This window comes from Fuscovulum ytuae, assembly GCF_029953595.1.
Classification (GTDB): domain Bacteria; phylum Pseudomonadota; class Alphaproteobacteria; order Rhodobacterales; family Rhodobacteraceae; genus Paragemmobacter; species Paragemmobacter ytuae.
In genome coordinates, this window is record NZ_CP124536.1 from 1 (window position 1) to 54,997 (window position 54,997).

Sequence of the window (54,997 nt, forward strand, 5' to 3'; positions counted from 1 at the left end):
ATGAGCAGAGCCGATACACAGGAAGACCTGAACGCTGTGATCCGTCAGCATTCTGAGGTGCTGGCGGCGCAACTGCATTCGCAGCGTGAGAGCCTGTTTCCGCCCGACGCATCCAAGTCTATGCGCAAATTCACCTCTGGGGAAGCAGCTGCTCTGCTGGGCGTCAACGATTCATACCTCAGGAAGCTCCACCTTGATGGCAAGGGGCCGTCGCCGGAAGTTTCATCGGGGAACCGGCGGCACTACTCTGCTGACGATATCCATAACTTACGAATTTTGTTGGAGAAAACGGCTCGAAAGCCTGGAGATTACCTGCCCGGTCGTCGCGCCGGTGACCATCTTCAGATCATCGGCGTGATGAACTTCAAGGGGGGGTCTGGAAAGACTACCTCCTCGGCGCATCTCGCTCAACGGTTGGCTCTCAAGGGTTACCGAGTCTTGGCGATCGACCTAGACCCGCAGGCTTCTCTTACGGCCTTGCATGGGGTTCAGCCTGAGTTTGACCTGCTGGACGGCGGCACGCTCTACGATGCGATCCGTTATGAAGACCCGGTTCCGATCGCCGAGGTGATCCGCAAGACATATATCCCGAACCTCGATCTGATTCCTGGCAATCTCGAACTGATGGAGTTCGAGCACGAGACGCCGCGGGCGCTTTCTCGCGGCAACGCGGGTTTGTTCTTTTTCCGTGTGAAGGAGGCGCTGGCGCAGGTCGATGAGCGGTATGACGTCGTCGTCATCGACTGTCCTCCGCAACTGGGGTTCTTGACCATGTCCGCGCTGTCGGCCGCGACAGGCGTTCTCGTTACGATCCATCCCGAGATGCTCGACGTGATGTCGATGAGCCAGTTCCTCAGAATGACGGCTGACCTGATGGACGTCATTGCCGACAGTGGGGCCGACATGTCGCATGACTGGATGCGGTATCTCTTGACCCGGTATGAGCCGACAGACGCACCGCAGAACCGTATCGTCGCCTTCTTGCGAACGATGTACGGCGACAAGGTTTTGAACGCGCCGATGCTCAAGTCGACGGCCATCTCAGATGCCGGTTTGACCAAGCAGACCCTTTACGAGGTCGAACGCAGCGCGTTCACCCGGACAACCTATGACCGGGCCATTGAAAGCCTGAATGCGGTCAACGACGAGATTGCCCAGCTCATTCAGAAGACTTGGGGGCGCTGATGACCGACAGCAAGAAGAAGCGCATGTCCATGCTGGATAGTCTTGCAGCGGCGGGGACGCCCCCTGCCCCTGGTAGCATGATGTCTAGCAATCGGGCCCTGCGGTCGGCGCGTGATGCTGTCGATGCTCACCATGTTTGGGAGCTCGATCCGGCTGAGATCCAAGACGAGCGATACTCGGATCGCCTCGACCCAAAGGATGTGCACGACCTTCGCGCGTCGATTGAACAAAACGGGCAGACTGTGCCCATCCTTGTTCGGCGCCATGCGACCGACCCCAATCGGTATCTCCTCGTCTATGGGCGCCGCCGTCTTGAGGCCATTCGTGCCTCCGACAAAGTGAGCAAGGTTCGCGCCCTCATCGCTAACCTGGACGATACGGCGGCACTCCGCGCTCAGGTTTCAGAGAATACTGGTAGACGTGACCTGAGTTACATCGAGCGTGCCCTCTTCGCTCAGGAACTGCTCGATAGTGGCTTTGGCTCGCAGGCACAGATTGCCGAAGTGCTCAACGTGACCCGTTCGGCGGTATCGATGTCGATCTCGGTTGCCAAGGCGATCGGAACTGCACTGGCCCATGCAATCGGACCGGCGCACGGCGTCGGCCGTCCCAGATGGGAAGCTTTGGCCAAGGAGCTTGCCGACAGCCGGATCGAGAACGACGATCTTTCCCGAGTTGCTCTTGATGTTCGCGCCAAGGCGGCCGCGAACGAACAGGCGGATAAGGATCCGCAGGTTGATCCTTCGGTGGCGGCTTTTGAGGCCGTTGCGCGGCACGTAAAAAAGAGTGTGAGCTCGACGCTCGGCAAGAAGCCGAAATCGAAGACCACTGCCCTTGTGATCGATGGCACGCCCGTGGGCGCTATCAAGAGATCTGGCCGGGCGCTTCGCCTGGACCTGACGGATGTGGATGATGCCTTTGCGGAGTGGCTTGATGCCCGCGCGCAGGACGTCCTCGAAGAGCTTCACGATCGCTGGAAAGGCGAGACATGAAGAGAGGCAGAGCAGCAACAAAAAGGAGGCACGGTACAGGCTAAAGAAAAGGTCCCGCAAAGCTTGCGCTCCACGAGACCCCAACTTTGATCTTAGCACTTTCAAGGTAGTGGGCCGGTGCGCAAACCGCAAGTCATATGTGATTCGCGGAACACCTTTTCTATGCCTTCGTGAATGACATCATGGAGTACACACCGATTTCGCCGTTTATGCGGCCGATCTCGCACGCCCATCTGCGCGTGGTCGAGCGGCCTGAGGCGTCTGTTCCGGGCAAGCCCGTGAACAAGTGGGAGCTCCTTCGCGAGCTGTCCAAGGCGCAGGCCGCCTTTGGCGTTTCTGATCGCGATCTGACCGTTCTGCAGGGGCTTCTGAGCTTCTTTCCGGATGATGCGCTTGGCGGGAACGCAGAAATGGTCGTCTTCCCGTCCAACAAGGCAATCTGCGAGCGGCTGAACGGCATGGCCTGCTCCACGATGCGCAGGCACATTGCCCGCCTGGTGGACGCTGGCTTGCTCATGCGACGCGATAGTCCTAACGGGAAGAGGTATGTCCGCAAGCATGGCGAAGAGCGCGTGGCTTTCGGCTTCGATCTCTCGCCGCTCTACTGCCGGTCCGAAGAGGTGGCACGGGCCGCAGAGGCCGTGCGTGAGGCCGAGGACCGTGTGCGCCGGCTGCGGGAGGTCGTGAGCCTCATGCGGCGCGATCTTGCTGCCCTGGCGGAGTTTGGAGAAGAGATCCAGCCAGGTCTTGGCCTCTGGGACCAACTACGCGACAAGGCTGTCCTGACAGCGCGCGCCCTGCGTCGCAAGCTCATGCTCGAGGAGCTCTCGGCATACCGAGCAGAGCTCGAAGCTCTTCTCGATCATGCACGCAACGTCATTGATGGCCCTGAAACAGAAGAAATGAACACCAATGATGCCAGTTTTGAGCGTCACCATCATAATTCAAACGAAGAATCTATAGATCTTGAACCTGCCTTAGAGAAAGGCGGGGCGGCGGCCGGCGCGCCAGATGTTGAAACGGATGCGCCTGGTGCTGACGTGGAAGAAGCGGACACAAGACGCATGCCAAAGATCCCGCTCCATCTGGTGATCGCGGGCTGCCCGTCGCTCAAAACCTTTTACCAGGGCGACATCCGCCACTGGCATCAGCTTTTCACCGCGGCTTGCCATGTACGGCCGGCCATGGGGATCAGTGCGTCTGCTTGGGAAGAAGCGCAACGGTTCATGGGGCCCGAGCAGGCATCGATCGTTGTTGTCGCCATGCTGGAACGCTTTGCCGACATCAGATCGCCCGGCGGATACCTCCGTGCGCTGACATCGAAGGCGGCGGCGGGCGAGTTCTCTTGCGGGCCGATGGTCATGGCGCTGATGTCCCGGCGAAACGCGGCGTGATGTTCACAGCTGTGAACATTCTCCCCGTCGGTGCCCCGCTCGACGAAGTTCACAGCTGTGAACTCTCTGCGCCGTATGATGAGCAACCAGCAGACAGAGGGAAAGGCTGGGGGTTTGAGGGGTGACGGGAAGTGAGATCGGGAGAGTGGCTTCCGGCGCCCGTCGTGGAGAAGATCTGATGGCGAAAGCAGCCCAGAACGTCGTCCTGTCCCCGTCGCGGGACATCCCCTTCGACAAGCTCGTGCTGAGCCAGTCCAATGTACGGCGCATCAAGGCAGGCGTCTCGATCGAGGAACTGGCCGAAGATATCGCGCGGCGCGGCCTGCTGCAGGGCTTGAACGTCCGGCCCGTGGTCGATGCTGAAGGGGTCGAAACCGGCATGTTCGAGATCCCGGCCGGCGGCCGTCGTTTCCAGGCGCTGTCGCTGCTGGTGAAGCAGAAGCGGCTGGCCAAGACCGCGCCGATCCCTTGCATCGTGCGGGATGCGGCGTCGGAGATCCTCGCCGAGGACGACTCGCTCGCGGAGAACATGCAGCGCGTCACCCTGCACCCGCTCGACCAGTTCCGCGCATTCCAGGCCCTGCGCGAGAAGGGTCAGGGCGAGGAAGCGATCGCGGCGGCCTTCTTCGTCACGCCGCAGATCGTGAAACAGCGCCTGAAACTCGCTTCCGTGACCCCTGCCCTGCTCGAGGTCTATGCCGAGGATGGCATGACGCTCGAACAACTGATGGCATTTACCGTGAACCCGGATCACGCGCGTCAGATGCAGGTCTGGGAGGCGATCAAGAACTCCTGGAACAAGGAGCCCTATGCCATCCGGCGCATGCTGACCGAGACCTCGGTCAGGGCCTCAGATCGTCGCGCGGTCTTCGTCGGTGTCGATGCCTATGAGGCGGCGGGCGGTGTCGTCCTGCGCGATCTCTTCCAGGGAGATGATGGCGGCTGGCTCGAGGACCCTGCCCTCCTCGACCGGCTGGTTGCCGAGAAGCTTCAGGCTGAAGCCGAGGCGCTCGTTTCCGAAGGCTGGAAGTGGATCGAGGTGGCAGCCGACCTGCCCTATGGCTACAGCCACGGTCTGCGGCGTCTCGCCGGTGAACCTGCGCCGACAACCGACGAGGAAAGCGCGGCCCACGCTTCGCTTCTCGCCGAGTATCGTGCGCTGGAAGAGGAATACTCCGGTCAGGACGAATACCCCGAAGAGATCGATGCGCGGCTCGGTCAGCTCGAAATGGCGATGGAAGCGCTCGAGCAGCGACCCTTGATCTACGATCCGGCCGAGGTCGGGCGCGCGGGCGTCTTCGTCACGCTGGATCGGGACGGCAGTCTCGCGGTCTATCGTGGCTATGTCCGGCCCGAGGACGAGCCGCGCGAGGAAACCGCAGTCCAGGATGGTGATGGCGCGGATGCCATGGGGCAGGGGGGTGATGTCGGTGTTTCCAGCTGGAAACCCTCGGGGACCTCTGTCGGCGGCACCGTCATCACTTCGGGTGGTCAGCCGATCGGCTCGGACGGTTCGGAGGAGGAAGATGACGGCGCGCTGAAGCCGCTGCCCGAACGGCTGGTCATGGAACTGACCGCCCACCGGACCCTCGCGCTGCGCGAGGCCATCGGGCGTTCGCCGGACGTTGCTCTGACGCTCCTGCTCCTGAAGTTGGTGACGGATACCTTCCGCACCTCCTCTGCGATGGGCAGCTGCCTCGAAGCCTCGGTGCGTCACGTCTACATGTCGGCCCAGGCGCCCGATCTGAAGGACAGCGTCGTGGCGAAGCTCGTCGACGAGCGTCACGCCGCCTGGGAGGCTGATCTGCCTCTCGGCGATGATGCCGCGCTCTGGGACTATCTGACGGTCCTCGACCAGGGCAGCCGTCTGGCGCTGCTGGCGCATTGCCTCAGCTTCGGGATCAACGCGCTCCATGAGAAGGTGAACCCCTATGGGGCGGGCATCTCCGCCAGTGGCCTGACCCGCCGCATGGCCCATGCCGATCTTGTGGCGCGTGCCGTCGATCTCGACATGGTCGAAGCGGGCTGGGAGCCGACGGTCGATGGCTATCTCAACCGTGTGCCCAAAGCCCGTATCCTCGAGGCCGTGCGTGAGGCGAAGGGGGAGGGGACCGCGCAGCTTCTCGATCATCTGAAGAAGGGCGAGATGGCTACCGAAGCCGAGCGGCTTCTCAAGGGCAGCGGCTGGTTGCCCGAGGTCCTGCGCCGGGCCGATCTGGTGGCGTTCGACGGCGAGGCGGTCGGAGAAGGGCAGGGGGAGGACGCGGGCGAGCCCGAGGATGTCGATCTCCCGGCCTTCCTGACTGCCGATCTGCCGGACAGCGCAGCGTCGATGATGGCAGCCGAGTGATCTGAGCCATCCGGGGGGGCGGGCGAACCCGCCCCAAATCTCACAAAATACAGTAATATCAATATGATGAATGCGGATACTCGCATTCGGGATGAAGAATCATGTCTGCAACAAACATCATCGACACAGCCCCTCTCGGGGCGCTGATCCGCTACACTGACGGCAGTCCCAAGCCGCCGGCACGTTTCACCAAGAAGCTCGCGGCCTGGGAGCGCTCGAACGGCGTCGGTCGTCTCGTGAAGAAGGAACCGCCGCGGGTCTATCCGACCTGGACCGCTCCGGCCGCTTTCACGCTGCATGAGGGAAACTTCTCCTCGGACGGGGTCATCCTCGTCACCATCATGCGCAGCCATTCGGCCGACAGCCGCTTGATTTTCGAGGTGGCCGAGGAACCGATGGCCGGGCAGGTCCGCGTGCTCCTCGACTTCGGTGGGAATACCGAACTGCTGCATCTCGCGGAGTCCGTTACCGCTGCCGAGCTCTGGATCGCCCGCGAAGGTTATCGCAACGCTCGCCTCGAAATCGTCGGCACTGAGGACGGCGAGAGGGCAGGGGGCGCGGGCCTGGCCGCCTGAGCCCTGACAAGGCGTGAGGGGCCTGCCAAAGGGCGGGCCTCTCACCGACCACATGAATCTCGTCCCGCGATGCCGCGGGGGCACCAAGGGATCCATCCCCCAAGAAGGAGGTCTTCAACTAAAAGCCTGGCCGGGAGGCTGGCGGCGTTCCGAGCATCAGCGGGACAATCGGCTCCTGACGTTGGGGGACCATCCCCCGCTCGCCATTCCCTTCCTTGCCCCGAATCCCGTCTTCGAGATCAACCCGCGAGGGGTCGGACTACGGGCATGCCCGTGCCGCCGGGTGCATTCGGGCAAGCCGAACGCACCCGGTGATGTCAGCCAGTCTTCGGGCCTGCGGGGTCCTGTCGCGCGGGGGATGGTCCCCCGCCTCCAAGACAGGAGCCAAACAGATGTCCCGCAAAGATGCTTACGCTTTCGCCGCCTCCCTTGCCGCCACGCTCATGGTCTCGATCGTCGTCTTCCAGGCAGGCGATGGTACCTTCGGCGCCGTCCCCGCCGATGAAATCGACGGCGACGAGGTTCAAGTGATCGCTGAGGTCGACCCGTGGGCATAAGGCCCACGGTTTGTCCCGAGAGCTCGGCATCGGGGCAGGGTCCCCGATCCGGTCCGTTCGGCTTTCAGACCTCTCGGTGGCCCGGAAATCTGAGCCGACGCGGAGGTCGGCACGACTGCCCAAGGAGCCGAACGCCCGGTGTCGAGTTTACGGTCCGCCCGAAACGTCGAGGAAGAGTTTCACCAGGGCGACGTTGATGAAGTAGTTGTGCTTTCCAGAGCGATGCTTTTCGACAAAGCCCTGCTCAGCCAAAGTATCGAGATACTTCGCGGCCGTCTGCCGACTGACATCCAGATCGTTCTGCAGATATTCGATCCGGGTGTAGGGATGACGAAACAAGTTGTTCAGAAGTTCCTGGCTGTAAATCTTCGGCAAGTTTTCACGTAGCCGATGCTTCACGTCCGCCATTTGCTGTCGGATGCCGGTGACGATCTCGACTGTTGTGGCCGAAGTCTCTGCAACGGCCTCCAGCATGTAGATGACCCAGGGTTCCCAATCGCCCGTGTCGCGCACCGCCTGAAGGTGCCTGTAGTAGTCCGCTTTGTTACGGGTGATGAACCGCGACAGGTAGAGCACCGGGATGTCGAGCAACCCCGTTCTGGTCAGATAAAGTACGTTGAGGATGCGCCCGATACGTCCGTTGCCATCCGGAAACGGGTGGATGCTTTCGAACTGATGATGGATCAAAGCCATCTTGATGAGCGGATCGAGATCGCTGAGTTCATCGTCGTTGATGAACCGTTCGAGCGCCGTCATGTGGCGGACAATTTCGTGCGCATCCTGGGGGGGGACGAAGACGATCTCCCCTGTTTGCTCGTTCTTGAGGGCAGTACCCGGTGTCACTCGAAAGCCATCGCTGCGGCCCTTCAGCAAGCGGAACATGTCGATGAGCGCCGAATTTGGGATCAGGCCGCCGGTTTCGCCCAAGCGTGCGTATCCGAGCCGCAGAGCGTCGCGATACAGCGCTACTTCTTTGGCCGCCGGGGACTGCGGATCGTCAGGGAAAACATCCGCCTGAAACAGTTCATCCTGCGTTGTGACGATGTTTTCGACTTCCGACGAAGCTTTGGCTTCCTGAAGAGCCAGCGTGTCGATCAGGATGCCTTGGTTCGGAATGGTCTTGGCCTGACCCTTCAGATCCGCAAGCGCGCGGCTGGCGCGAGCGAGCGCCTTCAGGACCGGAACGGTTTCGATCTCGGCCGGGGGTGGCAGGGCGGGAATGGCATAGGTCGGCTTTAACATGTGCTCCGCGTCGTGTTAAGAAATCGTCGTTTTTCTAACATGATCGAACAGTCGTGTCAGCAAAAACCGGTTTCCTTAACTTGGGCCATGCTTCGCCCGGGCGGGGTCACCCAACTCCGTCAGACCGCCAGAGCGCTCGGGTCCTTGCCGGCGTTGATGTGGTCTGCGAACCACTGCGGTTTCCGGCCCCGGCCCGACCAGGTGAGGGCCGCGTTCTCAGGGTGCCTATACTTCGCGAGGGCCGGCGCACGGGTGGCTTTCACCTCAATACCGATCAGTTCGGCGAGGGAGTAGCCCATCTCCTTGGCGATTGCTTCCAGCTTGGTGCGGGCTTCGGCCTTATGACGGTCCTCATAGGTGGAAATCGCCTTGGCGAGGTCCTTCTGCAATTGCCGCAGTTCCTTGAGCGACATCGCCTCGAGATTGAAATCAGCCATTGGGCTTTCGTGTCTGGGATGATGAATTCGGGATAGCCGTCAGGTCGCAACATCGCAACTCCCACGGAGGTTAGCGCGATAGGCAAGGGGATGAAGTTGGCTTGAGCCGCCGGGTCGGTGGTTTCGAAGATGCTTTGACTCCGTTGCCTTGGCCAGGAAGGCCGAGTTCAGCGAGAGCCCCAGGTCGCCCCTATCCCCGGCGCCATCCCTTCGACTGACAATCCCCTAAGCCTGTTCGGCCTCTGGCGCGCAACCCCGCGTCAGTCCGGGCCGTGTTGGCTAGCGTTTCTGAGGAAACGCGTCACCTGCCCGCTCCACCCCGGCCCTCTGGAGGTTTCCGGTCGACGTTCCGTCTCCCGTGCACGCCTCAGCCGACAGGCTTTTTCCGGGTCTTGTCGAAGGGACGGTCCCAGGGACAGGAAACACAGGAGCTTAGCATGCAGAACATCGTCATCCTCGCCGGCAACATCGGCCAGACCCCCGAAGTCCGCACCACCCAGGGCGGCAGCAAGATCACCAACTTCAGCCTCGCCACCTCCCGCCCCCGCCTCTCGGAAGGTCGCGTCCTGCGCGACGAGAACGGCTACCGGGTCATGGACACGGAATGGCACCGCATCACCTGCTTCAACGGTCTCGGCAAGACCGTCGCGGAGCACTGCGAGAAGGGCATGAAGGTCCTCGTCCACGGCCGCATCCACTACACGAAGTGGACCGACGCAACCGGCACGGACCGCTACGGCTGCGAGATCATCGCCGAGAAGGTCGACTTCCTGAGCCGTCCGAAGTCGGCCGAGAACGAAAACCCCGAGCTGGTCGACCGCGACGACGAGATCCCGTTCTGAGGAACGGGGTCTCCCCCTCGGGCCCGGCGGGACACCCGCCGGGTATCGTCTTTTTCGGCTCTTAGCAGCCGGTCATTTTGCGGCGGTCTGCACCGAACCTTTCATCCACAAGACAACTCTTTCGACCAGTTCTGCAGGCTCCATCACCGCATGCTGGCGTGGATCTGTGCCCACGATGCCCCACAACGGTGATTGCGGATCCAAGCGATGCGCCGTGTCAGGGTCGGAACTCAGTCGGTTGATGTCCGATAGACCCGGTGCGATCCCGTCGAGGAGTGTCGTCTCGAACAACCCCGCATGGTCTGGCGGCTGGCCGGGAATGAGGGCGCGATTGACGGAAAGAGCGACGACCTTTGGCTGACTATTGCGCAAGTTCCAATTTGAGGCGAGGCGGTCGATCATTTCGAGCTGGGTGTCGGCGAAGTGGCCAGAGAACAGGACCACCCGCTTCACCCCGAGATCCCGCAGTCGGCGGAGGGTGAATGTGAGGAGCGCCTCGATCTCTGTCGCGTCTGGCATCATCACTGTCCACGGGAAGTCACCGTGATCTCCACCTGTGCCGTAGTAGAGTGTGGGCCAGACGAGGCCACCGGTCCGCTCGGCTGCTCGGAGGCAGAGGCCGTGGGCAGTCAGGGCGTCGAGGCCAACGGGCAGGTGGTGGCAGTGCCATTCGATCGTGCCGAGGGGCAGGTAGATTAAGGATGCCTCTTGCAGCGCCTCGTTGATCTGGTGCGGGCGGAGGCGTTCGATTTGCCTGGTCATCGGTAGAAGTTCCTGACCCATGCATGGCTAGGCAGGCGGGCCAACAGGTCGTCGGGGAAGGCCGCGCCGTCGCAGTATCGGACGTTCATGTCGACCTCCTCGGGAGATTTCATGCCAGGGATCAGGGTGCTGATCGCGTCGTGGGCGAGGACGTAGCGCATCGCCGCCTCTGCCAGCGTCGGGAAGTAGGGAGTGACTTCGGCCTTGAGTGCCTCCACCCGCCGCAGGGTTTCGGCGAAGCGGTCGCCGCGGAACATCTGGTGGGGTTGGGAGCTGGGTTCGAAGCGATCGTAGCTGTCGGTGGTCCAGTTTCCGACGAGGGAGCCGGAGTCGAGTGGGACACGGGCGATGATGGCGGTGCCGCTGTCATTGGCCGCGGGGAATAGTGCGTCGCGGGGTGGCTGCTCGAACATGTTGAAGATCACCTGTTCCGAGGCGACGAGGCCAAGCCGCGCAAGGATCACGCCCTCTTCGGGGTGATTGTCGCGGAGCGAGACGCCGATCTGGTCGATCTTGCCTTCAGCCCGCAGGTCGTTGAGCGTTTCAAGCCAATCGAGTTCGCGGTGGCCCATCGGCCCCCAGCTGTGAAGCTGAAACAGGTCGAGGCGCTCGACACCGAGACGACGGAGAGAGTTTTCAACGTTGCTTCGCAGATGCCATTCGGGGAAGCGCCCGCGCAGTTGCGGGGCCGGGTCGTCAGGGTTCGGCCACACTGTGGGCTGGGCCTTGGTCGCGACGTAGATCTTGCCGCCTTTCCACTGCCGCAGCGCCTGCCCAATCACCGTTTCGGAATGGCCGTGGCCATAGAGTTCGGCTGTATCGACGAAATTGATGCCGCGCTCGAAGGCATGAAGCAGGGTGCGGATCGAGGCCGCATCATCGACCTTGCCCCATTGCCCGCCGATCTGCCATGCGCCGAAGCCGATCTCGGACACTTTCCATCCGGTTCGGCCAAAATCCCTGTATCTCATCGCGCGCCCTCCCTGCATTCCGTGGGGATAGGGGGCGGAGGGCGTAGTCTGGAAGCGTCGTTCTGATGGGATTCAATCAGGCCGGTGGTGTGTCGGGCAGGTTCTGCGGGCCGTAGAGCAGGAAGGGTACATTCGAAGTGTAGGGCGGTTCCGCATGGCTCGCCCCTTCGAAGCCGAAATGGTTCATTAGGACTTCGAGCGCGTATTGCGACTGCATCTCGGGGCTCTGGTCGATGGTCAGGGTCATCGTTCCTTCGCGAAGAGATTGGTAGGTGAAGGCAGTCAGTTCGTGGCCGATGAAGATCGGGCGTCTGGGAAGGATGTCGGCCTTCATCGCTGCGACCACACCGCGATTACCTGCACCGGCATTGTATATGCCGACGGTTTCCGGGTGGCGCTTGAAGGCTTCCCGAAGCTTCGCCTCGGACACGACAGGATCGTCACCACCGCGCACGATTTCCGCAAGTTCAAGATGCGGGACCTCAGCCGCAAGATGGTCTGTCAGACCACGGATGCGCTCGGCATGGGCCTGAAAGCCGATATGGTGGCAGAGGATCATCACCTTGCCGGGCCGCGTCGGCGGAGTCATGCGACCAAGGAAATACCCTGCGGACCGTCCGGCCTTGTAGTGGTCAATCCCGGCATAGGCGAGGCGGGCCGAGTCCGGCACATCAGAGATGATAGTGACGACCGGGTGGCCGGCCTTTGACAGATCCGCGATGGTTGAATGGATCAGGGGATGGTCGGGCGCATCGACGATCACCGCATCAAAGCCAGGACGCGCCATCGCCTCGGCGATGGCTTCGGGGCTCTCGTATTTCAGCATGGTGCGGTGGATCGAGATACGGCTATCGAGGCGTTGGCCGAGACGGCGCATCTCGACCCCCATGCGGGTGATGAGCGGGCGTTCGGGGCGGGCAAGGATGACGTTGACGCGGAGGATGCGGTGGTGGGTCGACGGCAGGAGCCGCTTCAATCCAAGCTCGCGCGCTGCGGTCAGGACGCGACGGCTGATCTCTTCGCTGACGTTCCCGCGCTCGTTGATAACTCGGTCAACGGTCGCCGGAGCGACGCCCGCACGCTCTGCAACATCAGCCAAGCGGACTTTTCGCCATGGTGATTTTTCTTTTATTTCAGTCATTTGTCAAAGGCATGGCCTGCATTGATTGTTTTCAATCAACGCGACATGCGACAAGCTGTCAAGCCTTGGTATGACTCCCGTCGAAAGGCACGGGAGGGTGCCTGACAGGGGAAACTATCGAACCGCGAGGCACGGGACGCCTCGGATCCATCACGCGGAACCATGCGGTTCTGTGGACGGAAAAGGTTTGTGTCGACGCTGCCTCGCCCTCTTTTGCCCTGATCGAGAAGAGGCACCCTGATGGGTGAAGGAACATGGACGAACTGAAATACGGCACGAAGAACAAGCGGGGCGACTTCACCCCGAACGATCGTCTGGAAGGTGCGCCGGTCTTTATCTGGCCGCCCAGGCCCCTGAAGTTCCTGTCGTGGTTGCCGTCGTATTTCCTGCCGTGGAATGTGCTGTTCTTCGCGATGGGCGCAGTCTTGTGGTTCTATGCGACCCCGTCGAAGGAGACGCTGGCGGCTCTCCACTGGCAGTGGATGGCCTACATTCTGGGGCGCAACGCCCTGATCGTCTTCGTCCTTTACGGTGCGCTGGAGATGCGGCTCTACAAGCAGCGCGCTCAAGGGAACCGCTTCAAGTTCAACGGGCTGTTTCCGGCGGATCGGAAGTCGGACGTGTTCATGTTCGGCAGCCAGAACATCGACAACATCATCCGCAGTTTCGGCACGGGCGTTCCGATCTGGACGGCCTATGAGATCGTCATGCTGCATCTTTGGGCCATCGGCTGGGGGCCTTGGGCGACCTTCGCCGACCATCCGTGGGCACTGGTGATCCTTGGTCTGCTGGTTCCGGTGATACACGAGACGCACTTCTTCTGCATCCATTGGCTCATCCATCAGGGTCCGCTCTACAAGTGGGTGCATTCGGTTCACCATAATTCGGTGAACCCCTCGCCTTGGTCGTCGCTGTCGATGCATCCAGTGGAGCATCTGCTCTATTGGTCTGACGTGTTGATCCATCTGATCCTGCCGTCGCATCCCCTGCTTGTCATGTATCACCTGCAGGTGACGGGAACGGGCGCGGTCGTTGGCCATATCGGCTTCGACAAGATCGAGACGGGCAAGGACAGCGCCTTCGGCACGCATGCCTATGCTCACTACCTGCATCACAAGTATTTCGAGGTGAACTACTCGGATGGGCTGATGCCTTTCGACCGCTGGTTCGGCACCTGGCATGACGGCACCAAGGATGGTGACGCTCTGATGCAGGCGCGGTTCGAGAAGAAGAAGGCCCGGCTGAACGCCAAAGCCGAGAACACCCCGAACTGACGAGATACCGGGATGGCCTGCGGAGGAGTAGGCCACGCCGTGACCGGCACGATCCCGTGCCAACAACAATGGGAGCCCCGTCGAGCAACACGACGGCCAACAGGAGGAGGAAACCCCATGAAACTGACTACCCTTGCGAAGGCGATGGCCACAACCGCAGGACTCTCCCTTACCGCTGTCGCGGCGAACGCTGCCGACATCGCGGTGATCGCAGGTTCGGCTCAAGACGCATTTTTCAACGTGGTCAAGAAAGGCGTTGATGATGCTGCGCTGGTCGTTCAGGCGAATGGTGGCACGGTGACCTACCTGACGGTTCCGAACTACGACAATTTCGGACCAGATCTGGTCAGCCTGATCAATACCGCCGTCAGCCAAGGCGTTGACGGGATCGCCATCCCGGTCTGGGTGCCGGACGCCCAGGTTCCCGCGCTGCAGGAAGCGGCAAAGCAGGGCATCAAGATCATGATGTATAACTCCGGTGCGGACTCTAAGGACGCCATCTCGGGCATCAACTACTTCGGATCCGACGAGAAGGTGGCCGGCATCGCGGGTGGTGAATATCTGGCGAAGACCGGTGCCAAGAAGATCATGTGCGTGATCCAGGTTCCGGGGGCCGTGAACCTTGAGACGCGCTGCAACGGTGTCGAAGAAGGTGCCAAAGCGAACGGGGCCGAGATCGTCCGTCTGCCGCTTCCGGCGAACCTTGACGGCAATGCTGCCGGCACGGCAGAGGCCATCAAGGCCGAACTTCTGAAGGATCCGTCGGTGGATGCCGTTATCACGCTCTCCGCAGGCGTGGCAGATGCGGCTAACATGGCGATCGAGCAGGCCGGTGTCGCCGACAAGGTCAAGCTGGGCACCTTCGACATGAACGCATCGGTCCTCGACCGGATCAAGAACGGCAAGCAGGCGATGGCAATTGACCAGCAGCCCTACCTGCAATCTTTCCTTGCCACTACGATGCTCGCTTCGGCCATCGACTGGGGAACCGATCTTGCCACCGATCCGGTCCTGACCGGCCCGGCCATCGTCGACTCTTCCAATATCGATGCCGCCCTTGCCGGTGTCGCTGCCGGCACGCGCTGATATCCTGACCGGGGCCGGCCCTTCCGGCTGGCCCCGTATTCTTTGACGACGCCCGGGGGAGATGCACCAATGGGAAAACTTTCACTTGATGTCCTTATGAGGCGGCCCGAAGCGGGTGCATTTCTGGGCATGGTCTTCGTGGCCATCTTCTTCACGATCTTTGGGGGCGTGCTGTTTGTGTCGCCCCAAGGTATTGCAAGCTGGCTGAACGTGGCTGCCAACCTTGGCATCATCGCTGTGCCCGTGGGCTTTCTGATGATTGCGGGCGAGCTTGATATATCCATCGGGGCAATGGTGCCTGCGGCCTCGATGACCATCGGAATCGTTTCTGGATACTACGGGTTGCCCATCGTCGTCGGCATTGCCGTGACGCTTGCCTTCGGGGTGATCGTCGGCCTGATCAACGGGATCGTGGTGGTCCGAACAGCCGTTCCGTCGCTTATCGTCACGATGGGCACGCTCTTCGCCGTGGCAGGACTGATGCTTTTCCTGTCCATCGTGCTAACAAACACCACCTCGGTTTCCATGCCGAACATTGAGCCTTGGGCGAAAGCGATCTTCGGGAGTTTCATCTTCGGGACCTATCAGGTCATGGTAATCTGGTGGGTCGTGCTGACCGCCATGTTCTTTTTCTTCCTGCACATGTCGCCGTGGGGGAACTGGGTCTACGCTCTTGGCGGTGACAAGGTGTCTGCCCGCAATGCCGGCATCCCGACAGATGCGGTGACCATCGGACTATTTGTGCTGTCCTCGGTCTCTGCCTCCTTCGTCGGAATGTGCCAGACGATCCTGTTTAACTCGGCACAGGTCTCCGCAGGGCAGAGCTACATCTTCAACACCATCATCTCCGTCGTGGTAGGCGGGGTATTGTTGACGGGGGGCTTCGGGTCGGTGGTCGGGATCTTCTTCGGCACCATCACCTTCGCCATCGTAAACCAAGGCATCTATTTCACGGACTTCGACCGAAACCTGTCGAGCTTGATAATCGGTGTCATGCTTCTGGTCGCAGTGCTGATGAATAACACCTTCCGCAAGATGGCGCTCGCCGCCACGACCAAGAAGAAAGGGGCGTGACCGTGACTGCTCCCATCCTTTCACTGAAGAACATCAACAAGTCCTTCGGTCCCATCGACGTCCTGCATGACATCAACCTCGATGTCCGTGCCGGTGAGGTTCTCTGTCTTCTCGGCGACAACGGGGCAGGGAAATCGACTCTTATCCGCATTCTTTCCGGTGTCCATCAGCCGACCACCGGCACGATCGAACTGGACGGTCAGCCTGTCACTTTCCCCGCACCGCGAGCAGCGCAGGAGGCAGGGATTTCGACAGTCCACCAGTTCGGCGGCACCTTTCCCCTCATGTCCATCGGGCGGTCATTCTTTGTCGGCGTAGAGCCGACCAAGGGCTGGGGACCGTTCAAGATCTACGACCGGAAGAAAGCCAACGAGATCGCGGTCAAGGCCGTGCAGGAGATGGGCATTACCCGCATTACCGACGGCGACCGGCTTGTCGGGGGCTTGTCAGGTGGCGAACGCCAGTCTTTGGCCATCGCCCGTGCCGTCCACTTCGGCGCACGGGTGCTGATCCTTGACGAACCGACCGCCGCGCTTGGGGTGAAGCAGGCAACGCATGTCCTTCGGATCGTGAACGAAGCGAAACGCCGAGGCCTCGCGGTGATCTTCATTACCCATCAGGTCATGCATGCGATGGCCGTGGGTGACCACTTCGCGGTCCTGATCCGTGGAGCCGTCGCTGCGGACTTCAAGAAGGGCGAGAAGACCCGCGAAGAGATCACGGATCTCATGGCGGGCGGTGCTTCGATGGCAAGCCTCGAGGCCGAAATCGAGAGTTACATGGCCAGCCATGATGGCCACCCGCCAAAGGCGGCGTAAGGGGTTGCCGGGGCAGGATCGACTTCTCCTCCTCCCTGTCCCGACATCAGGCAAGGTGCCCGCCTCTCCCGGCTGGGGCCTTGCGCGACAAGCGCCGGACCGGTCTCCCTCCGGTCCGGCGAATTCAAGACCTTCGAGGAAGACAATGCCAAGCTGGATCCGCGCCTGCGCCACCGATGACATCGAACCCGACGACATGATCCGTTTCGATCACGGAACCCAGACCTTCATCATCGTCCGCAGCGAGGACGACGAGTTCTTCGCGATGGATGGCATATGCAGCCATGAGAAGGTGCATCTCTGCGATGGGCTGGTGATGGACGGGGCCGTCGAATGCCCCAAGCACAATGCAACCTTCGACTATCGGACCGGCGAGGCGACGCGCGCGCCCGCTTGCGTGAACCTGCGGATCTTTCCCGTGAAGGTCGAGGGCGCGGACGTTTTCATCGAGCTTTGAGCAGACGGATCGAACATGACGATTAGACTTGCTGTCATCGGTGCTGGGATCATGGGCTGCGACCATGCCCGCATCTTTGCTGAGGAGATCCCGGGGGCGACGATCACAATCGTCTGCGATGCCTCGGAAACGCGTGCACGTGCTGTAGCCGATACGGTTGGGGCGAGGCATGTCCTCACGGATCCAGATGCCGCAATCACGTCCTCGGACGTAGATGCGGTGATAGTGGCATCGCCCGACTTCACTCATGCGCCCCTTTCGATGGCATCTATCGCGGCAGGCAAGCCCGTGCTGTGCGAAAAACCCCTGTCGCAGAAGTCTGCAGACTGCGTGCAGGTCATGGAGGCGGAACAGGCTGCGGGTCGTAGTTTCGTCCAGCTTGGCTTCATGCGCCGTTATGACCAGTCCTACATGGAGATGCGTCGCGCCCTAACCGAGGGCCGGATCGGCCGCGCGCTGATGATGCACAACTTCCACCGCAACGTGGCGACACCTGCCGCCGATTTCACCGGCGCGATGGCGATCACCAATTCCGCGCCGCATGAGTTCGACGTGGTGCGGCTGGTGTTGGGGACGGATTACGCGACGATCTCGGCATGGCAACCGAAGCGGTCGGATGCGGTGGTGGCCCCCGTGTTCATGGTGCTGGAAACCGTGGACGGGCAGGTCGTGGACATCGAGATCAACAACAATGCGGCCTATGGCTACGATGTGCGGGCCGAGTTGGTCGGGGAAAAGGGCGGGATCGCCATGAACCCCGTCGCCTATACTCGGCTGGACCAGAATCTTTGCCAACAGGTCGGCTATGACGCCGATTGGCGCGGCCGATACCACGAGGCTTATGTGCGCCAGAACCGCGCCTTTGTCCGCTTTGTGCAGACGGGCGTCTTCCCCGAGATCGGGTCGAGCGCATGGGACGGTTACGCCGCGGCCGTGGTGGCCGAAGCGGGCGTCAAAGCCTTGGCCGAGGGGCGCAAGGTGCCTGTGGAAATGATGAAAAAGCCGGAGTTCTACAAATGAAACTGGGGTTCGTGTCCGACAGCCTTGGCGGGCTGCCCTTCGAGACGATGTTGGACCATGCCGCGCGCATGGGTGTCAGCGGGGTCGAGGTGAACACCTGCGGCTGGTCTACCGCGCCGCATTTCGACCTGACGGGGATGCTCGGCAATACGGCCAAGCAGAAGGCGTTCCTGAGCGCCTTCGCGGAACGTGGGCTTGAGGTGATCAGCATGAACGCCAATGGCAACCCGCTGCATCCGACCGACCGGGCGCAAGGACAGGGGCTGCGCGACACCATCCGCGTTGCGGGTGAAATGGGGATCAAGACCGTCTGCACCATGTCGGGCCTGCCTGCCGGAAGCCCGACCGACACCATGCCGAACTGGGTGGTGTCGTCGTGGCCGCCCGAAACCCAAGCCATCCTCCGTTATCAGTGGGAAGAGAAACTGATCCCCTTCTGGACCGAGATCGTGGCGCTGGCGCGGTCTTGCGGAGTCGAGCGGATCGCGCTGGAACTGCACGGCAATCAGGTCGTCTACAACGTGCCGTCGCTCCTCAAGCTGCGTGCCGCCGTCGGCCCCGTCGTGGGCGCGAACCTCGACCCGTCCCACCTTTTCTGGATGGGGGCCGATCCCCTGATCGCCGCCGAGGCGCTTGGCGATGCTGTCTATCACGTTCATGCCAAGGATACCTTTCTGAACGCGCCGAGGCAGGCGACCACTAGCCTTTTGGAAAACGGCAGCTTGATGGACATCCCCGCGAGGTCCTGGAGCTACATTACGCTGGGCTTCGGGCATGGCGAGGAGTGGTGGCGGCAGTTCTGCTATCGCCTCAAGATGGCGGGCTATAATGGCTGGCTGTCCATCGAGCATGAGGATGTCCTGCTCAACTCCCTCGAAGGGCTGGAGAAGTCCGTTGCGCTCCTGCAATGCGTGATGCCGTCGGCCCCCGCCGATTACCAACCCCAAGCGATCTAAACGCATGCCATTCGCACGACAGATGCGAATGGCTGCTTTCCGCCCTTCACATCAGCCAGAGTCAGAGGAGTGCCGGTTTCCCAGTGACGGGTTGAGGGCTGGGAGAGTGGCTCCCGGCGCCCGTCGCGGGAGATAGCCGATGGGCGTTGTAGAAGTTCTGGATCCAGTCGCACCGGCGCGGGCGGGTGGCTGGAAAGTGGATGTGAGCCGGGGTGAGCGGAACGGGCGGGTGTCGTCCGAATGGTTCAACCGGCCCGATGATGAGCGGTATCTGTCGCTCGACGATCTCTGGGCCAATGTGAAGGGCCGCTCCGAGCGCAGCCGCAGCCGGGTCGTGCAGACTGCGGACATTCGCATCGAAGCCGCGCGCGACAACCCCGAGCGGCTGCACCTGATGCTGCCGAAAGCGCATGAACCGGTCGCACCGACGCATTGGGCCTTCGGCCAGCTTGCCAGCATCGTTGGTGCTCCGGCCTCGTACCTGCGGCAGTTGCCCGCGCCGCTGGCGGGCATCAACTTGCAATATGGCCTGACGAACCACCGCGCAGAGCAGGTGAAGACCTTCGAGACCGAGGATGGCCGCACCGAACTGCGTGCGGTGACCGGCCCCGACTATGGCCGCATCCATGACCACGAGCTCGTCGAGGCGGTGCAGCGCATCGCGGGCAATGGCACCGGCGACACACGCTGGAAAGTGCCGGGCGTGCTCGATTGGTCGACCGGTTTCTATAACCCCGATGTCGAGATCAGCCGCGATACGACCACGCTCTATGCTTCAGACCGCGATGTCTTCCTGTTCCTCGTTGACGATCACAACCCGATCGAGGCGGGCCGGCTGCCGGACGGTTCCCCTGATCTCTACTTCCGGGGCTTCTACTGCTGGAACTCCGAGGTAGGGGCCAAGACCCTCGGCATGGCGAGCTTCTACCTGCGAGCCGTGTGCCAGAACCGCAACCTCTGGGGCGTCGAGGATTTCCAGGAGATCACCATCCGCCACTCGAAATACGCGGCCTCCCGCTTTGCGCATGAAGCGGCACCCGCGCTGACGCGGTTTGCCAATTCCTCGCCGCAGGGCTTCGTGAACGGCATCAAGGCGGCGCGGCAGCAGATCGTGGCGCGGACAGACGAGGATCGGGATGACTTCCTGCGCAAGCGCGGCTTCTCGAAGGCGGAGTCCGGCAAGATCATCGAGAAGGTGCTGATGGAGGAAGGTCGCCCGCCCGAGAGCATCTTCGATTTCGTGCAAGGCATCACGCGCCTGGCACGCGACAAGACCCAGCAGGATGCCCGCCTCGACATGGAGGGGCGCGCCAAGAAGCTCCTCGACCGGGTCGGCTGACGCCTGGCCCGACAACGCGACCGCCCTCGCGCGCGGCGGTCGCGCTTTCCCCTTCAAACAGCATGCCGCTGGCCCCGCCTCGAGAGGGCAGGGGGCTTCGGCCTGCGCTTTTCAGCGAGAACCTTCATGACCCCTCAGGAAGAAACCGTCATCCTCGAGGCCCGTGACATCCTCGGCCGCTACCTCAGTCAGAACCCGGTCATCGGCAGCTGGCAGGCGCTGATGGACTATTGTGCGTTCAGCGTTCGTGGGCCCATCGAGCGCTTCCACGTGCTCTACCTCGACCGCAAGAACCGCATCATCTCCGATGAGCTCTTGTCGACCGGCACGGTCGATCATGTCCCGGTCTATCCGCGCGAGGTGATCAAGCGGGCGCTGATGCTGAACGCCAGCGCCTTGATCCTGATCCACAACCACCCCTCGGGCGATCCGACGCCGTCGGAGGCCGATCTCAGCATGACAAAGGAGATCCAGAAGGGGTGCAAGTATCTCGGCCTGACGCTGCACGACCACATCATCGTCGGGGCCGAGACCGAGCTGAGCCTGCGGGCCCTCGGCAAGCTCTGAGGGCCCATCGGACCCATCACCGCTGCCCCTTCGAGGAAGAGGGCTGCGGTTTGCTCTTTGACGGATGAGGTGGGGAGAGAGGCTTCCCGCGCCGTCGGAGATCTTCCCATGTTCGACCTGCCCTTGCCGATTCACTCGACCGCCTACGCGCGTGGCGTCACACCGCACTTTCCGACTGCCGACGCCGATCCCAATCATCCCTTCGCCTTGACCCTGTCGCGCCGCGCACCGGCCGATCTCATGTCGGGCCGCGCCGCCCCGCTCGTCCTCGCCTGTTTCGCGTCGCTGGCCGAGGCCATGCAGGGCGCGATCGACCATGCCGAGGGGATCGCCCCGGATGCCGCGCCCCAGCTTCTGGCAATCCTCGATCGCGATGAGCGCCTCGTGTTGGCCGGGGCGTCCAGCGACCACGCCGTCGCTTGGTGCCACCCGGTGACGAGCGCGGCCGAGGCGCGGGGCGTCGTGACCGAGGCGAGCCAGCTACGCGCGCAGGCGGGCCGCGCGGCCACCTGGGGTGAGCCCGATCTCGCGCAGCGGCTGCGCCACCGCGCCGATCTTCTGGACGGGCGTCTCGTCGACCCGCTCTGGCGCGCCTTCGCCGCCCGGGCGCTGCAGGTCGCTGCTTGAAGTCTGAGAGACAGAGGTGGGCAGGGGCGATTTGGAGCTTGTCCGGGGGAGAGAGATCGCCCGGCCCGGCTCCGATCCCTTCCCCTGACCGGAGACATCCGATGACCCTGACTGAACCTACCCTGGCGCCGCCGATGGCGCCCTCGACCGTCGACATGGCGCAGATCTTCGCAGCGCATGCCGCGCGCGCGGCCCGGATCGAAGCCTTGCGCCCCGGCAACAAGGACCGCCTCTTCGATGGTCTCATGGCCGCCGGCATCACCCATGTCACCGTGACCTTCGACGGTGCTGGCGACAGTGGCCAGATCGAAAGCATCGGCGCCTGGTCCGGCGAGACCGCGGTCGAGTTTCCCGCGACCGAGGTCGAATACGCCGCGCTGACCTGGGATGACCCCGAGGTGGAGATGCGGCAGCTGTCGCTGGAGGATGTCGTGGAGCAACTCGCTTACGACTTCCTCTCCGACAGCCATGGCGGCTGGGAGAACAACGACGGCGGCTGGGGCGAGTTCTGCTTCGACGCGGCCGCCCGCTGCATCCACCTCGAGTTCAACGAGCGGTACACCTCGTCCGAACTCTTCACCCATGATTTCTGAGGGGGCTGCGATGGCACATCCCTATCACCACGCCCTCTCTTCGGTGAAGAAATGGGGCGGCACGGTCGACGACTTCATCGCGGTGCATGCCTGGTTCGACCAGAGCAAGGAGATCATGGCCGACTTCCGTCACCGGGCGCTCCGCCACCATGCTGAGGGCATCTTCATGGCCGAGACGATCTTCGGGCCGACCCTCACCCTCTCGACCGGGCGCATCATCCCGACCCGCTGGGTGGGTGAGCAGCATGTGAAGGAAGACCTTGGCTTCATCCCGAGTTTCGCTGACTGGGTAAAGGCCATCCGGCCCGAGCCTTGGATGGGCCGGTCGGCGCGGATCGAGGCGCTGGTCGATCCGCATCTCGCCTCGCCCGTGGTCGAGGTCGCCTGACATGACCGACCCGGCCTATCAGCGCCTCGGCCTGCCAGTGACGGCCTCGCCCTATACTGTTCTGCGGGCAGCGGTCCGGGCGCTGCACCCCGACACGCGCGCCGTGCGCGGCTTCCGGGCCGCGCGCAAGCGCTTCTACCGGCAGATGCTCTGCGCGCATGCCGCGCGACAGGCGGCGGACGACACGCCTACCGACTGATCGCCCCCACGCATCCGTTCACCCCATTCCAGTGCCCGGCCTCTTGGCCGGGCGTTCCCCATTCAGGAGGTACCCATGGCGGATTACTTCACCCATTTCTCATGCCTGCTCGACGTCGGCACTTCCGAAAAGGCGGCCCGAGCACTCGCGCTGTTCCAGGAACTTCGCGCCGCAGATCAGGACGCCGATGACCCGGAGGTCGCAGGCTTCGACCTCGTGCGCCAGGACGCGCCCAATGGCAGCGCCCTCTGGATCCATGACGACGACCACGGCGATGTCGAGGCCGTCATCCGCTTCGTGCTGCGCCTCGCCAAAGAGCTCGACCTCACCGGCCTCTGGGGGTTCCAGTATGCCCAGACCTGCTCCCGGCCGCGCCTCGACGCCTTCGGCGGCGGCGCGCATGTCCTTGATCCCGGCGCACGCAAATCCGTCGGCTGGACCAGCAGCCAGGAATGGCTGGCCGCTGCGCTGAGCGGGGAGGACGTCGATGCCTTCTGTAATGGGGCCAGTGCAGTCAATGGGTAATATTCAACAAAAGGCCCCCTCGAGGCTGAGCGCTTCGAGGGCATGGCTAAGCGGAACGGATAAGTCTTGGCGGTCACCCCCTCTGGCGCTTTCGATCCCGTTCCATCGATGTGATCCTACACCGGTTCGCGCTTCTGTCCGTGGTCGACGCAGTGGTCGCCAACTTGATGCTGGTTCAAAGCGGTCTCCGCGCGCCTATCTGAGATACGTGCTCGAAGCGGATGCTCCGGCGACAAGGCATCGAACGGCGTCATCGGAAACCGCGTCCTGGTGAGGACCTCGATGGCCGGTTTTCAGGTCGGCCAGTTCGTTGTTTTCAGTCGCGGCAACTTGGCTGGCTTTAAGCCATCTTGGCAGCTTGGAATTCGGTGTTGTCGACCCACATGCGATGCAGAATTACACCCATCCTGCGGGCCAGAGCGACCGCGGCCCGCTTAACGCCACGCCTACGAACAACCTGCTCCGCCCATGCGCGCAACCAATTCGGCTTTTTCGAGCGATGGATCACCACGGTGGCAGCTTGATACAGTGCGGTCCGCATATCCATATCGCCAGCTTTGGTGACACCGCCGATGATATCCGTCTCTCCGGATTGGTAGCGACGAGGTGTCAATCCAATTGATGGGCCAACATCTTTCGACCGCCGAAACCTGCCGGGGTCATCGATGGTTGAGCGGACAGTCAATGCGACGACCGGACCAATACCGGGCATCGTCATCATCAAGCGACAAACTGGATCCTCGCGCGTGATGTCTCGTGCCATGCGTTCAAAGCGCACAAGCTCGCTGCGCAACGCAGCTCGAGCCCTGAGCATCGGTTCGATTGAAAGCTGGATGAGCTTGTTGCCATCGGTCAATTCGCGAACTCGGTCTTCAAAGCTGACTTTGCCAATCCGACCAAGTCGAAGTCCGAAATTGCGCAGCATGCCCCGAATAGACATCTCGATGTTGATAGCGGCGTCTTGCACGGATCGGCGTGCACCGAGAAGCACCCTAAGCTCCTGCGCGGAAAGTGACTTGCAATGGACTGGCCGGAACCAGCCCATCTGCAGCAAGCGGGCCAGGCCAGCAGCATCGCGGCGATCGGTCTTTACCGGCGCAGCTTTCAAGGCGGCTTTTACTTGCCGGGTCTCCATCAGCACCACCGGCAGTCCAAGGTCGGTCAAAGATTTATGAAGCCACTGGGACAAGGGTCCGGCTTCGATACCAATCGCTTCTACCACTCCCGGCATGCTCCTGATGCAGGCGTTCAACGCCCCGGGGTCACTCGCAACTTTCGTTTCCTTCAAAAGCTTGCCGTGTTCGTCCACGGCGCAAACCGCAGAATTCTCGAGAGATACGTCAATGCCAACGAAAACACCCATAGATCACTCCCCTCTTGACCCTAATGACAGGCGGCCTGAATCAAGCAACGAAGCGCCCGAATTTCCCAGCGGAAAAAGTTTGGGATCCGCTTCAGCGTCGGGCGGCCGCCCCATTACGGCATCTGAAGTCATCTGCACCACCGTCTACCAGTTCCCCGAACTCTCGGATGCTGCCAAGGAAAAGGCGCGCAGCTGGTATCGCGAACTCGGCCCCCACGATGACTGGTGGGACGCGGTCTACGAGGATTTCGAGCGGGTCTGCGACATCCTCGGCATCCGTCTGAAGACCACCCCCGTCCGCCTGATGGGCGGCTGGACACGGCCCAAGCTCTGTATCTGGTTCTCCGGGTTCTGCAGCCAGGGCGACGGCGCTTGCTTTGAAAGCTACTGGTCCCACGCCAAGGGCGGGGCCACGCGCATCCGGGACTACGCGCCCACGGACGCGACGCTGCACGGCATCGCTGACCGGCTGCAGGCCATCCAGCGCCGCAACTTCTACCAGCTTGCCGCCGAGGTCAGCCATCGCGGGCGCTACTACCACGAGTACACGATGTCGGTGGACGTCACGCGGGACAGCCCGACCTGGCAGCCGCCGACCGAAGACGCCGAGGAGATCGTGACCGAGGCGCTGCGTGATCTGGCCCGCTGGCTCTACCGTCAGCTTCAGGCTGAATACGACCACCTCACCTCGGACGAGGCCATCGAGGAGGGGATCATCGTGAACGAGTACACGTTTACCGAAGCCGGGCGGCGGTTCGGGTGAGAGCGTAGGCGGTTCATTTGATCTTTACACGGAGGTCATATGATCTATATTCAGACCAATGGAGGGTGCCATGTATGTTGCTGAGAAAATCCGGGAACCTGCACAGATCAACGCCGTCGCGTTGAAGGCCTACGCCCGCGTGGCCGATGCCTGGGGTCTCAGCCTCAAGGAAGCGGCAGGCCTTGCCGACATGTCGGAGAGCACCTGGAAGCGCGCCAAGAAGCCGGATTTCGCGGGGGAACTGACCAAGGATCAGCTTCTGCGGTTGAGCGCCGTCATCGGCATCTACAAATCGCTCGAACTCTATTTCTCCGAGCCACTCGCGCGCAGCTGGTTCACCCGCCCGAACACCGGCCCGCTGTTCGGGGGCAGCCGTCCGATTGACACCGCCATCGACGGGGGCTTGCCGCAGATCCTCGCGGTGCGGACCTATCTTGATGCGTTGCGTGGTGGGGCATGAAGCAGACCGAGATTTCCGATCGTGGTCTCGTCCGTCTCCTGCCAGCCACCTACCACAAGCCACCGTCCTTGCGGGGTCTCGTCGATAGCGATGACGAAATGGAGATCCTGGCAGAAATCGAGGGTCTGACCAGCGGCCGTCTTTTGGCGGAACGTGGCCGCAACCCGCATCTGGACCCGCGCGAGCTGGCCTGGCAGCGCCGCAGCCGAGATCTGCGCATCTACGGCGACAGCCATGTCAACGCCGCCTTCACCTATACCCGCGCCGGCGGAAACCGCTTCAACACCGAGGAGCGCGGCGCGTGGTATTGCGCATGGGACGTGATGGTGTCCGTCAGCGAAGTGGCTTGGCACCGCACACGCGAACTCGGCTTTACGGGCAGCTATCATGACAGCGCCCGCTATGTGGAACTGCTGGCGGATTTCATCGGGATCTTCGATGACATGACCGACGAGCCGGGCCATCCGGCTCTGCATCCCGATCCGGCTGTTGGATATCCTGAGGGCCAAAGCCTCGCCCAGCATCTGCGCCGGGCTGGATCGCGGGGCCTGATCTATCCCTCAGTTCGGGCTCCCGCGCCGGGCGGGAATTGCCTGGTCTGCTTTGAGCCGCACGCGATCCAGAACGTCCGGCCGGGCGCATCCTGGGATCTTGTTTGGGATGGGACGCCGCACTACTCGGTTACGGCTGTCGGCTGACGATTTACAGCGCAAGCGCCCTTGGAGGTCCGAAGAAATGAAGCCTGCAAATGACAACAGCGCGGACGTCACAACCTTGAAGCCATGCGACCATGGGGCGTTCTTTGAGGCTTTGGACTGTCCGCCGTTACCTGCGGAAGCGCTACGGGCTGCATTTCGCAGGCGGAGGGAGTTCCTTGCTGATCTGGGCGCCAAGGCCGCGAACGTTGGCTGACGGTCGTCATCCTTCGTACTGAATCGCTAGGTCAATAGCGCCTCTTCAGACAATCCCCCATCCGAATTCAATGCGCAGTTCATTCAGTTCGAGCTTCCAGTACTAGAGCCGACCGCAACACTAAGTAGAGATCGGCACCCCTACCCGCCATGATCATGTGATCGTGTATTCGCGCCACGGGATCGACCGCAGCGGCACCCGCGACAAAAAGCGGGCGATGTCCGGCCGACCGTAATAGGTGGGCCGACCGCGCCCGTCCTGCGACATCAGCACGACCGGCACGCCGAAGACTGGGCCGAAGCCCCGGATCGCGTCGGCGGCCGCCACGCTGTTCTGCACCACATGGGGTTTCACCACCACGACGGCAAAGGTCTGACCCTGCTCGCGGATCACCGCACCTTGCACACGCATCTGCCTCGCTCCTTCTCTTAGGCTGCCAGCCTGTTGAGCCGACTGTTGATCCATTCCCAAGCCTCCTGAGTCAGCCAGCCCGAATAGTCGCGGGTGACGCCGATCACGAGGACGCGATCGTTCTTGTCGAAGTGGGGGGCCAGCCGGTCCCAGACGCCGCTGGCGTTCAGATTGGTATCGACCAGCCAGGTCGATCCGAGGTAGTGCCACCAGTCCCCGAGGTTCTTGATGGCCTTGTGCAACTCGTCGTAGTTCTGACCCGGCCGCTTCAGGTCGTAGTTGATCGCGTAGATCATTTTTGTTCTCCTGTCGGTATCGCGACGCGGACCGGAAACCGGCCCTGATGCGCCTCGACTCCCTATGCGGACATCGGGGGAGGTCTCGGACATCCGCCGTCTCATGTCCGCGCAGGAGCTGCTCTCCCGCATAGGAGAGCGAAGAGGGATGGAAGGTGTGAGTTTGCAGGAACCCGCGACCGCCAGAAGCAGCGCCGAGATCGTTGAGGCGATCCGAGGCCTTTCTGCCGCCGATTGGGTGCGGCTAAAAAAGGTCGCCGCTTACTATGCGCGCCCCGCCGTTCCTGCCCAAGACCTGCTGCAGGAGGCGTTCGTCCGCGCGCTCGATGGCAGCCGTGTCTGCCCGGCGCATGTGGACGCGGTGCGTTTTTTGGCCGAGGCCATACGCAGCATCGCCGACGGCGAGCAGGAAAAGGCAGATCGCCGCCCTGCCCTCGTCTCCATCGAGGGCGGAAGCGGCGCTGCGACAGCCATGAGTGTCCCGGACCCTGCGCAGAGTGTGGAGTCCAGGATCGTACAGGCCGAGCAGGACGCGCGGATGCGTGCCGATCTGCTCGCGCTCTTCGAGGACGACTCGGCAGCGAAGGACATTGTGGAAGGCACTATGGAGGGCATGACGGCGGAGGACCTGCGAGAGTTGACCGGTCTCGACAGGACAGCCTACGATTCCAAACGAAAGCTGATCCGCCGTCGGATCGACAAGAGATATCCCGAAGGATGGCAGCCATGACCGGTAAGAACGACAAAGCCGGTCGGCCGATCGACCGGCTGGCAGATGAGTTCGTTGATGACATTCTCAACTTGTCCGACGACGAGGTTCTGGCCGAGTTCCGAGAAGACGGCGGCGATCCCGAAAGGCACGCTGCCAAAATGCGGTCGATGTTCGAAAACAGACTGCTGGCGGCGAACAAGGCACGCATGAACGCGGCGAAGGCCGGTGTTGCTTCCAGCCGTCGAGTTGAAAAAAGACTTTCCGTGCCGGTTGTCGATATCGCCGACGCCCGCGCCCGCCTTCGTGCTTTAATCGCACGCGCAGATAGCATTCCCGGCCTGACGCTTGCGGCGCGCAAGGAAGACGAACTTTCGGATTCCGATGTGGTCGGGATGCTCGAGGAGCTTGCCGAACTGGGCCTGCTGGACGGCGATCAGGACATCGGAAAGACCTGATGCGGCCGTCGCCTGCCGAAACACTGCTCCAGGAGTTGGGCGTTACCGATCCAGCCGAGATAGACCTTGAAGCGGTCGCCTACCATGTCAATGCTAAGGTCCGCTACAGGCGGCTCGACGGTTGCGAAGCCAGGATAGTCGGGACAGCCGACCGCGCGATCATCACGATCAACCAAGACAGCCAGTGGCGCAGAAAGCGGTTTTCCATCGCGCACGAGCTGGGCCACTGGCACCACCATCGAGGCCGTTGCCTCGCCTGCCGGGTCGATGAGTACAGACCAAGGACCGGCGTTTCGCCCGAGCGCATCGCTGATGGATATGCGGCTGATTTGCTTATGCCCGGCTATCTATTCCGACCGCTCGCGCAAGCGCAGAAGAAGCTGAACTTCACGGCGATCAAGGCCTTGGCAGATGCCTTCGATTCTAGCCAGACCGCCACGGCAATCCGTCTTGTCGAAACTGATCACACGCCGTCGATGCTGGTTTGCCATGGGCCGAAGGGTAGGAAGTGGTTCGTCCGTTCGCCCAGTGTCCCGGACCGTTGGTTCCCTCAAGACACCCTCGACGCCGAGAGCTACGCCTTTGGCATCCAGTTCGGTCTCGATCCCGACAACCCGATGCTGCGCAAGATCGGGGCGGATGCTTGGTTCGAGCGTGCCGGTTCTGATCGGTTCGAGATTCAGGAGCAGACGATCAGGGTCGGCCCGGAGGAAACCCTTACACTGCTGGTATTCTGCGATGCTGCGATGCTCGAAGAGCAGGACTACCGTGGGTATCGACGGTAGCTATCAGTAAACACACAGAATGCTTTCCAAAAACGGCCGTTTCTGGCCCAGAGTTCGGCTCAGCATGAAATCAATAGCTTAGGCTGGACGCATAGGTTGGTCAGAACCCTTCGGGTTTTGGGAGAGTTCTGTCTCTAGGGTGGCGATTCGCTTCAGGTCACCCGTTCCCGTCGATCCACTTCGACATTAGCCCCTTGTCGCGGAAGCATTCGTCCGGGACGGCGCGTCGTTTGAACCGGGCGAGTTTCTCCGCGAAGGCCACCTGCTTGGACGTGGGCAGCTTGTCCATTTCAGATACCGGCTTCAGCTGGGCCTGCGCCTCGATCCAGGCGCTCAGGGACCGGCGGTCCTGCTGAACCTCCCATGGCAGGAGGGTCTTGTTGCGAAGGGCGAGCGACCGCGCATAGGCGATCTGCTTGGGCGTCGCGGGCAGGGCGTGCGTGGTGCTGTCCATCGGGAAACTCCCTTGCTGGCTTGGCTTTAAATATAGAACATAACAGGAACAAAATCAAGCCGAAGCTCTGGCGCGCGTCGGTTCGAGAGGGAGAGATGGGCGGGGGAAGATCAGGCCTGAGGGTGCCCGAGAGAGAGGGTGTCTGGGCCTGTCCCTGTCCCTCATTCCGGAGTTTCCCGATGACTTATCTCGCGCCTGTTGCGCCTCCCGTTCTCGTTTCCTCTCGCGATCCCGCGTCCGCGATCCTCGCCGTGGCCGAGGCTTTGCAGCCCGATCTCGCTCAAGGCTTCCAGATTGACGCGCTGCGTCTGCGGCTGGAGATGGAGCGCGCATTTGGCGGCTCCGATGCCGATGGCGCCTGGGATTGGAAGCTTGCCTATGAGGCGGGCGAGGTGGGGCAGGTCCTCTTCCTGCGGAAGTTCGGCCGCGCGCTTCTGGCCCGGGCGGGCTCACCTGCCGCGTTGCTGCCGATCCTCACCAAGGTGGCGGGCCTCTTGCCGACGCATACCCGGCGCTCGGAGGAGATGGAGCGCTTCCAGCAATTCTCGACGCCGCTGCCGATGGGACTGGCGGCTCTCGCTGCAGCGCAGATCACCCCGCGTGACCTGGTCCTCGAGCCTTCGGCCGGGACCGGGCTTCTGGCGATCCTCGCCGAGATCGCGGGCGGCAGTTTCGCTCTGAACGAGCTGGCCGAGACCCGAGCCGATCTTCTGCGTCACCTTTTCCTGGGGTGCCCTGTCACCCGTTTCGACGGCGCGCAGATCGACGATCACCTCGACGCAGGATTTCGCCCGAGCGTTATCCTGATGAACCCGCCGTTTTCGGCTGTGGCCAATGTCGATGGTCGGACGACCGAGGCGACGGCCCGGCATCTTCGCTCGGCGCTTGCGCGACTGGCCCCCGGTGGTCGGCTGGTCGCCATCACCGGTGCCGGTTTCGCGCCGGATGCGCCCGCCTGGGCGGAAACCTTTGCCCGCCTGACCGAGACCGCGCATCTGGTCTTTACGGGTGCGGTGTCCGGTGCCGCCTTCGCCAAGCACGGCACCAGCTTCGAGACGCGGATTTCGGTCTTCGACAAGTGCCGGGGCGGTGAGCCGGGCGGCATCACCCTCGAACTGGCGCGCCCGATATCGCCCGATGTCGCCACCTTGCTCTCGCAGATTGCAGCCTCTGTCCCACCGCGCCTCGCGTTGGACCCGGACGTAGTAGCAGCAATTCGCCCCACCTCTCCCTTCCCGGGAAATCCTGCCCGCGCCACGCGCGCTGCCATCAGCACAACGCGCGCGACTCCTGCGGCCCAGCCCCACCACTCCAGCGCACAAATCGAGGCCGAAGATCTGGCCTACACGCTGCGCGATGCCACTGCGGAGGCCAATACCGCGCGCCTTTCTGACGCGATCTACGAGACCTTCCGGCTGCAGGCGATCGACATCCCCGGCGCAGCCCCGCACCCGACCAAGCTCGTGCAATCGGCGGCTATGGCTTCGGTTACGCCCCCGAAACCCTCCTATCGTCCCAAACTGCCCGCCGCCGTGCTACGCGACGGCATGCTCTCCGACGCGCAGCTCGAGACAGTCATCTACGCGGGTGAGGCGCATGGCGCGTATCTCGCCGGCTCCTGGACCGTCGATGAGACCGGCGACATGGTCTCAGCCGCCCCCGACAATGCCGCGGACGCTGTCCGCTTCCGCCGCGGCTTCTTCCTTGGCGACGGTACCGGGGCGGGCAAGGGCCGCCAGTCGGCAGGGATCCTGCTCGACAACTGGTGCCAGGGCCGCCGCAAGGCGCTCTGGATCTCGAAGAGCGACAAGCTGCTGGAGGATGCGCAGCGCGACTGGGCAGCGGTTGGCCAGGAGCGTCTTCTGGTGACGCCGCTCTCGCGCTTTGCCCAAGGCCGCGACATCCCGCTGACCGAAGGCGTCCTTTTCACCACCTACGCCACGCTGCGCTCCGAAGAACGCGGCGCCAAGAAATCCCGCGTCGATCAGATCGTAGACTGGCTCGGGGCGGATTTCGACGGAGTAATCCTGTTCGATGAAAGCCATGCCATGGCCAATGCCGCAGGGTCCAAGGGCGAGCGCGGCGATACGGAGGCCTCGCAGCAGGGCAGGGCGGGCCTGCGCCTGCAGCACAAGCTGGCGAATGCCCGCGTGGTCTACGTCTCTGCCACGGGAGCCACGACGGTGCACAATCTCGCCTATGCGCAGCGGCTCGGCCTCTGGGGCGGCGAGGATTTTCCGTTCGCGACACGGGCGGAATTCGTGCAAGCCATCGAAGCGGGCGGCGTCGCTGCGATGGAGGTTCTCGCCCGCGACCTGCGGTCGCTTGGTCTCTACACCGCCCGGTCGCTCTCCTATGACGGCGTCGAATATGAGATGCTCGAGCATGCGCTGACCCCTGAGCAACGCGGCATCTACGATGCCTATGCCGGGGCCTTCGCCATCATCCACAACAACCTCGCGGCCGCCATGGAGGCTGCGAACATCACCGGAGAGTCTGGTACTCTGAACCGCCAGGCCAAGTCCGCTGCCCGCTCGGCCTTCGAGTCCGCCAAGCAGCGCTTCTTCGGCCATCTGCTGACCAGCCTGAAAACCCCGACCCTGATCGCCGCCATCGATGCCGATCTCGCCGCAGGCCATGCGGCCGTCATCCAGATCGTCTCGACCGGCGAGGCACTGATGGAGCGCCGCCTGTCGGAGATCCCGACCGAGGAGTGGAACGACATCCGCGTCGACATCACGCCACGGGAATACGTCCTGGACTACCTCGCCCATTCATTTCCGGTGCAGCTCTATGAGCCCTTCACCGACAGCGAGGGCAATCTGTCCTCTCGGCCTGTGGTGCGTGATGGCCAGCCGGTCGAATGCCGCGAGGCCGCCCGCAGGCGCGATGCCCTGATTGAAAAGCTGGCCTCGCTTCCTCCCGTCCCGGGCGCGCTCGACCAGATCGTCCAGCGCTTCGGCACCGATCTTGTGGCCGAGGTAACGGGCCGCTCGCGCCGCATCGTGCGCAAGGGCGAGGGGCACGCCGCGCGGCTTGTCGTCGAAAGCCGTGCCGGCTCGGCCAACCTGTCCGAGACCGCCGCCTTCATGGATGATCAGAAGCGCGTCCTGGTCTTCTCTGATGCTGGCGGCACGGGTCGCAGCTATCACGCCGATCTCGGCGCCAAGAACCAGCGCCTGCGGGTCCATTACCTTTTGGAGCCCGGTTGGAAAGCCGATGCGGCCATCCAAGGCCTCGGGCGGACCAACCGCACCAATCAGGCGCAGCCGCCGCTGTTCCGCCCCGTCGCCACCGATGTGAAAGCAGAAAAGCGGTTCCTGTCGACCATCGCGCGCCGCCTCGACACGCTCGGCGCCATCACGCGGGGTCAGCGTCAGACCGGGGGCCAGGGGCTGTTCCGGCCCGAGGACAACCTCGAGTCGCTCTATGCCCGAGACGCACTGCGTCAGCTCTACCGCCGCATCTATCGCGGCGATGTGGCGGGTTGTTCGCTCGGGGCCTTCGAGGATGCCACCGGTCTCAGCCTGACCGATGACAATGGTCTGAGGGACGACCTGCCGCCGATCACGACCTTCCTCAATCGCCTGCTCGCGCTGACGATCGACATGCAGGCCGTGCTCTTTTCGGCCTTCGAGCAATTGCTCGACCAGCGGATCGAGGGCGCCATCGCTGCTGGGGTCTACGACGTCGGGCTCGAGACGCTGCGCGCCGAAAGCTTCCGCGTCACGGATGCGCGGGTGATCTACACACATCCCGGCTCCGGCGCGGAAACCCAGCTCCTGACCATCGCGGAGAAGCGGCGCAACACGCCGACCTCGCTTGCGGATGCACTCGACTGGCTCGACGACCCAAAAGCACGCCTGCTGCTCAACAGCCGCTCGGGCCGGGCCGCGGTAAAGGTGCCCGCCACCAGCCTGATGCTGGATGACGGCGCCATCGAGCCCCGCCTGCGCTTGATCCGACCGACGGAGGCCAGCACGGTTCCGGCCAGGATCATGGACGATACCCACTGGCTCGAAGCCAACCGCGCGGCCTTTATCGCCGCCTGGACCGCGGAACTGGCCGAGGTGCCGGAGTTCAGCGAGTCCACCCTGCACATCGTGGCGGGTCTCCTGCTGCCTATCTGGAAGCAGCTCCCCCAAGATGAGACCCGCGTCTACCGCCTGCAGACCGATGACGGGCAGCGCATCATCGGCCGCCGGGTCTCGCCCGCCTGGGTCGCGTCGACGCTTGCTGACGATGCGCAGAAGCTCACGGCGTCGCAGGTCCATGCCCTTGTTGTTGAGGGTAAGACCGTCGTGCGGCTCGCCGAGGGGATGGAACTCTACCGATCCCGCGTCATGGGCGTGAACCGGATCGAACTCTCCGGGTTCACCGAAGCCGCCAAGGACCGGCTCAAGGCAGATGGCTTTTTCTCGGAGATCATCAGCTGGAAGCTAAGGCTATTTTGCCCGACTGATCCTACCGGCATCGCGGTACTGGAGCGTCTGCTTGTACGTTGTCCTGTGACGGGACTACATGCACGCGGAGGTTGTTGACCCATGTATTCCGAGACCGAAGATGTGATCCGAGCTTTGGCGGAGAATGCTGAAGGCGTCTGTCGCGCTTACCTTCCCGCCGGACGGCGGGAGGGATCCTACTGGATCGTGGGCGATTTGCAGAACAACCCTGGCCGGTCGCTCTTTGTACGGTTGACTGGGCCCGCGTCGGGACCGGGCGCGGCCGGCAAGTTCACCGACGGAGCCACGGGCGAGCATGGCGATCTTCTCGACATCATCCGCGAGAGGACCGGGATCTCGCGCTTTCCCGACCTTCTGGCTGAAGCCCGGGCGCATCTGGGCCGTCCGCAGCCAGTCCTCCCGGATAAGCAAGTGCAAAGGAAGGCCAAGGCCGCAGGAGGCACGCCAGCGGCGGCGGCGCGTCTGTTTGCAGCCTCTATGCCGGTCGCAGGCACGCTTGCCGACACCTACCTCCGCGCCCGCGGCCTGACCCAAGGCGGCAGGATGAGCGCCCTGCGCTTCCACCCGAAGTGCTGGCATCGGGATGAGGGCCAGACCCGGAGCTTCCCCAGACCGGCGCTGATCGCCGCGGTCACCGATGGGGCAGGGGCCCTGCAGGGCGTGCATCGCACCTGGCTTGCGCCTGACGGACAGGGGAAGGCGCGGGTCGAGACGCAGCGGCGTGCCATGGGTCACCTTCTCGGCAATGCCGTCAGGCTGACCCCGCATGACGACATCCTCGTGGTCGGTGAAGGCATCGAGACCATGCTGTCCCTGGTCGAGGCAGTGCCGGGCCTTCCCGTCTGGGCGGCGCTCTCGTCCGGTCACCTCGGGGCGGTCCTGCCGCCGGAGGGTTTGCAGCGCCTCTACATCGCCATCGATCGCGATCCGGCCGGCCAACGCGCGGCGGAGAGGTTGAGCGCCAGAGCCCTTGACGCCGGGATTGGTTGCCATGTGCTGGAACCGCTTCTCGGGGATTTCAACGATGATCTCCGGGCATACGGCAAGGAGGCGCTGCGCCAGCATCTGGCAGGGCAGATCGAGCCCGAGGATTGGCATCGCCTGACAGGCTGATCCGCGTCGCGTAGGGGGCGGTCGGGGATATCGGGGCAGGGGTCACGGGTCCCTGTCGTGGCTCTGGACCGTCGCCTAGCCTCTTCCCGGGCAAACTCATCCACCCGTCCCCCGAGCGGCCTTCAAGAGATGGGCAGGCGGCCGTCAAAGGGGCCGCCCCTTCAAGGACGGGGAGCGACTGATTTCCGCCGACGGGGGCGAGCCCCGCCTTTGCATCGCGAAAGACAAATCAGTCGCCCCCCGACCTCCTCCACATGCGTTCCGGCCCCGAAAGGGGGTGAAGGGGCGTCCCCTCCCACGGCTTTCGCAGCCCATGAAGGCCGCGCGGGATGACGCGCGGACCAGACAGGCCCGGAGGCAAGAAGAAGATGACGATCCACACCCACGACGATGCGTATGAACCCGCCCATACCGCATCCCAGACCGCCCATGCGCTCGACGAGCTGCAGCTCTACGGCTACCGCCCCTTTGACGAGCCAGATCCGCGCCCGATGCCCGATGGGCAGCGCCTTGCGGTCGCCGTTGCCGACATCTTCGACGCCCTCGTTGCGACCCTCGAAGACACCCGCATGGAGCCCGACCTCGAAGAGGTGCTCTGGGGCCAGGTCAACCTCTTTCACCGCGCCACGGCCCGGATCGAGCGGTCGCTCGATGAAAACGAGCAGGCGCAGCGCCGCCTCCAGCGCGAGCAGGACGGCTCCGAGGTGAAATCCACCGAACTCGAGCGCCTGACGGTCGAAGGCCTGACGCTGATCGAACGGCGCAACTGCATGGACATGATGCGCGATCACGCCGCGACCGAGTTCGTCCATCACACGGGATCGACCTGGCGGCCCCGCACCGGTTCGATGGTGAACCGCCAGCACATGACCGCGGCGCTGATCGACAGTCGCGACTTCCTGGCCGCCAAGCGCCGCGCGGAGACCGAGGTGATGCTGCCCGCAGGCCCCAAGGTCGCCCTCACCGGCGGGACCGACTTCAACGATCACCGCCTGATCTGGGGCAAGCTCGACCAGGTCCGGACCAAGTATCCCGACATGGTTCTCCTGCACGGTGGAAGCCCCAAGGGCGCCGAACTCATCGCCGCCAAATGGGCCGAGGCCCGCGGCGTGACGCAGGTTGCCTTCAAGCCTGACTGGACCAAGCACGCCAAGGCTGCGCCCTTCAAGCGCAACGACGCCATGCTCGAAGTGCTGCCCGTGGGCGTCCTCGTCTTCCCAGGCAATGGCATCCAGGAGAACCTCGCCGACAAGGCCAAAAAGCTCGGTATCCCGGTCATGAAGTTCGAGAAGGGGGCGTGAGCCCCCAACTAGTTCAAACACGTCTTCAGTCAGTCGGTTGGCTGCACTTAATCGAAAAGTTGGGCTCTTCTATTCAGTGCTGCCTCCTGAACCCACGAAGCATGATCCGGACTGGAACATCCCCGACATCGGATGGAACACTCGGCAGCGGCACTACGACCTGCGCAATAGGTGCCTGTAGCTTAGTGTAGCGCCCGAGGCGTTTGTAAGGATAGCCTGTTAGTACTGCGACCAGGGTCGGAAGCGCCCGGTCCAATTCCTCCCTGTCGACCAGCCATCGCGAAGCAAGGTTGGCCTTGAACCGTGCCACATCCCCGTCGGCTTCCCCGAAGCAGTCCGCTGCCTCCTTCCACATAGAAAGGAAGTCTTCACGAACATGGACGCCAGCGATGGCGAGGTTGCCCCCGATCAGGACTTCGTTGAGGAACTGGAGCAATTCGGTTTCTGCCCGCTTCACGGTTGGCCCATGCGTATTGAGCTCCCGTGCAAGGCCTTCGGTCGTGATGCGGACTTCCACCGGGTGGGACGTTCGGCGCGCGAAGATGATCGGTGATCTGCCTACCGGATTTCCGATCTCAAGCAACTTGGTCAATGCGGGATTGAGCATCTGAAGGAATGTCTGGGGCGTGCCGGTCCTTTCATCGGGCAACACGGTGGTTCCCGTTTTGGCGAGGTAGTTGTCCCAATCAATTCCTGTGACATCGTCAATCCCACCTTCAAGGCATGTCAAATGATCGATGGCGGCACGGAAGTGACTTCCGCTTGCCCGGGAGATCGAACCTGTCCGGATCGCGTCGACAAATTGTCCGAGAGTTGCAATCCCATGGCCTTCGAGCGTTCTGACCGCCTTGCCGATCTGAAGCCTTCGCAGGGGCAAGGTGGCCGTCGTAACCGGGAGGTTCAGGAACTCCTTTCCGAGGCGGACACCGTCCCCGAGTGATCTTCCGGACGGAACATCGCCGGTCATGATCGTGATGATGAAGGGAAGGTGATCAGTTAGAAGAGCTGCGTCGACCTGCCATACCTCCGCTAGGCCATCGAGAAGGGCCGAGTTGGAAATCTCGTCCGCTCCCGAGAACCTGTCCGCCGCCGCGCGCCAAAAGCCTGCAAAGGAGGGCCGGAAGTGGACATCGAAGTTGCTGTAGTCATCGTCCAGCAGGGCGGCGACCATCCACTTCAAAAAACGGCTCTCGATCTGCCGCACCCGCTCCCTCGTCAAATTGACCCCGTCGGTGGTGCCCACTTCCTCAAGCGTCGCGCGCAGATGCGGAAGGCGTGACAGTCTTCGGTCGATGATGAGTTTCAGCACGTCATCATCGAGCTTTTGCCCGATCTCCGCGATCACATCCGAGAGGCCGGCGACAAACGAGTTTCCGTCGGCGGGATCGCCTGCCTCGGGCAGCAGCGGGATTCCTGCGCCATAGCAGTATCGCCCCCAGTCGACATCACCATTTTCCACCTGTGCCCCGGCAAGAAGGTGGATTCGTGTTTCCATCATGTTAACCGTCGCACGACCGATCCCGGCGAGGGACAGGAGTGACTGGAACGCGTCTGCTGCCTGCCCGATTGTCCGGATGCCATGGGCTTCGAGAGTCGAGGTCTTCGACCCGAGATGAAGGACACCGAGATGAAGCGCGCGCGCTCTCTCTCCAATGTCAAAAGTTGGCTGAAATTCTACTTCGGAAATTGGCACCTGCCCTGCAAGAGGAAAGCGGGCCGAAAGGATCTCAGCGGAAACCCGACCCTCCCGGAGGTCCCTTATCAGTTTAACGATTGTCTCAAATAGTTCGGACCACTTCTTGGCCCCCATCCCCGGCACTTCCGGAAGGCCCTCCCGCAGACCCTTCGCCAGACACCCGAGTGTCGCGTATCCGGCCCGTTGCAGCATGGCGCCGGCGTTCCCGAAGTTCGACTTCCCTATCCCGCAGACAGGGTTTTCCGGTGTGAATTCCTCGAGTTCTGGACAGGTGAGGAACCGGTGATGGAACCGATGGTCATTCCCCGCCCAATAGGTCAGCCAGTCGACGTCCCGGGGGCCGCAAACTGTGGCCAAGCCCTCGAGGGCTGCGATCGCCGCAAGGCCCTCCTTGGTCGGGTAACGTTCCTTTCCCAGTTCAGCGACCAACAAGGCGATGCTCATGGCTCCGCGCCGCCGGAGCGCGTCCGTTGTCAGCTCGTCCAGTTGGAGGTGTTCGATCTTGAGTTCACCAAGCCGAGTAAGCAAGTAGGGGAAAGACATCCGCCTTTGTCCTCAGTGAACACGGCGCCAGCCACGAAGCTGGATCCGCGCCGAAAGCTCGCGGTCATCCGGACGCCCATACTCCGCCTTAATGACCGACACCGTGTAAACTGAGCTACCAGTCTCCTTCGCGATTTCGAATACGTCCCCTTCCTTCGCCCCTGCGTTCCGGAACCACGCTGTCATGTATGTGATGCGGTATTCATTCCTTGTGCCCCTCGGGTCATGGAGCTTGTTGTTGTAATAGACGAACCTGAATCTGTGCGTGCCACCATAAGGATCCGTGCAGCTGAGCCAAGCATCGGGGTTTTTCACAGAAGGATCGAGATGCGGCAGGAATTCGAGCAGGTCCCTTTCGCCCTTCGGGATAAGGACGCCACCTTGGTGGCCGCCGGTCGTCCCGACGTCGTTGGCGCTGAGTGTCTTGCGGAATGCGGTTCTCGTCATCTGCTCACCGGTTCAATGCTGAGGGCACGCCTCAGGTCTTCCCCGTCGCGAGTCGAGACGGGGGTGATCTCGTTTCCAAGCTCTTGTTTCCATTTCGATCTGTCCAGCATGACCCGCTCGACGGTATCTTCGTAGAAGAGCCGGTAGACGGTCACGGGCAACGTCTGACCCCGCCGGTGCGCCCGTGCACTGGCCTGGTCCTCGAGGGCGGGGTTCCAAACAGGTGTGAAGTGTATGACGACTGTCGCAGCCGTGATGTTAAGGCCGGCCCCCGCCGCTTTGGGGTTCAGGACAAGACAGCCAGGCCCGTCATGTTCCGAGAACCTGTCAATGATGGCTTGCCGTTCCGCTTGCGGTGTCGAGCCGTTGATGGCGTCCCAAAATACACGATTGCCTGGTGCGCAGGCCTCGCGGAACAGGTCGCCGAGACGGTTGAACAGCGCGAAGACGATGACTTTTCTGTCATTTTCGAAGGCTTCCCTGAGGATGCTCACAAGCCGTTCGATCTTCGGTGTCACAAGAGGTGTGTGCTCCCCGCGTTCTACATCTGCGTCCTCACCGACCTCGTCCGATGGATCCCTGAGGCGGAGCCACGGGTGGGCACAGAACAACTGAAGCTGGAGGGTGGCGACCAGTGCACCGGCGACCGGGTAGCGCGCCATCGTGTCTGCGCGCACTTGGCGATATTGCTGGACGAGAGTCTCATCGAGCTCGATCGGGAGATCAATGTCGATGCGCTCGGGCAGATCCCCGGCGACGTCCGCCACGCGGCGCCTGAGGATGATCGGATCGGTGATCGCGTTCAGTGCCCTGGCGGCCTCGACAGTATCCGGATAGGCGGCCTCGAACTGGCTGCGGGTTCCGAGCAGCCCCGGAACCGCGAAGTCCACGAGTGACCAGAGATCAAGGAGAGAGTTTTCCACCGGCGTCCCGGTCATGGGGATCGACTTCCGGCGCGGGATCGTGCCGATTTCCTGTCGGCGGTTCGAGTCCGGATTCTTGATCGACTGCGCCTCGTCGCAAATGACCCATGACCATTCGAAGGCGCTTAAGAGGGCTACGTCATTCACCATGGTGTCGTAAGTCGTGACAACCACGTCCGCCGTCTGCAACCCGCGGAAGACGCCTGTCCTATGCGGCCCCCTGTGGACGAGCACCGAGAGCGAGGGGGCGAACTTTTCGATCTCGCGGACCCAGTTCGCAATCAGGCTCGTCGGGCAGATGATCAAGGCGGGAGAGGCCGTTCCGGGAGGATCGAGAAGCAGCAGTGCGATGACCTGCAAGGTTTTTCCCAAGCCCATCTGGTCGGCGAGGATAAGGCCTCCCGTCCGGGATGCCGTCCGGTGCATCCATTGGATGCCGCGCGCCTGATAGGGGAAGAGGGTCGCGTTAAGACCGGGGATGTCGATCACCTCAGGGAGGCCCTCGGCCGCATCCTTGCCGGCTTGCCGGAAGCGCTTGGTCGCGAAGACCGGAAGTGGTCCGGTGGAAGACAGGAGTGATATCGCCTTGCCATAGGGCAAGTCGGCCGGATCATCACCACCGAGCAGCTCGGCAAAGATGTCCGGGACATCTCTCGAGACCGGCCGCAGCACGGAGCCGTCTGCCACCCATGCATGCCGCGGGGAAGGGGTCGGCAGGATCCTTCTCTGCCCCCTCAAGACCCGGACACCCACGGTTTCGGCAACGATCCGACCTTCGACCCGGTCTAGCCTGACCTCACAGTCAATCACCTCGTCAGCCCGCGTGTAACCCGGCAGCGGCATGTTCGACAGTTCTTGGAAGCTGGCCGGGAGCGAGACGAATTCATCCATCCTTCCGCCTCATGATCTCTGCCAACTCCTCCGGGGTATGCGGAACCGGGCGCTTTGTATGGACAGCCCTGTGGCAACAGGGGCAGAGCGGGACAAGATCGCTGACAGGGTCGTATGGTCGCGGGGAGGAGAGCAGCCCAAGCGGCTCAAGATGGTGGACCTCGATGATGCTGCCCGCATCACCATAGACATCATGTGGATCGGCGCGGCAAACCGCACATCTATGCCCATGCAACCTGATGCAAAGAAGCCGGTTGCGGAGGTTCCGTTCCCGGCGGTTTACAACCACCCGGCTGAGCATGCCCTCGAATTCCGGTGCGGTATCCGGCACGGGGTCATTGACCGGATCGTAGCCGATGAGTTCCGCCATGGCCGCCATCATCGGGACGATGACTTCCCGGCAAGTGGCGACGATCGCCTCCTCGGTGTCAGGCTTGTGCCTGTCGTGACGGTAGAGGGCTGTCGCCTCGAAACCTCCGTCAAGGACCAGCCAAGACAAGGGATCCTGCCCCCTGATCTCCACCTTGCGGTCCGGGGATATGGAACGGAACAGGGCACGGGCCAAGGCGGTCTCCTCCTCGCCGGCCATGCGGATCTTGGACAGGGTGCTCCCCGAAAAAGAACCGAAGAACAGGCGGACAGAGTGTGACTTCAAGCCATGAGGAAGGATTTCTGCGACCGGACCATGCTTCTCGCCAAGTTCCGAGAACCATATCCGGATTCCCTGCCGGAGTTCACCCGCCACGAGGCCGACCGCGATTCCCGCCCCTGTGCCTTCGAGCAGTTCCCGTGCGATGAGTTCTCGTTGGCGGGCAAGCACGTCACCGATCCCTTGGCTCTTCAGCCTCTTCGAGGTCGGCATCGGTCGGCATCGGAACCGTCCGCAGGAGCTTCTTGAGGTTCGACGAGACAACGTCCCTGATGTCCGCGAAGATCGGCTGCATCTCGGGGTTGGAGAAGTCGACCTCAGCTGTGGCGAACGCCCATAGCAAGAGGTCCATTCCCTGGACCGAGTAGCCGCTGGCGCCTGCCCTCAGGTAGATCTTCTGATAGAAATCATGGTTCTTGTTGATCCGCACGCCTGGCACATGCCCGACCTCGCCTGTGCTGCGGAAGGCAGGTTCCCACAGTTCGCCGGAAGTGATGTCGTCGACCGCGTCTACATATACCTTGTCCGCAGCGACGTTGTTCTGAACCGGCTGATGCAGCTTGATCCTTGCGCCTTGGGTGTTGCGCACAACAGCCGTCTGGTTGGCCACGTCGACCTCTAGAACCACAGGCTTCTTGGCATTGGGGGCACTCGAAATGCTGACATTGGCGGAGCCATGATCGAGCGTTACCTGTGCGGCCCTCTCCTTCTCCTTGCGGCGATAGCGGTTCTCGGCCTCACGCCGGGCGTTGCCGAGCAACTTCTGCAGGTGCTCCTCGATCGCAGGGTCGAACAGGATCCGGGACTTCTTCACGTCGACATAGAATGCCTCGTCGAGGTCGTGGCCGAAATCGAACTCGATCCTCAGGAGGGACATGTGGGGTTCGAACGAGCCGTGCGCACCGAACACCCCGAGCCATCCACCTTGGTTGATAAGGCGACCTTCGCGGTAGATGTAGAAGCCTTGCCCCCTGTTCGTGATGTTTGCCCTTTTCCGTTCCTCTTCGGTCAAGGTGTTCGAGTTGGGAAGGATCCAAGCCTTTACGGTGGCGACGCCGGATCCCTCGCCATCCGCGAGGTCCATCTCGATCCGCTGCTGCTTTTCCGACAGCACCTGTTCCGCACGTTCGGGGAAGAACGGATTCCACGGCTCGACGGTCTCATTGTTGACAGTGATCAAGACGTTGCGCTGACGCGCATCCGTAGGGTCGAGGAAACGGTGGTAGATGAGAGCGATGTGTTCCTTGAGGCTAGACCGCAACCGCTTTATCGCCGCCTGCTCGTTGGCTCCGCCCGGTTCGTCGTAGTTTTTCGTCAGCAGACGGTCGCATTTGGACCAAACAACAAGTGTGCCTTTGTCTCCGCAGAGCTCGTCGAAGGCATCCGCCTCGTGCTGCTCGATGGGGTCCGCCCGCATCTCCCATTTTCCGGTCTCCTCGACATGGTCGAGATCCCACGCCAGCTTCGCGAGCGGGGCGTCTGGTGATTTCCGGGAAATCAGGGCGAAGCGGCGGCAGACGGAACTGGATGCGGTCTTGAGGCCGAGGCCGAATTTCCCGAGGCTGGCGAGATTGGCCCTCACCGGGGCGCCATACCGCATGGCCTTGTGGACGCCATCCTCGTCCATGCCATCCCCGTTGTCACCGAAGTAGACGAACTTGCGTCCGTCTGATGTCATCGCGATGCGGACATGAACCTCGTCCGCGTTCGCGGCGATCGAGTTGTCGATGATGTCTGCCGAAGCGGTCCGGAAATTGTAGCCGGTGTCGCGAAGCCCGAAGATCAGGCGCGAGGCATCCGGTTCGTTGATCAGGTCACGCACTTCCACCATCCTTCATTCCTGCCGAGGGTGCCAGTTTCGGGATCTCGCCGGCAACCTCTTGTTCTTGCAACCAAGATGCGATCTCGGATGCTGTCTTTTCAACCCTTTTCGCCCCGGTTGCGCACTCCCAGACGACGAGAACCCGCCAGCCGAGCAACTTGAGCGATACCAGAGCCCCCCTGTCCCGCTCGATGTTCCGGGCGATCTTTTCCTTCCAGAATGCCGAGTTGGTCTTGGGTATCCGGAAATCCCGGCAACCTTCGTGACCGTGCCAGAAGCAACCATGGATGAAGATGACGGCCCGATGCTTCGGCAGGGTCAGATCCGGTCGACCGGGAAGATCCTTCCTGTGGAGCCGGAAGCGGTAGCCGGCCCTGTGCAACGTCCTCCGGATTGCCATTTCCGGTGCCGTGTCCCGTGGACCGATCCGGGACATCATCTCGGATCGGCTCATCGGGACCTTGTCAGGCAATTTTTCTCCTCCGGGGCTGGAGCGCGACCGTATTGGTGATCCACGGCGCCATCGCCTCTGCGATCGCGATGGCGACCGGTGCCGCCACCGCATTGCCGAACTGGCGATAGGCCTGCGTGTCGGACACCACGATCTTCCATGGCTGGTTGGAACCCCTGCGGTCGAAGCCCATCAGACGCGCGCATTCCCTCGGTGTCAGCCGGCGCGGGATCCCGTTGCCCTGCCGGATCAGGATCTCGGAGCCGTCCTTGAAGTAGCGTGCGCTCAGGGTTCGCGCGATGCCGTCGGGACCGTTCAGGCCGAAGCCGAAGCCGTTGCCTGCCGCTTTGTGCTTTGCTGCGTAGTTCTGTAGATACTTCCAGAGATTCGGCGTCAGCGTATATTTCGACGCGACCTGCGCCCGCTTGCCGGTGGTAAACGGCTCCTCGGCTGTCTCCGTTCCGTCTTCGGGATGAAGGATGTCCTTCAGCGTCGGCCTCGTGCCTTCCGGGATGATGACGTCATCCAGAGAAAACCGGGTCGGCACATCGCGCCGGAAACCGACGATGAAAATCCGTTCACGATGCTGCGGCACCCAGTGACGGGCGTCGATCACCTTGTGATCGACATCGTAGCCCAGTTCGTCCAGCGCGTGCTGGATCACCCTGAAGGTGTTCCCCTTGTCGTGTGACAACAGGTTCTTGACATTCTCGAGGAGGAACGCCTTCGGCTGGTGATGGCGGAGGATCCGCACCACGTCGAAGAACAGGGTGCCCTGCGTCTCGTCAGCAAAGCCATGGGCGCGGCCGAGCGAATTCTTCTTGCTGACACCGGCGATCGAGAAGGGCTGGCAGGGAAACCCGGCTAGAAGCACGTCATGCCCGGGGATGTCCGCCTCATCGATCTTGGTGATGTCCCCGTTAATCTCATGGTCATCCTCGAAGTTCGCCCGGTAAGTCTGCTGCGAGAACTTGTTCCACTCGCTGGTGAAGACACATTGTCCGCCGATGCTCTCGAAGCCGACGCGTAGGCCACCGATGCCCGCGAACAGGTCGATGAACTTGAAGGCGGGGCGCGCGACTGTCATAACAGCTCCTATGGCTCGCAAAATATAGTTAGAACGCCGTCATCAAGGCCTGGATACCGTAAACAGATTCTGAATTTCCCTGTCGGAAAAGTCCACGCAGAAATCGCTCTTGTAATGATTTGACCCCAAGTCCCGGACCAGCCTTCGGGTCAAGTTGTGGCTATAGGATCGATGCACTGATCTGGCTGGAGTGTGCATCGCCTCATTCATTGGTCGGGAGCTTGGAAAGACGATGGTTAACGACGTGGGACCGCAAGTTTAGGCGTCCGATAGTTTTACATAATCAAAATTATCAGTCTTTTTGTAAGTAAGCCTCAGAAAACTTCGCGGTGAGTAACTTGCCTGCTTCCGCCGTGTCTAAGCACACACCCTGCCCATTGAATCGGGAAGGCATCTACCAAGCGTATGACCGGTTTTTCGGTCACGTCGTCTGCCTGATTACAAGCTTCCCCGGTAGGCGCACTGTCTGCGGCTCTCTGCGCTCGAGAACCATCGCGACCACTGTGCTGACCATCTCTCGCAAAGGCTGTTCGTAGGTCGTAAGTCCGTAGGCGGGAACGCCACACAGTTCGAAGTTGTCGAAACCGACGATGGCGATGTCCTCCGGGACTCTGAGATGAAACTCGCCACGGATCACATCCATCGCGCCCATTGCCAGGATGTCGTTCTCGCACATCAGCACGTCTACCCGGTTCTCCGGTGCGGTGGTAGAAAGATACCGGCGCATGGCATCGGCCCCGGCCTGGGAGCTGTAGTTTCCCGCATCGAGATCGGCGCTCAGGTCGATGCCCCTGTCGGCCCATTGGGAGGTAAAGTGTTCTCGCCTCCCCAGTGCTGTGGACAGGACCTTCGCCCCGGACATGAAACCGGGGCGGCGATAACCGCGAGACCAGAGGTGATCCACGATTTCCGTTATCGCGAGTTCCGCGTCGCAGTCGACGGCCGGCACACCTTCAATCTGGCTGTCGCGCGCCAGGACGAAAGTTGGTGGCGTTCCACGGCCCTGTCGGCGATCACGCAGCGTCTCGTCCCGGAAGGCTGTTCCGAAGAGGATCACGGCATCGACCTGGCGCTGGTCGGCGTTCAAGAGTGCGCGCACATGGTCGAACCGGGTATTGATGTTGACGAGAAGCGCGACCAGTCCGTTCGCCTGGAGGCGGTCAGTTAGCTCCTCGAGATAGGGTATCTTCTGCGGGTTGGCGAAGTCATCGATGAACACCGCCACCTGGTGGGTGTGATTCGTGGCGAGGCTTCTGGCGAGTAGATTGGGCGTGTAGTTAAGCGCCGCGGCTGCTTCCAGAACCCGCCGTTTGGCATCCTCGGCGATCGAGGCGCCTTCGGTGAACGCCCGCTGAACGGTCCACTTCGAGACACCCGCCGCAGCAGCAACTTCCCGCGCTGTCGCTCTTTTCTGCATCGTTCACCCCTTCTTGGAACATAAATTCCATTACACTCGGCCAATGAAATGAAAGCTTGCATTTCTAACCGTCACAAGTAAACCTAATCGACGTTGCACCCGGTAGCAAACGTTGTTGCACCCGGTAGCAGAAGGCCGCGGTAAGGAGACCGCAGCTGGAACGCTACGTCGGGACATAACCGCCGCTCCAGTTTTGCACCCGGGTGCATAAAACAACCCAGCCCATGTCGGGCTGCTTTCAGGGAGGAAGACCGTGAAGTCCATCGTCAAGAAACTCGCCGTCGGCGCAACCGCGCTGGGGATTACGCTCGGGGCCGCCGTTTCGGCCTTCGCGCAGGACATCAACATCATCGCCGTGACCCACGGCCAGGCGTCGGACCCGTTCTGGTCGATCGTCAAGAACGGCATGATGCAGGGCGCCAAGGACATGGGCGTCAACGTCGACTACCGCGCGCCCGAGACCTTTGACATGGTTGCCATGTCGCAGCTGATCGATGCGGCCGTGAACCAGAAGCCGGCCGGGATCATCATCTCGAACCCGGACCCGGACGCCCTTGGCGACGCGATCAAGCGCGCAGTCGCGGCTGGCATTCCGGTCATCTCGATGAACTCGGGCATCGGCGCGGCGAAGGACCTTGGCATCCGTCTGCACGTCGGTCAGGACGAACTGCCCGCTGGCGTTATCGTCGGTGAGCGTCTGGCCGGGTTGGGCCTGAAGCACGTCCTGTGCATCAACCAGGAAGTCGGCAACGTGGCCCTCGACCAGCGCTGCGCCGGTGTGACCGAAGGCTTCAAGGGTGGCCAGGTCACGGTTTTGCCGACCAGCTCGGACCCGGCAGAGATCGAATCCAAGATCCAGGCCGCGCTGACCTCGGACCCGTCCATCGACCTGGTGCTGGGCCTGTCCGCCCCGCAGGTCGGCGAACGTGCCGTGGCGGTGGTCGAGAAGATGGGCGTCGGCGAGACGGTGAAGGTCGCGTCCTATGACCTGTCGGCGAACTTCCTGCAGGCGATCGTGGACGGCAAGGCGCTCTTCGCCGTCGACCAGCAGCCCTACCTGCAGGGGTCTCTGCCCGTGGTGTTCCTGGCCCAGTATGCCCGCTACGGCACGATGCCGGCCGGCAACATCGCCTCGGGCCCGAGCTTCGTGACCGCCGAGAACGCCGCGCAGGTCATCGCGCTGTCGGCTGAAGGCATCCGCTAAACCCCGCCAAGTCTGGTCCCCGCCCCGCGCCGGGCGGGGACCGCTCTGCCACCGCATCGTGCCAGGGATCGGCACGCGTCGCGGTCGGCGCCACGACCTCAATCCAAGGATTTTGCCATGTCCACCGGCGACGCTTCCAAAGCCGCGGCCTCCGCGCCTTCCGACGAAAGGCTTAAGCGGGTTTCCACCTTTACGGCCCTTGTGCGCCGCCCCGAGCTTGGCGCGGTCGCGGGCCTGGTCCTGGTCACCGTCTTCTTCCTGTTCACCGCCGATGCCTCGATGTTCACCCTGGCCGGCGTTATGAACTTCATGGCTCCCGCTGCGCAGCTGGGGATCCTCGCCATTGGCGCGGCTCTACTGATGATCGGGGGCGAGTTCGACCTTTCCATCGGATCGATGATCGCCTTCGCGGGCCTCGTCTTCGGCACCGCGCTGGTGGTGTGGGGACTGCCGCTGTCGGTGTCGATGCTTTTCGCCTTCGCCGTCGCGGTTGCCATCGGTGCCACCAACGCCCAGATTACGCTGCGGACCGGACTTCCGTCCTTCATCGTGACGCTGGCCTTCCTTTTCATCCTGCGCGGTTTGACCCTGGTGGGCCTGAAGTGGGCCTCGGGCGGCTCGACCCAGTTGCGCGGCATGCGCGAGGCGGCCGAGGGCAGCCCGCTTGCCCCCTTCTTCTCGGGCGATGCGTTCCAGGGCCTGTTCCGCTACCTGGCTGATGCCGGGGTGATCGCCACCTTCCCGAACGGCGATCCGCAAGTTCCTGGTGTTCCGGTCGAGATCCTTTGGTTCCTCGCCATAGCTGTCCTTGCGACCTGGGTCCTTCTGCGGACGCAGTTCGGCAACTGGATCTTCGCGGCCGGAGGCGACCCGCGTGCTGCCCGGAAGTCGGCCGTGCCGGTTGCCCGCGTGAAGACCACGCTTTTCATCCTCACCGCTTGCTGCGCCACTCTCGTCGCGATCCTGACCGTGCTCGATGCTGGCTCCACCGACGCCCGCCGGGGTTTCCAGAAGGAATTCGAGGCGATCATCGCCGCCGTGATCGGGGGTTGCCTGCTGACCGGCGGCTACGGCTCGGCCATCGGCGCCTTCTTCGGGTCCATCGTCTTCGGGATGGTGCTGATCGGCCTGACCTACACCTCGATCGACCAGGATTGGTATCTCGTCTTCCTTGGCGGGATGCTGCTGGTCGCGGTCATGTTCAACAATGTCATCCGCAAGCGGGTCACGGGAGAGCGCTGATGAACGCCGCAACACCACTGGTCGAGGTCAGGAACCTCGTGAAACACTTCGGTTCGGTCATTGCCCTTTCTGGCGTGTCGATGAAGGTCCACGCAAACGAAGTGCTTTGCCTTCTGGGCGACAACGGGGCTGGCAAGTCTACTCTGATCAACACTCTGGCGGGTGTCCACAAGCCGACCTCGGGCGACTTCCTGGTCGGCGGCGAGCAGCGTCTGTTCAGCGGCCCCCGCGATGCCCTGGATTCAGGGATCGCCACGGTCTACCAGGATCTCGCGATGATCCCGCTAATGAGCGTGACGCGCAACTTCTTCATGGGCCGCGAGCCCGTGAAGGGTTGGGGACCCTTCCGTCACATGGACATGGCCCATGCCGACGGAGTGACCCGCGACGAGATGAAGCGCATTGGCATCGATGTCCGCGATCCGCAGCAGGCCGTGGGCACCCTGTCGGGAGGTGAGCGCCAGTGTGTCGCCATCGCACGTGCCGTCTATTTCGGCGCCAAGGTCCTCATCCTGGACGAGCCCACCTCGGCCCTCGGCGTCGCGCAGACCTCGATGGTGCTGAAATATGTGACCCAGGTCCGCAACAAGGGCCTTGGCGTCATCTTCATCACCCACAACGTCCGCCACGCCTACGCCGTCGGTGATCGCTTCACCGTCCTCAATCGCGGCAAGACGCTTGGCACCTATGCCAAGGACGAAATCGAGATCGACGCGCTGCAGAACCTGATGGCCGGCGGCAAGGAACTTCAGTCCCTCTCGGCCGAACTCGGCGGCACCATCTGACCCTTCTTCAAGAAACGGAACCTGTCATGTCCTCCAAGAAACCCGTGAACATCGGTCTGATCGGTGCTGGCCGCATCGGATCCTTCCATGGCGAAAGCGTCCAGCGCCGCCTGGTCGACGCGAACCTCGTGGCCATCGCCGACCCGGCACCGGGGGCCGCCGCCAGGCTGGCCGGCATGCTGGAGGTCGATGCCTCCTACACCGACGTGGCCGAGATGCTGGCACATCCGAACCTTGATGCAGTGATCATCGCCACCCCGGCGCGCTTCCACACCAACGTCCTCGTTCAGGCGGCCGAGGCCGGAAAGCACGTCTTCTGCGAAAAGCCGATGGCCCTGACGCTGGAAGACGCCGACCGCGGCATCGCAGCGGCCAAGGCCGCGGGCGTCGCGCTTCAGGTCGGCTTCAACCGGCGCTGGGACCAGGCGTTCGCCGAGGGCCGTGCTGCCATCGACGCAGGCAAGGTCGGCACTCCCCAGCTTCTTCGGTCGGTCATCCGCGACCCCGGCCCCTTCGGTGCCGATCCGGCGAAAGTCCCGCTCTGGACAATCTTTTACGAAACCCTGATCCACGATTTCGACACCCTTCTGTGGCTAAACGCCGGGGCGAAACCGGTCGAAGTCTATGCGGCCGCCGACGCCCTGGTGCGACCAGACGCCCGGAAGGATGGTTTCCTCGACACGGCCGTAGTGACGATCCGCTTCGACAACGGCTCCATCGCGGTGGCCGAGGCGAACTTCTGCGCGATGTATGGCTACGACATCCGGGGCGAAGTCTTCGGGTCGGCCGGCATGGTCACGATGGGCGATGTGCGGCGGTCGTCGATGACGCTTTTCGGCAAGGACGGCGTGTCCAATGACACCTGGCGGCGTGACACGGATCACTTCGTCCACGGTTACACGGCCCAGCTTGCGTCCTTCGTCCGCTCGATCCAGTCCGGGACGCCCGTGCAGGGACCGACCGGGCAGGACGCCCGTGGCGCCTTGGCCTTGGCACTGGCCGCCATCGAAAGCGTCAAGTCCAAGGCTCCGGTGCGCCTGTGATGCTGCGCCTTGGTGTCAGCCCGTTGTCCTGGGTGAATGAGGTGCTGCCCGACCTCGGCGTGGGCACCTCGGCGGAAACCATCCTCACCGAGGCCAGGGCCGCAGGCTTCGAAGGCGTGGAACTGTCGCGCGTCTTCCCCCGGGATCCGGCGGACCTTGCGGCCTTGCTGACGGGGAACGGGCTGTCACTCGTATCCGGCTGGCATTCCGGCTTACTCGCCGACCGCTCCGTGGACGAGGAATTGGGCGCCGTGCGTGACCACGCCCGGCTTCTGAAAGCCTGCGGTGCCAGCGTCATGGTCTATGGCGAATGCGGCCGGATGCCCGCCGACGCGCTGGACATCCCGATGTCCCGGCGCGGTCGTCTTGAAGCTGGGGAATGGGCCGCCTACGGTGACCGCCTCACCCGCTTTGCCGATGCGCTCTTCGCCGAGCACGGGCTCCGCCTCGCCTATCATCACCACCTCATGATGGTCGCCGAGACAAAAGCCGAAGTGCAATCGGTGATGGAGAACTCCGGACCCTCAGTCGGGCTTCTTCTGGATACGGGCCACGCCTACGCCGGCGGGTTCGACTACACCGTCCTGATCGATGCCTACGGCGATCGCATCGCGCATATCCACCTCAAGGACGTAAGGCCTGATGTGCTGGACCGCATACGCACCGCGGACCTGTCCTTCAATGCCGGCGTCCGGGCGGGGATGTTCACGATTCCCGGCGACGGCGCCGTCGACTTCGCGCCCCTCGCGCGCTTCCTCGCGTCCGGACGCTACCAAGGCTGGCTCATGGTCGAAGCCGAGCAAGACCCGGCTCTTGCCCCACCTGCGCAGACCATTGCGCGGGCCTACGACTTCGTCTCCCGTTCTATCATGCCGGCCCTGGCCGCCTGAACGGGGACACCATCGCTCTCCCGCCGGGTTTCCTCCCACCCGGCATTGCGGTGGCCGGGATTGCCCTCTCGGCCACCGCCCCAACTGTCAAGGAGCCTACCCATGTCGCACTTCCCCCTCGCCGCCTGTGCCGAAATGCTCTGGCGCGACAAACCGATCGAATGGCGCGCAAGCCGCCTGAAGGAGATGGGCTTTGGTGTCGGTCTCTGGAACTGGCCGGCGCATGACCTTGCCGCGCTGGAGAAGACCGGCGCAACCTTCACCATCATGAACGGCTACCTGCAGGGCCGCCTGACCGATGCCGAGGGGTGCGAGACGCTGCTCGCCTCGGTGAAGGAGACGGCGAAGGTGGGCAAGCGCCTTGGCGTCCACCGCCTGAACCTGCACGGCACGGGTCTTGGCGACATGGGAATCCCGATCCCGCAAATCGGCGCCTTCGCCCCCGGCATGGAGCAGCGGGCCCGAGACACGCTTCACCGCATCTGCGACCTGGCCGAGTCCGAGGGCCAGGTCTTCACGCTGGAGAACCTGAACCCCATCGACCACCCCGGCTGCCCTTTTGGGTCGACTGCGGCGGTGCTGGGTCTGGTTTCCGCGGTTAACCGCCCGCAACTTCGCATCAACTTGGACCTCTATCATACTCAGATCGGCGAGGGCGACCTAATCCGCTGGTGCGAGGCGTGTCTGCCGTGGATCGGCGAGGTCCAAGTCGCCGACAACCCCGGCCGCTGCGAACCGGGGACAGGCGAGATCAACTTTGCTGGTGTTGCAAAAGCCCTCACCGAAATGGGCTATTCAGGCCCCGTCGGTATGGAGGCTTGGGCTTCGGGTGATGCGGAGGTGGCGCTTGAGGCATTTCGAGGATCGTTCACGATCTGAGATCACTGGACGCTGCCAAAATGAACTGAGCATGCGCTCAAGCAAGAAAGCGGTCGTTCTCGGTTCCCAAATTGAAATTCCGCCCCCTACCCTTGGATTCGGGAGGTACCCATCACAACCGATATGTCGCACGGTTCGTGGCGGCGGCCCAGACGCACTTTTTCGCCGATCACAGCCCTGCGCGTTGCCCTTTCGTTTCGCATCTGGTCCAGTCTGTCGGCATGATGTTGAGCCGAGGCAGCACCAAGATGAAGACCCCAAATGGCGACCTCGACCTCGACCGTTGGCCGGATCCGGCCGGCGCAAAGGCCCTCCGCACTGTTTTCGCGCAGGACCTTGTCGTCGAAGGCGATGCCACCTCCAGTGGACCGATCGAGGTCCAAGGCAACGTAGTTGGCTCACTGCGTGCGCCGGAGATCTCAGTGGCTGGTTCAGGTCGTGTTGAAGGTTCCGTCGTCGCCCACGACCTCGTCGTGCTTGGGGCGGTTTCCGGCAGGGTCTCGGCGCGAAACGTTCAGCTCGCGCCGAGTGCAGTCGTGCAGGCCGATGTTATCCATGAGCGGATCGCCATCGAGGCCGGAGCCGAGCTTGAAGGCAGGCTTCAGCGTAGGGCCTGACAGATCTCACTCCGCAAGGTCTGGCGGCAGCATCTGGCCGGTCGGCAGATAGCCCCGCCGCATCTTATGTCGGAGTGTCTGGGATGCCGCCCTCTCCGCTTCTTCAATGGAAGCACAGGTTTCGATGCTTGTCCGGCCGTGGGTCCCGATCCGGCCCCAGGTTCGCAAGACGGAGACGTCGCCGAACAGTGTCGCCGCAACATCGATGCAGTAGAACCGCGCCATGTTAGCCTCAGAGTTGATGCGATGCAGATGTGCCAGAGCCATGGCGGTCCTCCCCTGCACAGACTCCGCCTTGCCGCTCTCCAAGTCCAATTTATTTTCTGAATCGATCCGGGCCGTCCGATTCAGAAAGCTGATGGGTCATGGCGACGGATCGCTAGGTTCTTCCTCGACAACCTCGACCCAGAGGACGCCACGCAGGGTTTCCTCCGGGACCAGCCATACGGTCCTGAACCGACCGCCGGCGGTACGGTGCCGTTCAGCGACGAGTTCCCTGCCTCCACGGTCGATCCGCCACAGACGACGATCAATTGTCGGGCTTTTGGTTCTGGGTCTAGTGACGTCCTCCATGCCTGCCTCCGATCGGTCGCTGACGATTTGCAGTCATGGACAGAGGCGCCTTCAGGACATATCTAACGCCATCAGAAGTGGTGCTTTGCTGTCGCCACGCGAACCACGAAAGGCGTTCCTGTCGATGCATGTTCTGTCCCCTGTTCTGGTTGTTTCCGCGCTTGCGGCGATGTCTGTTCCCGTCCACGCGCTTGACGCCTGGGCGGTCGGTGTCGAGCGTGGACTGCCGACCTACGCGCTCACCAGCGAGGCGGGTGAGGTGCGGCTCGTTTGCGACCCGGATCGCGTTTTCGGGCCGACGCCCAACGGTGCGCTTGTGGTCGGCTTCGACAAAGATGCGGCGCCAGACATGGTCGTTGTTCTCGCCAAGTCCGGTGAACAGGCCCGCCTGCCGGTCAAGGACGGCCTTGCTGGACAGGCCTCGGTTGAAGCCGCAGACTGGTCGAAGATGGTTGCGACCTTCCGCGATGGCGGCGAGTTCGCGCTGGTTACAAGCGCTGACAGCCTGACCTTCGAGACAGCACCGCTGCCCGAGCTCGCCTGCGACTGACCGCAGGCCGTTCATCGAATTCTGTTGCATGGTCCGGGTCTATCTGACGCGTCGCGCCTCGATGAGCCGCGACGCGATGGCGGCGAGGAAGGCACCAACGATTGTCGCCCGGGGCTCGATCTGCCAGGGGTCACCAAGGGCTGCATGCATGGCCCGGATCGCTGAGCCTTGGGCGTAGACGGTCATTGCTTCGCCGACGGCCATGTCTGTTGCCGACATGGCGAAGATGCGCCTCGCCTCGTCTGCCTGCGCCTTGATATCCTCTTCGGCCAATAGTCGCCGCAATTCCGCGCGGGCTTCCTTGGCAAAGGCGCGCAGCATGTAGGCTGGGGTCACCTCGCCCGCACCTGGGATTTGCTTCAGACGCCTCTCGGTCGCCAGCGGAAGCCGAAACAGGACCACCAGCTTCTCTTTCCGGGGCTTCACCAA

Annotated in this window: 57 protein-coding genes (1 of these 57 cut by a window edge); 38 read left to right on the forward strand and 19 right to left on the reverse strand. The window is 62.6% G+C overall.

The window, feature by feature from the left end; genetic code table 11:
* From repA to QF092_RS18665, 6 genes are all read left to right on the forward strand, one after another.
* Window positions 1–1,185 (forward strand): plasmid partitioning protein RepA, encoded by a 1,185-nt coding sequence (gene repA, locus QF092_RS18640; RefSeq protein WP_281470263.1) that lies wholly within the window; start codon window positions 1–3, stop codon window positions 1,183–1,185.
* The gene (gene repB, locus QF092_RS18645) at window positions 1,185–2,177 is read left to right on the forward strand and encodes a plasmid partitioning protein RepB (protein WP_281470265.1); all 993 of its coding nucleotides are present in this window, start codon (window positions 1,185–1,187) and stop codon (window positions 2,175–2,177) included. The genes repA and repB overlap by 1 nt, the downstream gene beginning before the upstream one ends.
* Window positions 2,178–2,359: 182 nt before the next feature.
* Window positions 2,360–3,571, forward strand: coding sequence for a plasmid replication protein RepC (gene repC, locus QF092_RS18650; protein WP_281470379.1), 1,212 nt, complete (start codon window positions 2,360–2,362; stop codon window positions 3,569–3,571).
* Between the two features lie 178 nt (window positions 3,572–3,749).
* Window positions 3,750–5,921 carry a ParB/RepB/Spo0J family partition protein gene (locus QF092_RS18655; protein WP_281470267.1) on the forward strand — a complete coding sequence of 724 codons (2,172 nt, stop codon included), beginning with the start codon at window positions 3,750–3,752 and terminating at the stop codon, window positions 5,919–5,921.
* A 101-nt stretch (window positions 5,922–6,022) separates the two neighbouring features.
* The gene (locus QF092_RS18660) at window positions 6,023–6,496 is read left to right on the forward strand and encodes a hypothetical protein (protein WP_281470270.1); all 474 of its coding nucleotides are present in this window, start codon (window positions 6,023–6,025) and stop codon (window positions 6,494–6,496) included.
* A gap of 392 nt (window positions 6,497–6,888) precedes the next feature.
* Window positions 6,889–7,053, forward strand: a complete 165-nt coding sequence (locus QF092_RS18665) for a hypothetical protein (RefSeq protein WP_165496653.1) — start codon at window positions 6,889–6,891, stop codon at window positions 7,051–7,053.
* A 147-nt stretch (window positions 7,054–7,200) separates the two neighbouring features.
* Here the strand turns inward: QF092_RS18665 and QF092_RS18670 are convergent, their stop codons facing one another.
* Window positions 7,201–8,295 carry a Fic family protein gene (locus QF092_RS18670; RefSeq protein WP_281470273.1) on the reverse strand — a complete coding sequence of 365 codons (1,095 nt, stop codon included), beginning with the start codon at window positions 8,293–8,295 and terminating at the stop codon, window positions 7,201–7,203.
* Window positions 8,296–8,414: 119 nt separating this feature from the next.
* Window positions 8,415–8,732 carry an H-NS histone family protein gene (locus QF092_RS18675; RefSeq protein ID WP_028030788.1) on the reverse strand — a complete coding sequence of 106 codons (318 nt, stop codon included), beginning with the start codon at window positions 8,730–8,732 and terminating at the stop codon, window positions 8,415–8,417.
* Window positions 8,733–9,169: 437 nt separating this feature from the next.
* Between QF092_RS18675 and QF092_RS18680 the strand changes: the two genes are divergently transcribed.
* Window positions 9,170–9,574, forward strand: coding sequence for a single-stranded DNA-binding protein (locus tag QF092_RS18680; protein WP_281470277.1), 405 nt, complete (start codon window positions 9,170–9,172; stop codon window positions 9,572–9,574).
* A gap of 72 nt (window positions 9,575–9,646) precedes the next feature.
* On the opposite strand, the gene QF092_RS18685 is transcribed toward QF092_RS18680, so the two are convergent.
* The 3 genes from QF092_RS18685 to QF092_RS18695 all read right to left on the reverse strand — a co-directional run bounded on the left by QF092_RS18685 (window position 9,647) and on the right by QF092_RS18695 (window position 12,406).
* Window positions 9,647–10,336, reverse strand: coding sequence for a creatininase family protein (locus QF092_RS18685; protein WP_281470279.1), 690 nt, complete (start codon window positions 10,334–10,336; stop codon window positions 9,647–9,649).
* Window positions 10,333–11,307 (reverse strand): aldo/keto reductase, encoded by a 975-nt coding sequence (locus QF092_RS18690; RefSeq protein WP_281470281.1) that lies wholly within the window; start codon window positions 11,305–11,307, stop codon window positions 10,333–10,335. Before QF092_RS18690 ends, QF092_RS18685 begins: the two co-directional genes overlap by 4 nt.
* Window positions 11,308–11,383: 76 nt before the next feature.
* The gene (locus tag QF092_RS18695; protein ID WP_281470283.1) at window positions 11,384–12,406 is read right to left on the reverse strand and encodes a LacI family DNA-binding transcriptional regulator; all 1,023 of its coding nucleotides are present in this window, start codon (window positions 12,404–12,406) and stop codon (window positions 11,384–11,386) included.
* Window positions 12,407–12,702: 296 nt separating this feature from the next.
* Here QF092_RS18695 and QF092_RS18700 point away from each other — a divergent pair, with 296 nt between their 5' ends.
* From QF092_RS18700 to QF092_RS18765, 14 genes are all read left to right on the forward strand, one after another.
* Window positions 12,703–13,722, forward strand: a complete 1,020-nt coding sequence (locus tag QF092_RS18700; RefSeq protein WP_281470285.1) for a sterol desaturase family protein — start codon at window positions 12,703–12,705, stop codon at window positions 13,720–13,722.
* 144 nt (window positions 13,723–13,866) lie between these two features.
* Window positions 13,867–14,808: a substrate-binding domain-containing protein gene (locus tag QF092_RS18705; RefSeq protein ID WP_281470287.1), complete on the forward strand. Its 942-nt coding sequence runs from the start codon at window positions 13,867–13,869 to the stop codon at window positions 14,806–14,808.
* 69 nt (window positions 14,809–14,877) lie between these two features.
* A complete protein-coding gene (locus QF092_RS18710) occupies window positions 14,878–15,882 on the forward strand; it encodes an ABC transporter permease (protein ID WP_281470289.1) in 1,005 nt (334 codons plus the stop codon).
* A 2-nt stretch (window positions 15,883–15,884) separates the two neighbouring features.
* Window positions 15,885–16,700, forward strand: a complete 816-nt coding sequence (locus QF092_RS18715) for an ATP-binding cassette domain-containing protein (RefSeq protein WP_420026553.1) — start codon at window positions 15,885–15,887, stop codon at window positions 16,698–16,700.
* Between the two features lie 145 nt (window positions 16,701–16,845).
* Window positions 16,846–17,157, forward strand: a complete 312-nt coding sequence (locus tag QF092_RS18720) for a MocE family 2Fe-2S type ferredoxin (RefSeq protein WP_281470293.1) — start codon at window positions 16,846–16,848, stop codon at window positions 17,155–17,157.
* Between the two features lie 15 nt (window positions 17,158–17,172).
* Window positions 17,173–18,177 (forward strand): Gfo/Idh/MocA family oxidoreductase, encoded by a 1,005-nt coding sequence (locus QF092_RS18725; RefSeq protein ID WP_281470295.1) that lies wholly within the window; start codon window positions 17,173–17,175, stop codon window positions 18,175–18,177.
* On the forward strand, window positions 18,174–19,133 hold the full coding sequence (locus QF092_RS18730; RefSeq protein WP_281470297.1) for a sugar phosphate isomerase/epimerase family protein: 960 nt from the start codon (window positions 18,174–18,176) through the stop codon (window positions 19,131–19,133). The genes QF092_RS18725 and QF092_RS18730 overlap by 4 nt, the downstream gene beginning before the upstream one ends.
* 139 nt (window positions 19,134–19,272) lie before the next feature.
* On the forward strand, window positions 19,273–20,472 hold the full coding sequence (locus QF092_RS18735; RefSeq protein ID WP_281470299.1) for a DUF932 domain-containing protein: 1,200 nt from the start codon (window positions 19,273–19,275) through the stop codon (window positions 20,470–20,472).
* Window positions 20,473–20,598: 126 nt separating this feature from the next.
* Window positions 20,599–21,039: a JAB domain-containing protein gene (locus QF092_RS18740; RefSeq protein WP_281470301.1), complete on the forward strand. Its 441-nt coding sequence runs from the start codon at window positions 20,599–20,601 to the stop codon at window positions 21,037–21,039.
* Between the two features lie 108 nt (window positions 21,040–21,147).
* Complete coding sequence (locus QF092_RS18745) at window positions 21,148–21,666, forward strand: DNA repair protein RadC (RefSeq protein WP_281470303.1); 519 nt, start codon at window positions 21,148–21,150, stop codon at window positions 21,664–21,666.
* Window positions 21,667–21,767: 101 nt separating this feature from the next.
* A complete protein-coding gene (locus QF092_RS18750; protein ID WP_281470305.1) occupies window positions 21,768–22,259 on the forward strand; it encodes a DUF6878 family protein in 492 nt (163 codons plus the stop codon).
* 10 nt (window positions 22,260–22,269) lie between these two features.
* Window positions 22,270–22,647 carry a DUF6915 family protein gene (locus tag QF092_RS18755; protein WP_281470307.1) on the forward strand — a complete coding sequence of 126 codons (378 nt, stop codon included), beginning with the start codon at window positions 22,270–22,272 and terminating at the stop codon, window positions 22,645–22,647.
* A 1-nt stretch (window position 22,648) separates the two neighbouring features.
* Window positions 22,649–22,846 (forward strand): hypothetical protein, encoded by a 198-nt coding sequence (locus QF092_RS18760; RefSeq protein WP_281470309.1) that lies wholly within the window; start codon window positions 22,649–22,651, stop codon window positions 22,844–22,846.
* Window positions 22,847–22,921: 75 nt separating this feature from the next.
* Window positions 22,922–23,371, forward strand: a complete 450-nt coding sequence (locus QF092_RS18765; protein WP_281470312.1) for a hypothetical protein — start codon at window positions 22,922–22,924, stop codon at window positions 23,369–23,371.
* Window positions 23,372–23,711: 340 nt separating this feature from the next.
* Here QF092_RS18765 and QF092_RS18770 read toward each other — a convergent pair whose 3' ends face one another.
* A complete protein-coding gene (locus QF092_RS18770) occupies window positions 23,712–24,734 on the reverse strand; it encodes an IS110 family RNA-guided transposase (RefSeq protein ID WP_281470313.1) in 1,023 nt (340 codons plus the stop codon).
* 79 nt (window positions 24,735–24,813) lie between these two features.
* On the opposite strand from QF092_RS18770, the gene QF092_RS18775 reads away from it, so the two are divergent.
* From QF092_RS18775 to QF092_RS18785, 3 genes are read left to right on the forward strand one after another with little or no spacing between them, the layout of a single operon-like run.
* Complete coding sequence (locus tag QF092_RS18775; RefSeq protein WP_281470315.1) at window positions 24,814–25,497, forward strand: antitoxin of toxin-antitoxin stability system; 684 nt, start codon at window positions 24,814–24,816, stop codon at window positions 25,495–25,497.
* Window positions 25,498–25,555: 58 nt separating this feature from the next.
* Window positions 25,556–25,957: an MbcA/ParS/Xre antitoxin family protein gene (locus tag QF092_RS18780; RefSeq protein WP_281470317.1), complete on the forward strand. Its 402-nt coding sequence runs from the start codon at window positions 25,556–25,558 to the stop codon at window positions 25,955–25,957.
* Window positions 25,954–26,655, forward strand: coding sequence for an RES family NAD+ phosphorylase (locus tag QF092_RS18785; RefSeq protein WP_281470319.1), 702 nt, complete (start codon window positions 25,954–25,956; stop codon window positions 26,653–26,655). The genes QF092_RS18780 and QF092_RS18785 overlap by 4 nt, the downstream gene beginning before the upstream one ends.
* Window positions 26,656–27,022: 367 nt before the next feature.
* On the opposite strand, the gene QF092_RS18790 is transcribed toward QF092_RS18785, so the two are convergent.
* Both QF092_RS18790 and QF092_RS18795 read right to left on the reverse strand, forming a co-directional pair.
* Window positions 27,023–27,280, reverse strand: coding sequence for a hypothetical protein (locus QF092_RS18790; protein ID WP_281470321.1), 258 nt, complete (start codon window positions 27,278–27,280; stop codon window positions 27,023–27,025).
* 17 nt (window positions 27,281–27,297) lie between these two features.
* The gene (locus QF092_RS18795; protein WP_281470322.1) at window positions 27,298–27,576 is read right to left on the reverse strand and encodes a hypothetical protein; all 279 of its coding nucleotides are present in this window, start codon (window positions 27,574–27,576) and stop codon (window positions 27,298–27,300) included.
* Between the two features lie 148 nt (window positions 27,577–27,724).
* Between QF092_RS18795 and QF092_RS18800 the strand changes: the two genes are divergently transcribed.
* The 3 genes from QF092_RS18800 to QF092_RS18810 are packed head-to-tail and all read left to right on the forward strand — an operon-like array spanning window position 27,725 to window position 29,528.
* Window positions 27,725–28,306 (forward strand): sigma-70 RNA polymerase sigma factor region 4 domain-containing protein, encoded by a 582-nt coding sequence (locus tag QF092_RS18800; protein WP_281470325.1) that lies wholly within the window; start codon window positions 27,725–27,727, stop codon window positions 28,304–28,306.
* On the forward strand, window positions 28,303–28,743 hold the full coding sequence (locus QF092_RS18805; protein WP_281470327.1) for a hypothetical protein: 441 nt from the start codon (window positions 28,303–28,305) through the stop codon (window positions 28,741–28,743). The genes QF092_RS18800 and QF092_RS18805 overlap by 4 nt, the downstream gene beginning before the upstream one ends.
* Window positions 28,743–29,528, forward strand: coding sequence for an ImmA/IrrE family metallo-endopeptidase (locus QF092_RS18810; RefSeq protein ID WP_281470329.1), 786 nt, complete (start codon window positions 28,743–28,745; stop codon window positions 29,526–29,528). The genes QF092_RS18805 and QF092_RS18810 overlap by 1 nt, the downstream gene beginning before the upstream one ends.
* A 157-nt stretch (window positions 29,529–29,685) precedes the next feature.
* Here QF092_RS18810 and QF092_RS18815 read toward each other — a convergent pair whose 3' ends face one another.
* On the reverse strand, window positions 29,686–29,982 hold the full coding sequence (locus QF092_RS18815; protein ID WP_281470331.1) for a hypothetical protein: 297 nt from the start codon (window positions 29,980–29,982) through the stop codon (window positions 29,686–29,688).
* A 179-nt stretch (window positions 29,983–30,161) separates the two neighbouring features.
* On the opposite strand from QF092_RS18815, the gene QF092_RS18820 reads away from it, so the two are divergent.
* The 3 genes from QF092_RS18820 (at window position 30,162) to QF092_RS18830 (ending at window position 36,859) form a co-directional block, all read left to right on the forward strand.
* Entirely contained in the window at window positions 30,162–34,523 is a 4,362-nt protein-coding gene (locus tag QF092_RS18820; protein ID WP_281470333.1) for a strawberry notch-like NTP hydrolase domain-containing protein, read from the forward strand.
* Between the two features lie 3 nt (window positions 34,524–34,526).
* Entirely contained in the window at window positions 34,527–35,558 is a 1,032-nt protein-coding gene (locus QF092_RS18825) for a DUF7146 domain-containing protein (protein WP_281470335.1), read from the forward strand.
* A gap of 368 nt (window positions 35,559–35,926) precedes the next feature.
* Complete coding sequence (locus QF092_RS18830) at window positions 35,927–36,859, forward strand: SLOG family protein (RefSeq protein WP_281470337.1); 933 nt, start codon at window positions 35,927–35,929, stop codon at window positions 36,857–36,859.
* A gap of 73 nt (window positions 36,860–36,932) precedes the next feature.
* On the opposite strand, the gene QF092_RS18835 is transcribed toward QF092_RS18830, so the two are convergent.
* The 8 genes from QF092_RS18835 to QF092_RS18870 all read right to left on the reverse strand — a co-directional run bounded on the left by QF092_RS18835 (window position 36,933) and on the right by QF092_RS18870 (window position 46,785).
* Complete coding sequence (locus tag QF092_RS18835; RefSeq protein ID WP_281470338.1) at window positions 36,933–39,098, reverse strand: sigma factor-like helix-turn-helix DNA-binding protein; 2,166 nt, start codon at window positions 39,096–39,098, stop codon at window positions 36,933–36,935.
* A gap of 12 nt (window positions 39,099–39,110) precedes the next feature.
* On the reverse strand, window positions 39,111–39,545 hold the full coding sequence (locus tag QF092_RS18840; RefSeq protein WP_281470340.1) for an EcoRII N-terminal effector-binding domain-containing protein: 435 nt from the start codon (window positions 39,543–39,545) through the stop codon (window positions 39,111–39,113).
* Window positions 39,542–41,359 (reverse strand): DEAD/DEAH box helicase, encoded by a 1,818-nt coding sequence (locus QF092_RS18845; protein WP_281470342.1) that lies wholly within the window; start codon window positions 41,357–41,359, stop codon window positions 39,542–39,544. The genes QF092_RS18840 and QF092_RS18845 overlap by 4 nt, the downstream gene beginning before the upstream one ends.
* A complete protein-coding gene (locus tag QF092_RS18850) occupies window positions 41,352–42,221 on the reverse strand; it encodes an HNH endonuclease (protein ID WP_281470343.1) in 870 nt (289 codons plus the stop codon). Before QF092_RS18850 ends, QF092_RS18845 begins: the two co-directional genes overlap by 8 nt.
* Entirely contained in the window at window positions 42,181–43,830 is a 1,650-nt protein-coding gene (locus QF092_RS18855) for an ATP-binding protein (protein ID WP_281470344.1), read from the reverse strand. Before QF092_RS18855 ends, QF092_RS18850 begins: the two co-directional genes overlap by 41 nt.
* Complete coding sequence (locus tag QF092_RS18860; protein WP_205749076.1) at window positions 43,823–44,284, reverse strand: very short patch repair endonuclease; 462 nt, start codon at window positions 44,282–44,284, stop codon at window positions 43,823–43,825. The genes QF092_RS18855 and QF092_RS18860 overlap by 8 nt, the downstream gene beginning before the upstream one ends.
* Window positions 44,285–44,294: 10 nt before the next feature.
* Window positions 44,295–45,368 carry a DNA (cytosine-5-)-methyltransferase gene (dcm, locus tag QF092_RS18865; RefSeq protein WP_281470347.1) on the reverse strand — a complete coding sequence of 358 codons (1,074 nt, stop codon included), beginning with the start codon at window positions 45,366–45,368 and terminating at the stop codon, window positions 44,295–44,297.
* A 421-nt stretch (window positions 45,369–45,789) separates the two neighbouring features.
* Entirely contained in the window at window positions 45,790–46,785 is a 996-nt protein-coding gene (locus QF092_RS18870) for a LacI family DNA-binding transcriptional regulator (RefSeq protein ID WP_281470349.1), read from the reverse strand.
* Between the two features lie 253 nt (window positions 46,786–47,038).
* Between QF092_RS18870 and QF092_RS18875 the strand changes: the two genes are divergently transcribed.
* From QF092_RS18875 to QF092_RS18905, 7 genes are all read left to right on the forward strand, one after another.
* On the forward strand, window positions 47,039–47,989 hold the full coding sequence (locus QF092_RS18875; RefSeq protein WP_281470351.1) for a sugar ABC transporter substrate-binding protein: 951 nt from the start codon (window positions 47,039–47,041) through the stop codon (window positions 47,987–47,989).
* A gap of 117 nt (window positions 47,990–48,106) precedes the next feature.
* Window positions 48,107–49,231: an ABC transporter permease gene (locus tag QF092_RS18880; RefSeq protein WP_281470353.1), complete on the forward strand. Its 1,125-nt coding sequence runs from the start codon at window positions 48,107–48,109 to the stop codon at window positions 49,229–49,231.
* Window positions 49,231–50,016 (forward strand): ATP-binding cassette domain-containing protein, encoded by a 786-nt coding sequence (locus QF092_RS18885; protein WP_420026554.1) that lies wholly within the window; start codon window positions 49,231–49,233, stop codon window positions 50,014–50,016. Before QF092_RS18880 ends, QF092_RS18885 begins: the two co-directional genes overlap by 1 nt.
* 26 nt (window positions 50,017–50,042) lie before the next feature.
* Window positions 50,043–51,059, forward strand: a complete 1,017-nt coding sequence (locus QF092_RS18890; RefSeq protein WP_281470355.1) for a Gfo/Idh/MocA family oxidoreductase — start codon at window positions 50,043–50,045, stop codon at window positions 51,057–51,059.
* Window positions 51,059–51,949 (forward strand): myo-inosose-2 dehydratase, encoded by an 891-nt coding sequence (gene iolE / locus QF092_RS18895; RefSeq protein WP_281470357.1) that lies wholly within the window; start codon window positions 51,059–51,061, stop codon window positions 51,947–51,949. The genes QF092_RS18890 and iolE overlap by 1 nt, the downstream gene beginning before the upstream one ends.
* A gap of 102 nt (window positions 51,950–52,051) precedes the next feature.
* Complete coding sequence (locus QF092_RS18900; RefSeq protein ID WP_281470359.1) at window positions 52,052–52,828, forward strand: TIM barrel protein; 777 nt, start codon at window positions 52,052–52,054, stop codon at window positions 52,826–52,828.
* A gap of 137 nt (window positions 52,829–52,965) precedes the next feature.
* A complete protein-coding gene (locus QF092_RS18905; protein ID WP_281470361.1) occupies window positions 52,966–53,445 on the forward strand; it encodes a bactofilin family protein in 480 nt (159 codons plus the stop codon).
* Between the two features lie 6 nt (window positions 53,446–53,451).
* On the opposite strand, the gene QF092_RS18910 is transcribed toward QF092_RS18905, so the two are convergent.
* Window positions 53,452–53,712: a WGR domain-containing protein gene (locus QF092_RS18910; protein WP_281470363.1), complete on the reverse strand. Its 261-nt coding sequence runs from the start codon at window positions 53,710–53,712 to the stop codon at window positions 53,452–53,454.
* 430 nt (window positions 53,713–54,142) lie between these two features.
* On the opposite strand from QF092_RS18910, the gene QF092_RS18915 reads away from it, so the two are divergent.
* Window positions 54,143–54,568 carry a hypothetical protein gene (locus QF092_RS18915; protein ID WP_281470365.1) on the forward strand — a complete coding sequence of 142 codons (426 nt, stop codon included), beginning with the start codon at window positions 54,143–54,145 and terminating at the stop codon, window positions 54,566–54,568.
* A gap of 39 nt (window positions 54,569–54,607) precedes the next feature.
* On the opposite strand, the gene QF092_RS18920 is transcribed toward QF092_RS18915, so the two are convergent.
* Window positions 54,608–54,997: the 3' portion of a hypothetical protein gene (locus QF092_RS18920; protein WP_281470367.1), read on the reverse strand. 285 nt of this gene lie beyond the right edge of the window; 390 of the gene's 675 nt are visible here — the last part of the coding sequence; its start codon lies beyond the right edge, outside the window; the stop codon is at window positions 54,608–54,610.

What these genes read in the sequence shown, in the direction of transcription:
- QF092_RS18885 (WP_420026554.1), top strand. Translation starts at nt 49,231, where the DNA reads ATGAACGCCGCAACACCACTGGTCGAGGTCAGGAACCTCGTGAAACAC.
- QF092_RS18765 (WP_281470312.1), top strand. Translation starts at nt 22,922, where the DNA reads ATGGCGGATTACTTCACCCATTTCTCATGCCTGCTCGACGTCGGCACT.
- dcm (WP_281470347.1), bottom strand. Translation starts at nt 45,368, where the DNA reads ATGACAGTCGCGCGCCCCGCCTTCAAGTTCATCGACCTGTTCGCGGGC.
- QF092_RS18755 (WP_281470307.1), top strand. Translation starts at nt 22,270, where the DNA reads ATGGCACATCCCTATCACCACGCCCTCTCTTCGGTGAAGAAATGGGGC.
- QF092_RS18750 (WP_281470305.1), top strand. Translation starts at nt 21,768, where the DNA reads ATGACCCTGACTGAACCTACCCTGGCGCCGCCGATGGCGCCCTCGACC.
- QF092_RS18710 (WP_281470289.1), top strand. Translation starts at nt 14,878, where the DNA reads ATGGGAAAACTTTCACTTGATGTCCTTATGAGGCGGCCCGAAGCGGGT.
- QF092_RS18705 (WP_281470287.1), top strand. Translation starts at nt 13,867, where the DNA reads ATGGCCACAACCGCAGGACTCTCCCTTACCGCTGTCGCGGCGAACGCT.
- QF092_RS18805 (WP_281470327.1), top strand. Translation starts at nt 28,303, where the DNA reads ATGACCGGTAAGAACGACAAAGCCGGTCGGCCGATCGACCGGCTGGCA.
- QF092_RS18660 (WP_281470270.1), top strand. Translation starts at nt 6,023, where the DNA reads ATGTCTGCAACAAACATCATCGACACAGCCCCTCTCGGGGCGCTGATC.
- QF092_RS18830 (WP_281470337.1), top strand. Translation starts at nt 35,927, where the DNA reads ATGACGATCCACACCCACGACGATGCGTATGAACCCGCCCATACCGCA.
- QF092_RS18700 (WP_281470285.1), top strand. Translation starts at nt 12,703, where the DNA reads ATGGACGAACTGAAATACGGCACGAAGAACAAGCGGGGCGACTTCACC.
- QF092_RS18815 (WP_281470331.1), bottom strand. Translation starts at nt 29,982, where the DNA reads ATGGACAGCACCACGCACGCCCTGCCCGCGACGCCCAAGCAGATCGCC.
- QF092_RS18675 (WP_028030788.1), bottom strand. Translation starts at nt 8,732, where the DNA reads ATGGCTGATTTCAATCTCGAGGCGATGTCGCTCAAGGAACTGCGGCAA.
- iolE (WP_281470357.1), top strand. Translation starts at nt 51,059, where the DNA reads ATGCTGCGCCTTGGTGTCAGCCCGTTGTCCTGGGTGAATGAGGTGCTG.
- QF092_RS18850 (WP_281470343.1), bottom strand. Translation starts at nt 42,221, where the DNA reads ATGCCGACCTCGAAGAGGCTGAAGAGCCAAGGGATCGGTGACGTGCTT.
- QF092_RS18725 (WP_281470295.1), top strand. Translation starts at nt 17,173, where the DNA reads ATGACGATTAGACTTGCTGTCATCGGTGCTGGGATCATGGGCTGCGAC.
- QF092_RS18910 (WP_281470363.1), bottom strand. Translation starts at nt 53,712, where the DNA reads ATGGCTCTGGCACATCTGCATCGCATCAACTCTGAGGCTAACATGGCG.
- QF092_RS18820 (WP_281470333.1), top strand. Translation starts at nt 30,162, where the DNA reads ATGACTTATCTCGCGCCTGTTGCGCCTCCCGTTCTCGTTTCCTCTCGC.
- QF092_RS18735 (WP_281470299.1), top strand. Translation starts at nt 19,273, where the DNA reads ATGGGCGTTGTAGAAGTTCTGGATCCAGTCGCACCGGCGCGGGCGGGT.
- QF092_RS18840 (WP_281470340.1), bottom strand. Translation starts at nt 39,545, where the DNA reads ATGACGAGAACCGCATTCCGCAAGACACTCAGCGCCAACGACGTCGGG.
- QF092_RS18880 (WP_281470353.1), top strand. Translation starts at nt 48,107, where the DNA reads ATGTCCACCGGCGACGCTTCCAAAGCCGCGGCCTCCGCGCCTTCCGAC.
- QF092_RS18745 (WP_281470303.1), top strand. Translation starts at nt 21,148, where the DNA reads ATGTTCGACCTGCCCTTGCCGATTCACTCGACCGCCTACGCGCGTGGC.
- QF092_RS18665 (WP_165496653.1), top strand. Translation starts at nt 6,889, where the DNA reads ATGTCCCGCAAAGATGCTTACGCTTTCGCCGCCTCCCTTGCCGCCACG.
- QF092_RS18685 (WP_281470279.1), bottom strand. Translation starts at nt 10,336, where the DNA reads ATGACCAGGCAAATCGAACGCCTCCGCCCGCACCAGATCAACGAGGCG.
- repA (WP_281470263.1), top strand. Translation starts at nt 1, where the DNA reads ATGAGCAGAGCCGATACACAGGAAGACCTGAACGCTGTGATCCGTCAG.
- QF092_RS18800 (WP_281470325.1), top strand. Translation starts at nt 27,725, where the DNA reads ATGGAAGGTGTGAGTTTGCAGGAACCCGCGACCGCCAGAAGCAGCGCC.
- QF092_RS18720 (WP_281470293.1), top strand. Translation starts at nt 16,846, where the DNA reads ATGCCAAGCTGGATCCGCGCCTGCGCCACCGATGACATCGAACCCGAC.
- QF092_RS18810 (WP_281470329.1), top strand. Translation starts at nt 28,743, where the DNA reads ATGCGGCCGTCGCCTGCCGAAACACTGCTCCAGGAGTTGGGCGTTACC.
- QF092_RS18760 (WP_281470309.1), top strand. Translation starts at nt 22,649, where the DNA reads ATGACCGACCCGGCCTATCAGCGCCTCGGCCTGCCAGTGACGGCCTCG.
- QF092_RS18730 (WP_281470297.1), top strand. Translation starts at nt 18,174, where the DNA reads ATGAAACTGGGGTTCGTGTCCGACAGCCTTGGCGGGCTGCCCTTCGAG.
- QF092_RS18860 (WP_205749076.1), bottom strand. Translation starts at nt 44,284, where the DNA reads ATGAGCCGATCCGAGATGATGTCCCGGATCGGTCCACGGGACACGGCA.
- QF092_RS18670 (WP_281470273.1), bottom strand. Translation starts at nt 8,295, where the DNA reads ATGTTAAAGCCGACCTATGCCATTCCCGCCCTGCCACCCCCGGCCGAG.
- QF092_RS18655 (WP_281470267.1), top strand. Translation starts at nt 3,750, where the DNA reads ATGGCGAAAGCAGCCCAGAACGTCGTCCTGTCCCCGTCGCGGGACATC.
- QF092_RS18740 (WP_281470301.1), top strand. Translation starts at nt 20,599, where the DNA reads ATGACCCCTCAGGAAGAAACCGTCATCCTCGAGGCCCGTGACATCCTC.
- QF092_RS18900 (WP_281470359.1), top strand. Translation starts at nt 52,052, where the DNA reads ATGTCGCACTTCCCCCTCGCCGCCTGTGCCGAAATGCTCTGGCGCGAC.
- QF092_RS18770 (WP_281470313.1), bottom strand. Translation starts at nt 24,734, where the DNA reads ATGGGTGTTTTCGTTGGCATTGACGTATCTCTCGAGAATTCTGCGGTT.
- QF092_RS18690 (WP_281470281.1), bottom strand. Translation starts at nt 11,307, where the DNA reads ATGAGATACAGGGATTTTGGCCGAACCGGATGGAAAGTGTCCGAGATC.
- QF092_RS18835 (WP_281470338.1), bottom strand. Translation starts at nt 39,098, where the DNA reads ATGTCTTTCCCCTACTTGCTTACTCGGCTTGGTGAACTCAAGATCGAA.
- QF092_RS18785 (WP_281470319.1), top strand. Translation starts at nt 25,954, where the DNA reads ATGAAGCAGACCGAGATTTCCGATCGTGGTCTCGTCCGTCTCCTGCCA.
- QF092_RS18825 (WP_281470335.1), top strand. Translation starts at nt 34,527, where the DNA reads ATGTATTCCGAGACCGAAGATGTGATCCGAGCTTTGGCGGAGAATGCT.
- QF092_RS18795 (WP_281470322.1), bottom strand. Translation starts at nt 27,576, where the DNA reads ATGATCTACGCGATCAACTACGACCTGAAGCGGCCGGGTCAGAACTAC.
- QF092_RS18915 (WP_281470365.1), top strand. Translation starts at nt 54,143, where the DNA reads ATGCATGTTCTGTCCCCTGTTCTGGTTGTTTCCGCGCTTGCGGCGATG.
- QF092_RS18790 (WP_281470321.1), bottom strand. Translation starts at nt 27,280, where the DNA reads ATGCGTGTGCAAGGTGCGGTGATCCGCGAGCAGGGTCAGACCTTTGCC.
- repC (WP_281470379.1), top strand. Translation starts at nt 2,360, where the DNA reads ATGGAGTACACACCGATTTCGCCGTTTATGCGGCCGATCTCGCACGCC.
- repB (WP_281470265.1), top strand. Translation starts at nt 1,185, where the DNA reads ATGACCGACAGCAAGAAGAAGCGCATGTCCATGCTGGATAGTCTTGCA.
- QF092_RS18870 (WP_281470349.1), bottom strand. Translation starts at nt 46,785, where the DNA reads ATGCAGAAAAGAGCGACAGCGCGGGAAGTTGCTGCTGCGGCGGGTGTC.
- QF092_RS18890 (WP_281470355.1), top strand. Translation starts at nt 50,043, where the DNA reads ATGTCCTCCAAGAAACCCGTGAACATCGGTCTGATCGGTGCTGGCCGC.
- QF092_RS18680 (WP_281470277.1), top strand. Translation starts at nt 9,170, where the DNA reads ATGCAGAACATCGTCATCCTCGCCGGCAACATCGGCCAGACCCCCGAA.
- QF092_RS18780 (WP_281470317.1), top strand. Translation starts at nt 25,556, where the DNA reads ATGGAGGGTGCCATGTATGTTGCTGAGAAAATCCGGGAACCTGCACAG.
- QF092_RS18845 (WP_281470342.1), bottom strand. Translation starts at nt 41,359, where the DNA reads ATGGATGAATTCGTCTCGCTCCCGGCCAGCTTCCAAGAACTGTCGAAC.